This is a genomic window from Borrelia turicatae 91E135, from assembly GCF_000012085.2.
Lineage (GTDB): Bacteria > Spirochaetota > Spirochaetia > Borreliales > Borreliaceae > Borrelia > Borrelia turicatae.
This window is the reverse complement of record NC_008710.1, coordinates 691,909-749,579: the sequence shown is the minus strand read 5'-3', so window position 1 is coordinate 749,579 and position 57,671 is coordinate 691,909. Positions and strand designations below refer to the sequence as shown.

Genomic DNA, 57,671 nt, shown 5'->3' with positions numbered 1-57,671 from the left:
ACAGTCTGCCCCGGTTAACCACTTCGGTACCGCCCCTAAAAGCCGACTGTCGGACTCGAACCGACGACCTGCGGTTTACAAGACCGCTGCTCTAGCCAGCTGAGCTAAGTCGGCATAATAAAGCTAATGGTTAGTTTATAAAAATAAAATATATTAGTCAAGAGTAAGATTAAAACAAACAAATTATATTTCAAGAAAAAGAAAAATTTTTACAAAAAAAGCACAAAAACAAATAATAAAACTAAAAACCAAAATGATATAATGTTTAATCCTCTTTCTTCTAAACAAATAAAAAATTAATCTCATAGCTTCAAGTCCAAAAGAAATAGTACTTAATACAATCGCAAATTCAAGTGAAAATTTTTGAAAAGAATACTTAAAAACATTATAAGCACCTGCTAAAAACATAAACAAACTAAGTACAGAATTAAAAAATAAAATTATTACTAAAACTCTAATCAAAATTGAAAATAACCTTAAATCGTTTGAATTAGAGTTTTTCATAACAACCTATAAATTTTCAAGTATAAAAAGAGATTGTTTAATTATAAACAACACATTAGCAATAACATAACCTAAACTAATCTTCGTATTATCTTCCGTAGACAATTTATGAGAAATATTAAGAGTACTTTGTATAAAAGCATTATTATTGTCTAAAAGAGCAATGTACTTCTCCTTAAGATCAATAAAACAACCCATAAACTCAAAAACCAAACCTTTAACGGTCTCAACCTCACTCAAACACCATTCCAAAATTTTCTCCTTATAAGAATCATCACTATCATAATTTTTGTTATATCGTTCATACTCCTCATTTTTATAATTAAGCTCAAAATACAAATCATAAACTTTTTTTCTCAGCACACTTATATTTCTCTCAAGCTTAATATACAAACTTCTTAAGTCGGTATTATTGACAAGTACCACATTATTTACGGTTCTTAATATTTCTATTATCTTTATGTCATAAATATATTTAAAGAATTCATTGAGAAAGTAAAGTTTTTTAAAATTTGAATATTCAAGCTCCATTCCCTTAAAAATCATGCTATCTAAATTAATAATAACACTATAATTTTCAATTAACTTTTTAAGATCTCTATTCACAAGTATTGCTAAAGACTTAGCATAGTTTTTAACAAGCTGCTCAGTAACATTTAAAAATAAAATATTTTCATAAAAACCTTTTACATCAAAACAAGGAACATAATTTTTAGGCTTTAAAACGGGATTTTCATAATAAATTTTAAAAACATCTAAATAAGGCAAAGTTTTTGACAAGCTAATGATTTCTGTCATAATACACAAAATGTCTTTAAACATAGAATCAATTCCTAAAAGACTCTCTTCACTTAAAATATTATTCTCATTTGACTTTATTATTAAAAAATAATTTTTAACAATAATTTTCAGAACCTCTTCATTTATTTCAATATCTTTTAATGTATGCAAAATCTCAAAGAAACATTTAAAATACTTACTCACACTCTCAAAACTGGTACTAACTGTCCTATCAAGATCGGAAACATCAAAATTACCCATATCGTCTAAAGGCTCAACATTAAAAAAAGAAAAAAAAGATCTATAAGGAAAAAATGCAATACCATTTAGAACATAAAAAAATTCAAACATATCCTCTACAACTGAATAAATTTGTAAAGGAATTGAAGCAATATAATTACCAATTCTTATTTTAATAATCTCTTCTAATTCATCTTGTGTTTTATCTTTTTTTAAGAATTGTTCATACTCCTCAGGTTCCAAAAAATCTTCTATCTCACACTGAGAATTAGGAATTTTACTGTGAATAACTTCAAACATTGCTTGTTCAACAATATTCCCTTTTTCTAACATCTTAAAATACCCTTTAAGCTTAACTAAATGGCAATAAAGTTCAAAAAACATTTCTACAAACCCTATACGTAGATATCCTTTTTTAAAATCTATGACAGGATTTTTATACATATTATTAACATGATCTTCTAATCTTTTTAGAAGATGCATTTTATAAATATCCTCTTTAGTCTTATCTTTTTGAAAAAACTTTAAGATATATACCCATATTCTTACCCAAAATGACTCTTCCATGAATTTTTTGGACAAAAAATCATCAATTTGCATGGCAAAATTTGAATATAAGTAATTAGAATTATTTTCAGACAATACTGAAGAATTTAGGCTTAGATTCTTTTTAATCTCTCTTATCAATTTAGCCCTTGAATCCTTTGAAAGCTTATCAATAGAATCATATATACTAACATTACTCTTGTTCATAAAACCCCATTTATAAATGTTTAAATATACATCAAACAAATATTATTTTATGATATTTTAAGAATAAACTAAAATTATATTTTAACCTTAGAAAAAATAATATTTCAACTATAATATATTTCTATATGAATCTAGGCATCAATACTAAAGACATAATAAAAATTAGTAAAATCTTTAATAAGCATAATTATGAATTCTTCCTAGTAGGAGGTGCTTTAAGGGATTTACTTCTTAAAAAGATACCTTATGATTTTGACTTCACAACAAATGCAACTCCAGAAGAAATAATGCAACTATTTCCAAACAACGTGAAAACAGGAATAAAGCATGGTACAATAAGCATAATTTTTAATAAAAAAATTTTTGAAGTCACAACTTATAGAATAGACATAGACTATGAAAACAAAAGAGCCCCTAAAAACATAAAATTTACAAAAAACTTAAATGAAGATCTTCAAAGAAGAGATTTTACAATAAACTCAATCGCAATGAATATACTTAACTATGAAATAATAGATTGCTATAAGGGAAAACAAGACCTTAACAAAAAAATAATAAGATGTATAGGGGACCCAAACAAAAGATTTGAAGAAGATGCTCTTAGAATACTCAGAGCTGCAAGATTTGCATCCACACTTGATTTCACAATCGATAAAAATACATTAATTTCCATGAAATATAAAAAAACAAACATCCTATTTCTATCAAAAGAAAGAATAAACAATGAATTTATTAAACTTCTAGAAGGAAAAAACCCAATAAAAGGAATCAATTATCTACAAAAAATAAATTTCTTCAAGTACTTTTTCAACATAGAAATAAACAAAAAATTAAAAAATAAAATTACTCTTTTAAACAAAAACAAATTTTATCTAAAAGCAATGGTTATTTTTACAATAAAAAAAGATATATCATGTTTAATAGAAAATTTAAAATCACTTCGATTTTCAAATAAAGACATTAAATTAATACTATTATATAAAACCGTTATTAATGAAATCAACACGCTAAGAATTAAAAAATTACATGATATAAGAATCTTGTTAAGCAAAGCTACCAGAGAAAACTATAAGGAAATACTCGACATATATAAAGCTCTTAAAGGAAAAGATCATAAACTTAAATTTATAATAAATAAAATAAGAAGAAAAAAACTACTTAAAGATCCCTTATCCTTAAAAGAACTAAAAATAAATGGCAACGATATCAAAAACCTTAAATTAACAGAAAACAAAAATATTGGAAAAATCCTTGACTACCTATTAAGAGAAGTACTAACTAATCCCAAATTAAACAAAAAAGAGATTCTAATCAAAAAAATTAAAGATCAATATTTGCAATATTCTTAAGTGCCATCTCAGCTGCTATCATCTCAGCTTCTTTTTTAGACTTTCCCTTACCATTAGATATAAATTTATCATTAACATAAAGTTCAACACAAAAAACCTTATTATGATCAGGGCCTAACTCTTTAGCCAACTTATAAGTGGGAGAAATTTTATATTTTTTTTGAACATATTCTTGCAAAAGACTTTTATAGTCTTTAAAATCACCACGATTAAACATCAACCTTATATGAACTTCAAAAAGCTCTATGACAAAATCCAAAGTCTTTAAAAAACCACCATCAAGATAAAGTGCACCAACAAAAGCCTCAATAGCATCTGCAAGAATACCTTTCTTATTACGTCCATCATTATTCTCTTCCCCCCTACCAAGCAAAATATAGTTGCCAAGGTTAAGTTCTCGAGCAATACTAGAGAGAGATTCTTCACTAACAATATAAGATCTGGCCTTACTAAGTTCACCTTCACTCTTTTCAGGATAAAATCTATATAAATAATCTGTAATAATAAGATTAAGAACAGAATCTCCTAAAAACTCTAATCTTTCATTATTAGCATATTTTTGGTCAAATTCATTTGCATATGATGAATGACTTAAAGACATATTTAGCAAATCAATATCATTAAAATCAATATGCAAACCCAGTAAGAACTCATTTAACTTTTTTCTCCGATCTGTATCCAACTTCATTACAACAGCAGAACCCATGATATCTAATCCTTTTTTTTCTCAATAAAGGCAACAACATCACCTATGGTCTCAAATTCACTAGCCTCATTTTCTGGAATCTTATCATCAAATGCTTCCTCAAGTAAATATAAAAGTTCATAAATATCAAGACTGTCTGCACCGAGATCCTCAACAAACCTAGATTCCATAGTAATTTCATCTTCTTTTTTATCAAGCTGCTCGGATATAATAGACCTAACCTTTTTAAAAATCTCACTTTGATCCATAAACAAACATTCCTCGTTCAAACTACAATCCTAATTCTAAATATTGACTATTTCTATAATAACCACACTTCACACATACTCTGTGCCTTACTGCAAGGTTACCACAATTTGAACACTCTTGAAATTGTGGTATTTTTTTCCTCATATTTATACTGCGCCTCGTCCTACTTCTAGACTTTGAAGGCTTAAATTTTGGAACAGCCATCTCTTTGTCTCCTTAAACATAAACAAACATATCTTAATAATATATATATTATTAAGATAATTTGTCAATAAATTTAGATTTCAACTTTTTTTGCACTAAATCCGGGATAAAACTTGAGAGATCAAAATTCTTATTCTTTATCAATTCTTTAACAAGATCTGACCTTACAAACAGATATTTATCACTACTTGGTAAAAATACTATGTCTATTGAAGGACTAAGCTTGTTATTAACAACATATCTTTCAAATTCAAATTCAAAATCATGAAAAGCCCTAACACCCCTAACAATAAAACCAATATTATTTTTTAAAGCATAATCCAAAATAATTCCATCATACCTATCTACAAAAATTCTTGACCATCCTAAAGATGCAATAACCTCAAAAGTAAGTTCATATCTTTCAATATCACTAAGCAAATAACTCTTAGCACTATTATTAGCAACAAGAACAATAACCTTATCAAAAATTAATGATGCTCTTTTCACTAAATCAATATGTCCCCAAGTAATAGGATCAAATGACCCAGGAAATAATGCTACTCTCATAATTAATAAAATTTAAATCCTTTATTCATATCTTGAAAAATTTTTTTTCGCCAACTAGGACAACTCTCTAAATTTTCAAAATCAACTTCCCTGACTATCTTAAAAGCCAAACTGTTTCCTCTAACAGACTTATCAATAACAAAAAATTTACCAACACCCCCATACAATAAACTTTCATTCTTAAAAAGCTCATTCTCAGACTTCAACTTATCAATAGCACAATCAAAATGTATAGGTTTATCTTCACCATTCAACTTCATAGACATACAAGAAATAATATCTCTGATAGGTTTTTCACAAATAGGACATACTTCTTTAAACCTTATACGCAATCTGCGGTCTTTACTAAAACCTTTTTGTTTATTACCCTTATAATTCTTTTGGTCATTAGAGTTAGTACCCACAGATTTATTATCATTAGTATTCAAAGCCACAACATTTTGTTTTTTAAGATCAGATTTTACTTTTCTCATTTTCCAATAAGGAACTTTGTTTACCTTTCTAAAATCATTGCCACAAGCTTTATTTTGATCAGACTTCAAGACTATCTCCCTCAACTATACAAGACAAATAAGTAATCTCTTAAAATTAAACACAATATCAAAAAACATTACAAATGACCTCAAATCACTAAATGTGATATATTCTAATACTGTACTTACCATACTTGTCATTTTCGACATTAATTGAATATCCCAAAATTTTAAATGGATAAACATTTCAATATTTTATCTCTATAAAATAAAAATTATTAAGCTTTTCAAGCAAATATTTTAAAGCAAAAACCTTGCCACGATTTCCAATTTGTCTAGTATTCATAATTTATTACTCTTCAATTTATAAACAACAGATAAAATATGTGCAACTACTTTAAAATATTTAGAATCAATAAAATCACCCTCATTAACCAAAAATAAGCTCTCAGATAAATATTTATCCTCCACAATAGGAATACCCTCTCGCTTAGCAAGCTCTTTTATACGTAAGACCTTCTCTCCCCTAGCCTTAGCTAAAATAAAAGGCGCTGGAAATTTAGTATCATATTTAATCAATAAAGCTAATTTTTCTCCATGCATATCTTATCTCATATCTTATAATCAATACTCTTAGCTACTATTACTTCACAATCAAAATCTTCAAATTCTTGAATTGAATCTAATATTTTTATATCAGTTATATTATAACGAAAAAGAGATCTTCTCAGCTCCCTAACAATATTATTTAAATCAAAATTTGCATATATTCTTAATTTAGAATTAGCTCCAAAAAGATGAATCTCACAAATAATTTTTTCTTGTTCATTAAAAAAATAAACGAAACTCCACTTATAAACCATTTCCAAATCTTTATAAGAAAATAAAAATAACAAACCACTTCCTTCCATAAATTTAAAGGGAATTGAAATAATAAAATTATTATCGTTTTCAATAAAAATTGGCAGTTTATTATCCTGTTCTCTTATTTCTAACTTACTACCAAAATAATTATAAATTTGCATAAAATCCTGTTCTGTTATAATTTGATCATACAAAGTTAAAAGAAACTTTAAAACAAACTCATCTTTTATATTAGCAAAAATATTCCTAAACAATTTCTTAGTGTTTTGATCTAAAGAATTACCTCTTCGTTTAAATACAACCTTATCATCAGTTTCAAATAAATCTAAATCTCTAAACATAGATGCATAATTAACATGAATCAAAAAATTACCTGAAGTATTAACTATCTTAGCAAAATACTTAAAACCAACTTTTAATGGCAAATTACTCTTTACTTCAAAATAATTGCCTAAAAAAGATACAAGCCACTTATTAACACCAAGGGACTTAATAACTTCCAATCTCCCATTTAAAGGAAACTTTTTGTTTAAAGTAATTTTAGATACTTGAGTATTATTTAAGCTTCTTAATATCAAGACGCTCTTTCACCTTCATAGCGGCTTTACCAATTCTATCTCTCATATAGTAAAGTTTTGCCCGCCTTACCTTCCCTCGCTTTAACACTTGAACCTTTTCTATAATAGGTGAATGCATAGGAAAAATTTTCTCAACTCCAATACCTGAAGAAATTTTTCTAACTAAAAAAGTTTGTCCAATGCCTTTATTTTGAATAGATATAACAAGACCCTCAAAATTTTGAATTCTCTCATTAGTGCCTTCAATTATTTTATAACTAACACGTATAGTATCTCCTACCCTAAAATCAAAACTTTCTGTTCTCTTTCCTTTAGCTTCAATTTTTCTTATTAAATCCATCATTTTCTCCTCTCATTTCCAAATATTTAAGGTACAAATCATATCTATTTTTCTTTGTTTTTTCAATAGACTTCATAAATCGCCATTTTCTTATTTCCTCGTGATGACCTGAAAGAAGCACATTAGGAACTTCTAATCCCTTAAATTCATAAGGTCTAGTATAGTGAGGATACTCAAGCAAGCCACACTCACAACTGAAAGATTCCTCAAGCAAGGAATTCGGATTTATTACACCCTCTAACAATCTATATACACTATCTATTATGACAAGAGCAGCAACTTCACCTGAAGATAACACATAATCTCCAACTGAAATTTCAAAATCAACATACAAATCAATTATACGCTGATCAAGCCCTTCATATCTTCCACAAATTATAACAAGTTCATCCTTCTTTGACAAGTCATAAGCCAATTTTTGATTATATTTCAACCCAGATGGACTCACAAATATTGTGGTTTTTGATCTCGCATTTACATAATCAAGAGCAGCAGAGATAGGCTGGGCTTTTAAAACCATACCCGCACCCCCACCATAAGGAATATCATCGCATCTTTTATGTTTATCATCAGAAAAATTACGAATAGATATGACTTCACAACTGATGATGCCTTTACTTATAACTTTTTTCATTATTGAATTTTCAAAAAATGGAGTAATGATTGAAGGAAATAAAGAGAGAATAGTAATTTTCATTTTAAGAGATCTAATACCTTAAGCTCAATAGTTTTCAATTCTCGATCAATATCTCCAAGATAAATATTTAAAAAGGGAACAAAAAATAATTTACTTCCAACTTTAACTTCAAGAAGAATTGACGCAACACACTCAAAAAAAGATACAACAACTCCCAATTCTTTTCCATTATTAACAAGCTTATAACCAATAAGCTCGCCAAAGTAATACTCACCCTCTTCCAATTTAGATGCAAATTCATCATTTACCCATAACTCGAAACCGATTAAATCCTTGATAAGCTCAGGAGTATTAAATTCTTCAAATTTCAATAACAACGAATGATTCATTAAAGATACGTCTTCAACTTTTACTTCAATTGAAGAGCAACATTTCTTTTTTAAAACTAATTTATTACCCTTTAAATCAAAAAAATCATCAAAACCATTGGATATGCTCTTAACTTTAGCATATCCATTAATTCCATAAGATGACAATATTATGCCTTTTACAAACATAAATTAGTCCAAAATTTCTAGTTGAACTCTCCTATTTGTTTTTGCAGCACAAGCACTAAGAAGTGTCCTAATAGCCCTTGCAATGCGTCCTCTCCTTCCAATTATTTTTCCAACATCATTTGCAGAAACTCTTAATTCTAAAATAGTTGATTTCTCACCTTCAACCACATTTAACTTAACCTCATCTCTCTTATCTACAAGAGATTTGACTACAAATTCTATAAGCTCAATTTCATTACCGTACTCTTTCATTAAGTCCTCCTAACTCTCAACTTTAAAATTATTTTTATTCAAAATTTTTTTAACAGTATCACTTGGAATAGCTCCTTTGCCTATCCAATCTCTAAACTTATTCTCATTAATTTTGACTTGATTTTGCTTTTCAACAGGATGATAATACCCAAGCTCTTCAATGGCTCGTCCATCTCTAGGCGAAGCAGAATCCATGACTACAATTCGATAATAAGGCCTCTTTTTTGCCCCCATCCTCTTTAATCTTATCCTAACACTCAATTTATCATTCCTCCTTTATCTCCAAAAAGAGATGCTATCTTATTTTGAAAACTCTTATTTTTCATTTTTTTCATCATCAAAACAGTCTGACTAAATTTTTTCATAAACTTGTTTACCTCAAAAACCGTTGTTCCACTTCCCAAAGCTATTCTTTTCTTTCTTGAAGGACTATTTAAAATGACAGGATTTAATCTCTCTTTTTTAGTCATAGACAGAATAATTGCCTCTTCTCTTTTAAGTTCTCTTTCATCAACACCACGATTTAACATTTCTAATGAAACACCCGGAAGCATCCCCATCAAACTAGAAATTCCACCCATATTACGCATATATTTAAACTGATTTAAATAATCCTCAAAATTAAAGTTGGCTTTCTTAAATTTTTCCTCAAGTCTTAAGGCCTCTTCTTTATCTATAACACTCTGAGCCTTTTCAACAAGACTAACAACATCTCCCATACCAAGAATTCGTGAAGCAACTCTATCTGGATAAAAAACATCAAGGTCCTCAGGTTTTTCTCCAACTCCAACAAATTTAATAGGTGCTCCACAAATAGTCTTAAGTGATAATATGGCACCACCTCTAGCATCAGAATCAAATTTTGTAAAAATTACACCCGTAATACCAACACTATCATTAAATTCCTTAGCAATATTTACAGCACTCTGACCCGTCATTGCATCTGCAACTAATATTGTCTCCGTAGGGGCCACAATCTTCTTTATCTCTATTATCTCTCTTAATAATAAATCTTCAACTTCAAGACGCCCTCTAGTATCTATTATTACAGTATCAAAAAGCTCTGTTTTAGCATATTCAATGGATTTTTTTACAACTTTAATAGGATCACTCTCACCCTCAAGAGAAAACACAGAAACACCAACTTGCATACCCAAAATCTTTAACTGATTAACCGCTGCCGCTCTAAAAGTATCTGCAGCTACAAGAAGAACTTTCCGATTCTCTGATTTAAGTCGCATAGCAAGTTTTGCACATGTTGTAGTTTTCCCAGAACCCTGAAGGCCAAGCATAAGAATGCATGATAATTTGTTAACGGGACTTAAAACAAGCTCAGAATGCTTATCGCCCAGAAAATTTATAAGTTTATCATTAACAATCTTAATAAACTGAGACTTAGGATCAATATTTCTTAAAACTTTAATCCCCTTTGCCTCTTCGACTACAGAATTTATAAAACGTCTTACAACTCTTAAATTAACATCGGCTTCAATTAAGGCATTCTTAATAGTGTCAATGGCTGCTTCAATATTTTTCTCATTTATCACAGATTTTCCAGAGATATACTTTACAAAATCTCTAAAACCCGTACCTAAATTTTCAAACACTAAAAATCACCTTCATTTGTAAAAAATCCTACAAAATATACAATACAAAAAAAGGAAATATTAATCAATATCTCCCCCGGTCAAATAGAATTTATTGAATATAACACTAGAAGCAGGTCCAACAACAGATACTTCAGTATCTAGAGAACTAAGCTTTAATATTATGCTCTCTTTATTCAACCTTTTTATTTCTTTTTTTAACAAATCAAAAAAACTCTTAAGTTTAAAACTTTGCCCATAAAGCACTAAATAATTAAAATCAAGAACCCTTTGAATATTAATAATAACTATTGCCAAGTATTTTACCGTATCTTCCATTATTCTATGTATAAACTCATATTTATCATGAAGAGCAAAAATGTCATATATCGTAACTTTTTTAAGCCTACTCTCATACTTGTCATAAAGCTCAGGAATCTCTCCATTCATAAACTCTTTTGAAATCAAACGCTGAAGTGCAAAATTAGATATCAACATATTAACACACCCCTTATTTCCACATGTAGGACAATTTTTCTCTCCTCCATAATCAATTACCATATGACTAACCATACCAGATTTATTATTAAATCCAGCATAAACATTACCACCAGACCAAATAGAAAGCTCAGCGGTATCTGTATAATCGAAAAACATGATGTTATCTACATTCTTACCCATAAACTCAGCAAGAGAAAGATTTTTAACATAACTCTCAAGATACACTGTAAGTGAAAAATACTCTTCTAATATAGCCTTAACAGGAACATCTTTCTCAATCCATGCACCATGACTATCATTAACAATTCCAGATTCCTTATCCTTAATTATACCAGTAATACTAAATCCCAACCCAATAAATTTATCCCTTGAAAAATTATGTTTCCAGATAATCTCAATCATATGATCTTTAATTTTTTCCAAGATCTCATAAGCGCTAACTGGTGGTTCAAAAGAATAAGTCTCACTTATTAAAACCTCACATTTAAGGTTTGCAATTCCTATTTGAAAATAATTACTTGAAATAATTACTCCCATCGAATATGCAAAATCTTTATTGATATCAAGAAGTATTTCTTTTCGTCCATGCTTTTTAATGCCTGATTCCTTTGAACCAACTTCAACTAAAATATTCTCCTTGATCATATGATTAGTAAGAATCGTCACAGCCGCATTTGTCAATGATAATTTACGTGCCAAATCTGTCCTTGAGTATTGCATATTCTTTAAACTAAGGAGTATCTTTTTTCTATTACCACCTCTAATTGAAACCATGTTCTCACCCTGCATAACACAACCTCCTTTATTTTTAAAATAAAAAAATATTAATAATAAGACATAATATCAAAAAATCACCCTAATATTCTAGTAGCACTTACAAGACAAAAAAATCTTTTTTAATAACAAAAAATATCTTATATTTATTAATAATTGAAATAATCCAACAAAATATTAAAATACAAATTTTAAAGCTCATAACCAAAAGACATAACTGCTAAAACTTTAAAAGAATAGAGAAAATAATATATCAAACAAACATGTACCTTATAATTTAAAGACATAAACTTATACATAAATTGATTTATAAATATTAAAAAAAATGATTACTCACATTTTTTCTTTAAAGTATGAAAACTCCATGGTAAAAACCCCTCTACCTTTAGTAGCACTTCTTAAAATAGACGTATACCCAAAAAGTTTTTCAAAAGCCGCTTCGGCTTTGATTATCTCATAGTTCTCAATATTACTAATAGAATGAATCATTCCACCAATAAAATTCAATGTAGAAATAACCTCTCCAGTATACTCAATAGGAGTTCTAATTTCTAACATCATTACTGGCTCAAGCTTAATAGGATTTGCCCTTTTAAAAAATTCATTAAAAGCAAGACCCGCTATTGATTCAATGACAGATTCATTAACCTTGGACTTATCATAATCCAATGAAGTAATCTTAATTCCCGCATCAATAATCGGATATCCAATAATGCCACTTGAAAAGGAAGAAGTTATACCCCTTAATATCGCAGCCTTAAACAAAGGCTCAACATCGCACTCAAATTCTATTTTATTTCCTTCACCTCTCACCAAAGGACTAACAATCATCCCAATTTTTAAATTCAGTTCCTTACCTGCAAACATATTAACAAACTCAAATACATCATTAACTGTCGAACTTAAACTCTCCCTATAGCTTACTTGGGGTTTACCTGTATAAACATTAAGCTTAAAATCATCTCTAATTCTCATAATAATAATCTCAAGATGCAATTCACCCATTCCAGACACCAATAATTGTCCCGTTTCTTTACTTTCTTTATAACTAAAAGTAGGGTCTTCTTTAGCAATAACTTCAAGAACTTCTTTAAGCCTAACATCATCGGATGCTTTCTCTGGCTCAATAGATATTAAGACAACTGGCTCTGGAAATACTAAAGGCTCAAGCACAACCTCATTATTTTCCTCAACAAGAGTATCTCCCGTTATAGAATATTTAAGTCCAATAACTGCCCCAATATCTCCTGCTTTGACTTCATCAATTTGCTCATTTTTATTTGAAAAAACCCGAAAAATCCTTGTAAATTTTTCACGTTTATTTTTAGCAATATTAACAATCCTTTTAGACGAATTCAGTACTCCTGAATATACCCTAATAAAATAAAGATGCGCTGCAATTGTACTAAAATATTGAACCTTAAACACAAGTGCAGATAACTTTTTTTCATTTTTAGGATCAATGGATACACTCCTATCCGTTTTTAAAGAATAAGCACTGATTTTTTTTTCAAAAGGACTTGGGAGATAATCCACAACTGCATCTATTAAAGGCTCTATACCAATATTTTTAAGACTAGTTCCCATCAAAACAGGAATAATAAAACCACTAATAGTACATCTTCTAATCTCTTCAATTATGATAGAATCATCAATAACAGAATTTTCAAGAAAAAGTTTAGTAATTTTATCACTAAAATTACTAATAGAATCTATTAAATTTTCCCTAAAAATTTTAACATTTTCAATAAATTCTTCACGAACTACACTCTCAAGCACAATAGGTTTGCCATCCCTAAGTTCAAAATGCAATTCTTTATTGCGAATAATATCTATGACTCCTTCAAAGTTATTCTCACTCCCAATTGGAATTTGTAAAACTATCGGAACTATACCAAATTTATTTTTTATGTCTTCAACTACTTTAAAAAAATTCGCTCCTACACGATCCATCTTGTTAACGTAAGCAAGTCTTGGAATACTATACTTTGATGCCTGTTTCCAAACCGTTTCGGTTTGTGCCTGAATTCCATCGACAGCACTAAAAACAACAATCCCTCCATCAAGAACACGAAGAGATCTTTCAACCTCAGCTGTAAAATCCACATGCCCAGGAGTATCAATAATATTGATCTGATGATTCTTCCAATAGCAAGTAATAGCAGCAGAGCTAATTGTAATACCCCTATCTTGTTCTTGTGACATCCAATCAGTAATAGTATTGCCAGAATCAACATCTCCTATCTTATGAGTTCTACCAGTATAATATATAATTCTTTCTGTAGTAGTAGTTTTGCCAGCATCAATATGTGCCATAATCCCAATATTTCTAATTTCCATAACGCCCTCAAACACCATAAAAGCTATAGATCCTGCTATAGCTTTCTTCAATTAAATCACAATTATATTTAATTAAGACATATAAAATAAATATTAAAAAGTATTTTTATATCATATCACAAGATCAATGTTTTTCACTACAACACCCTTTCTTATGACATGGACACTCACAATCACTTAACAAAGATCTGTACATCCATAAATATTTTTCAAAAGAAACAATAATATCATCTAAAATATTAGCCGTCCCATAATCAGATGTGCCATCAACAAAACACCTTGTCTTAGACATATTTTTAAGAATGTCATTAAGATTACAAACAATACTGCTAATTGAAGGTTCAAGACTTGAAGTAATATCTAAACTAATTTCATTAATAAATGATTTTTTAATGAATTCAGAACATCTAAACTCAGAATCATATCCAAGCGCTCTAGCTCGCTCAGCTAGAATATCGATAACCTCTGCAACATAATCATAAAGTTTTTCGGTTTTTTTATGAATTACAAAAAAATTAACATCTTTTATGTTCCAATGAATACCTCTCAAATTAGCATAAAAAACATGAAGTCCTGCTAACAATTCTTGAAGTTTTAAATTTATTTTATCTAAATCATCCGTCTTCAAATAATTTAAATGATTTGCCATATCATTCTCCTACTTAAAATAAGTCAATATATGTTACAATAACATTATTTTAGTATAAGTAGGCTTATTATGCAAAAGAAATTTATTTCTATTATTTTAATTTTTACAAGTCAATTTATACTCTTAGGTATAAATGAAGACTTAGAATTTCTTTATTCATCAATTCACCAATTAAGAAATGATCTACACTTAGAAAAGCTAGAAATAGATAAAACTCTTGAGATAGTGGCAAAAGAATATGCAATAAATCTTAATGAAAATAAAGTATTAACTCATACACTCTTTGGCACAACTCCCATGCAAAGAGTCAAAAAATATGATAAATACTTTTGTAGGATAAGAGAAATTTTAGCAGCAGGGATGGATGTCCAAGATGTAACTGGCGCCTGGCTTAAAAGCAAAAAACACAAAGAAGCTCTTTTAAATAAAGACACAAGTAAAATGGGAGGATATGTACTACGAACAAAAGATAAAAAAAACATATTTGTAGTTCTTTTCGGAGAAAAATTCTGAACAAATTGACATAAAGCAAATTTATTTTATATAATGTTTTTCAGTATCAAAAGGGTTCATAGCTCAGATGGTCAGAGCGCCTGCCTTACAAGCAGGATGTCGGGGGTTCGAATCCCTCTGAACCCAAAATTATTTTATTCAAGAGGACTTAAAGCATACTGTTTGCTATAAAGTTACTAAAAAAACACTACATAAGATATAATTTATTAGCTTCTCAAAACATTTTTTGTGTATGTCTTTAATATATTTAACACTTAAATATTTTAAGTGGAAAAATCAAGTTGATATTATTTTTATCTAAATCTTTACTTAATTTCTCCAAGCACAAGCTAGCATCATTTTCATCCTGGAAAAGCAAAATAAAAGCCCCACCCCTACCAGCACCACTCAATTTGCCAGAAAGAGCCTCAAATTGTCTACCTTTTTCTATTACATAATCAAGCGTACATGAAGATAAACCCAAAGAATTTAAATAATTATTCGCAACATTCATATTATTCGCCAATAAAAGAATATCGCGTTTATTAAAAGCAATATAAGAATTCTTAACAATACAACCAAGTTTTTCAATAATTTCAAATTGACTATTATCAAGAGAAATTCTGTAATTCAAATCTGATACGATTTTATTTGTTGTACATTCCCTTCTGACTGCTCCAATCAAAAAATAAAAATTACAAAATGCTATTCTTCGATAACTGAAAGACCCATTTTTTCTCTCTAAATAAAAAGTTCCATCTAACTCAACAAGCAAAACATCCATCCCAGAAGATCTTCCATGAAAAATATTTTCAATTTCCCTTGCCAACAAAATTTTATCGTAAGTACGATATTCATCATGACTTACAATATATTCAGCAAAACATAAACTAAGACTTGCAGAGGAACCAAATCCCAATCCAACTGGAATCTGGGAAAATATTAAAAATTCAACGGGTCGAACTTTATTAAACCTCTTATTAATAAAATGTATTACTTCATCTATTTTTAAAGAAGGAACTCCCAAATATTTCCAAGAATCAGAAAATATATAAACCAAGTACATATAAAGGGGTATCGTAGTACCAATCACTGGAAAACCATATACAGCACTATGTTCTCCTAAAAATAGTATTTTAGAAGGCTTTTTTATTACAAACATTTACTGAAATTTAACACCATCTAAATCTAGATCTATTGGTTCAATATTAAATTGTTCAAAAACTTCAAAATTTGGCTCATAGACTAAAAAAGTTTCATTTCCAGCACCCAAAGCCTTAATTAAAGTACATTCATTTTCAAGATAAGCAAGATTTAAAGGCAAATTAGCAGAAATGCCTATCTTCTCCCCAATGTCTAATCCTATATTTTTTGCCAATTTCAAACTAGACAATAAACAATCAGACGAATTGCTAATATTAAGAATAATTTTTTTCATCACAATATTAACATCTTTTATAAAACTCATTAAAGAATCCTTATATTCATAATATCTAATAATCGAGCTAGTAGTCTTAACTGGACTAGGACCTCGCATTAAATAAAAATTATTAAAACATATATTCTCTAAACGATCATACGTAGGAAGATCCCCGCCCTTAAACTTAACAACTCCACCAAAAAGACTAGTAGCAATATCATATCCACTACCCATACCTCCTTGAGCATACCTATAAGCTTCTAGACAATACATAAAAATTTTATCTTTAACAAAATAATTATCATTATTCAAAATCAAAAAAATTCCACATACAATCCCAACAGCAACAACAGCACTCGAACCAAATCCTTTTTTTACACCACTATTTAAAAAAAAATTACTTGTATCAATATAAACATCAAAGGAAAAATCTTCTAAATTAACAAAATATTTCTGTTTTAAATACCTAAACATCCTAAAAACAAAATCATCATTATTTTCTATTAAAGTAAAATCATCAATTTTGGTTTTTTTAGCAAAAAAACGCCAAGTATCACTTCGTTTAAAAGAAAAATAAGCCCTTTCTTTTATTGCAACTGCAAGTCCAAAACCATCTTCTTCCAAAATAAAATATTCACCCATTAAAAGTAAATTACCAGGCACTGAAAAACTAATTATATCCATTCTAAACCACTTCCAATTTTTGAAACAACAAAATTAACATCTCTAAAATTGCTAGTAAGTCTAGTCAAAATTAATTCCAAATCTTTTTTTAAACACAACACCTTAACCTGCGGCCCAGCATCCATCGTTTCAAAAACAGGAACACCTTTACTTCTAAGATCGGCAATATACTTGATTAACTCTATAGTATTACTTTTAAAATAAATAATGGAAGATGATAACATTAAAGAAAACATACACTGATAACTCTTTACAATTTTAAGACCAAATCCATTAAAATCTCCTTTTAAAAAAAAATATAAAGCTTCTTTAAAGATATTCCGACTTGACTCAATCCAAGCATCCCAATAAAATTTATCTTGCTTGCAAATCTCCATGGCAACCCTTGAAGAAATCTCTTTTTTTCTGCCATCAACTATAGCAAATATTATGCACAAATCACTAAAACAATTAAAACTATCCAGCTGAAATGAACTCTTTGCACCTTCCTTTAACAAGGTAAATCCACCATAAATAGCTCTTGATGCTGATGCTGAACCTATTCTTGCAAGCTGTGAAGCTTTTTGATGTGAATATTGATTAAAATATCTTAAAATACAAGCAGCAATAGATGCAAAACCAGAGCTTGAACTTGCAAGTCCTGCTGATGTTGGAAAATTATTTTCACTAATTACCCTAAACCCAACATTTGGCTTATTTAAGATTTTTCTTGCATGGTTAAAAAAATTTATTTCTCTATCGCTCAATACAACAACCCTTGAATTTAAAATTATTTCATCCTTACATGACAATTCAAGTTCACTGATTGAATAAAATTTATCAACACTTACAGCAATGCTTGAAGTAGCTGGAATATTTAAAAATTTATCTCTCTTCCCCCAATACTTAATTAATGCCAGACTAGGATTTACCTTACATCTAATCTTCACACTACGCTCTCAAATCTCCTAAAATTTTAAGAGCAAAATCAAGGGAATAAATTCCACTCTCACTCATTTTAAATAATATTTTTCCTCTCTCATCACTAGAAATATTATAATCTCTTTCAAGAAGATATAAAATTTTATTAACATGCAGCTTCATATGTCCTCTCTGAATTCCATCAAAAGCAAGTGCTCTTAAAGCCGCAAAATTACTTGCCAGGCCAACACAAGAGAGAACACCCATAAACTCTTTTTTGCAATCAATCCCCATAATCTTAAAGCTCAATATAGCCGCTTCATGAGAACCAGCCGAACCACCTTTAATACCAACCTGTAAAGGCAATTCAATCTCTCCAATCAAATTTTCATCAGAAATATAAAATTTACTAAGAGGTAAATATATACCACTTCTTGAAGCAAATTTATGTATGCATGCCTCAAGAGCCCTTGTATCATTAAGTGTAGCAACACATAAACCTGTTATGCCATTCATAATACCTTTGTTATTAGTAACAGCACGGTCCTCTTCAAAAAATCCTATCTTAGAAATAAGTGAAATATTTTGAGCCAAAACCAAAGATTCTTCACTATCTTTAAGCAAATCATTAACATTCAATTTAAAATTAGCTTTTATAGCAAAATCATTCGAATCATTACTTAAAATTTTTAAAACACACTCATACCCAAACTCTAAAGTAATATGATGAGCCACTCTCTCAGCTACTGAATTTAGCAAATTTGAACCCATAGCATCACAAACATCTACATAGATATTTAATTTTTGAATACCAATTTCCTTAATAAACTTAGTTGAAAGTTTTCTAAATCCGCCACCTCTACGCTCCATATTATGCAAAAGAGGCTTAGACCAAAGATCAATCTTTTTAAAAAGACCAAGACACATATCACTTAAGTCTTTATCTGTCTTTATATAAACTTGAGCAATGCCTAACACCTCACCCACAGAATAACTTAAATTAGCATGCTCAAGAATCTTAGATGAAAAATTTAATGCGGCAATAACTGAAGGTTCTTCCGTAGCAATAGGTACAGTATAATACTTGCCATTTACCTTTAAATTCTTCACAATACCAATGGGTAAGGATAAATAACCAACATAATTCTCTATCATGTGACAAAGAAAATCTTCATCAGCAGAATCATAAAAAAAATCACAAAGATTCAATTTCAAAAGACTCTTTATCTCTCGTTTTTTCTCTAAAATACTTTTACTTCTAAAATTCTCACTAAGTCTCATAAAAATCTTTAAAGCTCTTAACATTAAAAGGCAACGGATGACTTAAAAAATATTTATTTAACCTAAACTGTGCCAAATCCTTACTATTACTTAAAAGCATAGACATCTTTAAAACATATTCATAACCTTTTAAAAGGTTATATAAAGCATTCTCACCTCCCGCATAAAAAGCCCTGAGAATGGCTGCTGCGATGCCTACCAACTTAGCCCCAAGCGCAATACCTTTGGCAATATCCATTCCAGTCTCATATCCTCCCGATGCAAAAACTTTATCTTTAAAAAAATCTTTAATACTAAGTAATGTTAAAACCGACGATATGCCCCAGTTAGCAAAACAAGACGCAATATCCAAATTTTCCTCTTTAATTCCTTCAACCAAAACCCAGTTAGTTCCACCACTACCAGCAAGATCAACATAAGAAACCCCAAGATCTAGCAAGCTGATAACAGAATCGGGAGAAATTCCAAAGCCCGTTTCTTTAACAATAACTGGAATATTTGATACAGAGCAAATCCTCGCAATTGAGTCTTTAATTCCTCTAAAACTTCTCTCGCCTCTTAAATTCATTAATTCTTGACCTGAATTCAAATGTACAATTATGGCATCAACCTCAAGTCTCTTATTCATTTCAATTATTTCAAAAATCCCAAATTCTCTTAACTGAGTAGCACCAATATTTGAAAATAAAGGAATATTATGAGCATACTTCCTTAAGTAAAAATCTTTAATATATTCAGGATATTTAAATATAAGCTTAAAGGATCCCAGACTCATTGGAATTCTTAAATCATTTGCAATCTTAACAAGAGACTTATTCAGCTTATTACCCTCTTTGACGCCTCCTGTCATTGATGAGATAAAAATGGGCATGGCAATATCATAGCCAAATATACTCTCTCTCGTATCTATCTCACAAAAATCAAGCTCACTAAGTGCATCATGCTTTAAATTAACAAAATTTAAAAGATTATCACTTTTACTAACATCCTCTTTATCTAAACAAATTTCAATTTGTCGTTTTTTATTATTTAATATATTAGGCTCGATACCCATAAACCCGGTATCCATCCTCTCTAATTTCTTTTAAATAAAACCCTTGGGATTCACCTGGAACAATCCTATTTTCAAAAAAATCCCTATACTCATCAAAATTTGCATCATGTCGTACTGAAAGCATTTTATCAATATCCCAGGTCTTAACAACACAATGAGCATTCTCTTCAACTGTAAGCTCATAAATAACCATAATATTACCAGACCCATAAGAACAAAAAAGTATCTTCTCACCACTAATATCCTTTTTTGCAAATACTCGCTTCAAATAAGACATTAAAGATAAAAATATTGATCCTGTATATAAATTTCCCACTTCCTTAGAAGCTTCAACAGAATCATAAAAGTCTATTGATTCTAAATAAGCATTTCGCTCAGATTCATCTTCACTATAATATTTTTTTAAAACATAATGCATTGAGTCTATAGGCATTTGTGCAAAAGGTACATGTAAAATAAACCTATATTTAGAAAATAAATCCTTAATACTCATATTTTTTTTATATGCAAAATTTGCTAAAGCCTCTTCATTTGCCTTATTATAGCAGTCAATAGAATAACGCCCTTTTACCTTAGCCTCAAGACTTCCAAATGGTCTAAAAAAATCATCAACATCATCAGTATAAACCCCAAACTCAGACAAATTAATAGATACAACTTTTGGATTTTGCTCAATAAGAACTGCTGTTGCTCCAGCCCCTTGAGTAATCTCTGCTGTAGTAAGATTACTATAATGTGCGATATCACTAGAAAATACTATTCCATATTCAAATTTCTCTGAATGACTTAAAATACTTGCAGCACTGTGCAAAGAAAGTGCAGAACCTGCACATGCATGTTGGACCTGAAAAGTTAAGAAATTATTTGATAAATTAATACCAGCTAACTTCAAAGCTCCATAGACATAAGATGAAATTGACTTTGAATAATCTACACCCGTCTCAGTTCCACCTAAAAATACTCTCATTTTATCTAACTCAAGATTATTATTATCAAAAATTAGCTTAACAGCAGAGCTAGCCATTGTAACACTGTCTTCATTAGGACTTGTAAATCTAAATGCTTTCTGAAGGGTTGCATCAATTGCTCTATTAAATTTCTTAAAAAATTTTTCATCAGAATTATATAAAGAATTGTCTAAAAGAACATGTAAGTTTAAACAATTTAAAGGCAAAAAAACTCTAATATCACTAATACCTACTTTCATCAATTTCCCCCGATTAAAAAAATAATTACCAAGTAATATACTATAGATCATAAAAACATCAAAGTTCAATATGCTATGATGAAAGGAGAAGCAAATTATGCAAATAGCAGTACTTCTATCTGGTGGAGTAGACAGCTCTGTGGCTCTTTATATAATGATACAAAAAGGATATAAAAATATAAAGTGTTATTATCTAAAAATTTGGCTTGAAGACGAACTTTCCTACATAGGAGAGTGCCCTTGGAAAGAAGATATTAATTATGTAGAGGCTGTGTGTAAAAAATTTAATGTACCATATGAAATCATCAGCTTACAAGATGAGTATTACAAGAGAGTAGTAACTTATGCTATCGAAGAATTAAAAATTGGTAATACCCCAAGTCCAGATATATTTTGTAATCAAAGAATAAAATTTGGGGCATTCTTTGACAAGATAAACGAACATTATGATTTAATTGTCACAGGACACTACGCCAAAATAGAAAACAAAAATGATCACTACATACTTAAACAAGCCAAAGATAAAATAAAAGATCAAAGCTATTTTCTGTCTCATCTCTCTAGAAAACAAATATCAAAACTGCATTTTCCATTAGGAGACCTATTAAAAACTGAAATAAGACAAATAGCACAAAAAATAGATTTGCCCAATAAAAACAGAAAAGACAGTCAGGGAATCTGTTTTCTTGGCAAAATCAAATATGATGAATTTATAAAATATCATTTAGGGGAACTTAAAGGTAATATCATCGAACAAGAAACAGGCAAAATACTTGGAACACATAATGGATATTGGTTTTTTACAATTGGACAAAGAAAAGGTATCAAACTCAGTCATGGCCCATGGTTTGTCACAGAAAAGGATATTCAAAATAACATCATTTATATCTCAAACAGTATAAATTACCTGAAACAAGGGAAGCAACAATTTTTAGTTCACAAAACAAACTGGATAAACAAGCCATTAAACAATGGGGACTTAAGTGCCAAAATAAGACATGGAGAAAAAAAAATAAAATGCAAAATAGAAATGTTAAAAAATGATATTATAAAAGTTGATCTAGAGGAAAAAGATTACGGAATTTCACCGGGACAATTTTGCATATTTTATCAAGAAGATGAATGCTTAGGCGGAGCTAAAATCCTTAAAACACTAACATAATATTATATATTTTTAAAATCATTACTTATAGGGATATTTAAATTATCCCTATAAATTACTTATCAATCTTAAAGTAATCTACTGATTCCTTTAAATGTTTAACACTATCTAACATTCTCTCAGACATTGCTGAAAGTTCCTCACTACTTGATGCTGTTGTTTGAACCAATTGACTAACTTGTTCTATTGCATTCTTAAATTGTCCAATTTGATTACTTTGGTTATAACTTTCACGAGTAATATTCTTAACAAGTCCAGCCGTTTTTTCCATTCCAGGAACAATCTGCTCAAAATTATTACCTGCTTTACTTGCCACAGTCAAACTTTTATGTGCAATATCAATAATTTCTCTAGCAGACTCCTTGCTTTGATCAGCAAGCTTTCTAACCTCAGCAGCAACAACTTCGAATCCCTTACCCTTATCCCCTACTCTAGCAGCTTCAATAGAAGCATTTAGAGCAAGTAAATTAGTTTGCCTTGTTATCTCATCAATAACACCTATTTTATCTGTAATAACCTCCATCGCCTCAATGGCTTTAGTAACAGATTCATGTCCCTCCTTGGTTTTCTCATTAGTGTTAACAGCAATACTCTCAGTAGTAGAAGCATTATCGGTATTCTCAGTAACACCTTGGGATATTTGCTCAATGTTTGCTGTCATTTCTTCTAATGTAGACGCTTGTTCAACTGCTCCAGAACTTAAATTTTGACTCGCATTTGCTATCTGAATTGCATTCTCATAAAGATAATCAAGGTTTTCAATAACCCCTCTGGCAACAGATGAAAAATTAGACCTTAAAAGCTCCAAATCTTCATATAACCCATGAAGTTCTAACGTTTTCCATTCTAAAGAATAACTTGAAACAGTAAAATCCCCAGATGCAAGTCTTCCAGAATAACTTAAAATTCCATTTAAAACAGCACTGAGTTTACCTACAAGATAAATAGTAACTAATCCAAGAATAACTAAAGTCACTACAAAACTTATTCCCAAAATAAAAGTGGTAAGTCTAGTCATATAATAAAAATCATTAGTATTAACTCTTAGATATACTATAAACGAAAAATTAGACAAATGGCATTTTACTTTCTGAGCAAACCCAACAAATTCTTGCCCATGAAGGTCAACATAACGCCTCAAGCTAATTTCTTGATTTTTTTGAATTAAATCCTCAGAAGTACTCTTAACTACACTACTATAGTAAGGATTAACATTAACTAAGTTATCACCAGGCAACCAAGTATGGTGAATAAGAAATGACCCCGTTTGGTCAAATACCATAGTACGACCGCTGCCCAATGCTCCAAAACTAATACCTTTAAATGAATTATAAAGATAATCGATAGCATAAAAGATCATAAAATAACCAAAAACATCACTGGTATTATGATCTCTTAAAGGAATACCTATTAATAAATAAGGAATTTGTCCTGATTTATTCCTAATCTTAGAAACATCCCTCATCAAAACTTCTTCAACAGACCCAGAATCTGCCAAAAGCACAGAAGAATTATAAATAGAACTAGTGCCCCTTAACTTAAGAAAGTATTCTTTATCTGCAACAGAAATGCCATAATCACTATTATCTTTGACAGCAGTAGTAAATATTATTTCACCTTTTTTATTGGTTATCATCAGGTTATTACCTCTGCCCGTTTTAACCAAGATCTCAATTTGATCTAAAATAGCTTCTATTCTCTTAGGCTTACTTCTAGCAATGGATTCAAATACAGATGAAGAATCTAAATACATTGAGTTAATTTTCACTCTCTCTTCCATTGAAGAAAGATAAAGGGTTAAAGAATTTTTGACATTTCCAATAAGATTTTGCATAAGATCTAACTGCTGAGCTACTAAACTAGAATTAATCGACATCCCAAATACGAAAAACAATATAGAAATAAAGATTGCTATAAGAATACTAACAATAAGTAATATCCTAACTTTCAGCTTCAGTTTCATACGCTAATCACCTCTTACAAAAATAAATTCTAAAAATCTGAAAAGTCCTCATCAAAATCCAAATCTTTATCGACAACATCAATGGCTTTCTTAGGATCTACCCTCTTATTAATAGACTCATAACTTACCTTTGAATCACCATGTATATCATCTTGACTATCTCCTAAAGATGAATTACTCTCCATATTCAAAGAAGTAAGATCTCCAGTCATCAAAACATCATCACCCGAATTAAGTTTATCAAAAGCATCAACCTCAAAATCTTTAACTTTGAAAAAAGATATTACTTGTTTGAGCTCTTTAGCCTTTTCAAGCATCCTATCAGCCATACTTGAAAGCTCTTCACTGCTCGATGCTGAAGCTTGAACTACTTCTCCAACCTGATCAAGAGCTTCTTTAAACTGTATAATTTGATCATTTTGCTTATAGCTTCCCTCAAAAATCTTCTTCACAAGATTGGTAGTCTTTTCTATTTCAGGTAACATATCCTTAAATATCAACCCAGCTTCCGTTGCCAATCTAGAATTCTCTTCAACTAATTCACCAATTTCAAGTGCAGATTCCTTGCTAAGATCAGCAAGTTTTCTAATTTCACTTGCTACAACAGCAAACCCCTTGCCTTCATCCCCAGCTCTTGCAGCCTCAATAGCCGCATTTAAAGCAAGCAAATTGGTTTTTCTAGCTATCTCTTCAATAACACTGACTTTCTCAACAATAGACTGCATAGCCACAACAGATTCTTCAACAGCCTTACCCCCTATTTGAGCATTCTCATTAGTAATTAAGGCAATTCGTTCTGTTTCTCGGGAATGATTCACACTCATCTCAACTCCAGATGATATCTGTTCAATGTTAGCTGACATTTCTTCAAGTGTTGAAGCTTGCTGTAATGCACTAGAACTTAAATTCTGACTTGAATTAACAACTTCAACACTTGCCTTATTAACATAACTAATGTTCTTAAGAACACTTGCAATAGCATCTGCAATAGCATCTCTCATTTTAACAATTTGTAAGCCCAATGAACCAAGCTCATCATCATACTTATCATTAATAACATAATCTTTATCTAAATTTCCTTGAACTATTTCCTTTACCAAATTTCTAACCAAATTCAACCTAAAGCTAATAACTGTCTCTAACCTCACTGAAAGAATAACAACCAATATAATAATGCCTAAAATAGCACATACAATAAATTTAAAAGCCAAACTGTAAATGACCCCATAAATATCTTCATAAGGAATTCTGGCAACAAGAATTCCACTATTATCTCCAAGTTCACTACTAATAGGCAATATGGCATAATAATTATACAACTTCATCTCAGGAAAATACGCTCTCTCAATCTGATAAACTGGTATCTGGCCTGGTACAAGAGGTTGCATAGGGGGTTTGGACAATGCATTCTTTAAAATACTAACAAATTTATCACTAACTTTAGAGCTCTCATTATATTCTATTAAAGGATTAACAAGATTATTGTATGGATCTAAATAGAATAAATTTCCTCTATTATAAAAACCAAATCTAGATCTATCTAACTTATCTCTTATCACATCATCAAGTAAATAACCTACCAAATAGCCAAGAAACACTTTATCTTCTGCTGAATATACAGGAACAACTATGGCAGAAGCTTTTTTATCTTTATAGTGAGATCTAATAGCAACTTCTCCCGTTATCCCTTCAGTAAGACCAGGATACCAACCAACAAAATTTAATTCACTTTTTTTATATTCTTTTACAGAGTTTTTAAAATACTCAGTATTTGACTCAGACTGACCAAAATCTATATTATTGGCATGTCTCGTAGAAACAATTATTTTACCTTCAAAATCAAGAAATGCAAATTCTTCATAAAAAGTATCAAGCTTTAAATTGAACAATATCTCATATACCCGATTTCGATATTTTCTATTCCCTTTTACAGCATCAAGAACTATTTTAGAATTCTCTCTAAGTCTGTCTAATTCAACCTCTGAAAAAATATGCCCACCATTTTTAATAAACGAATATTCACTCATAGTCTCAAGAGCTAAATTAGAACTTGCACCATCAATTATGATATAAAATGTATCTAACAAAGCCTGCACAGCAAAAGCGGCTCGTCTTATTTGAGCTCTTGTAAGTTGTTTATAATAACGTTCTAAATAACTACTCAAAACAAACTTAAAAATTAAAGAAAAAAACAATATGGTTATCAACAAACATAAAAATAAAAAACCAATAAACCTGTGCTTAATTTTTAACATAAAACTACCTCGTAAATTAATCACTCACTTAATTAATTTAACAAACATAAGAATTAAGTAGATACCTCTCATAACTTTATATCAAAAAATATAATTCTCAAATAAACCCTAAATAATTCCACCTGTATATTAAAAGAAATAAACATAAAAATCAATCTTTTTTATAAGGTAAACCTAAAGCTTTAGGGACATAATTCCTTTTTGAAAAAAACATAAGACTCAAAATCACTACAACATAAGGTAAAATGATTAATATTTTAAGAGGAATTATTAAAGACAAAAAAGAAACTTGGGACATCATAACAACTAAAGTTCTTATAAAAGAAAACAAAAAGCTACCCATCAAAATTCCAAAAGGTTGCCAATTCCCAAAAATCACCATAACAATGGCAATAAAACCTTGGCCACCAATAATTCCTTGCATATAACTTGAAGCAATCACAGTAGAGAGAACTGCTCCAGCAATCCCCGCAAATAAGCCACTTAGAAGGACACAAAAAAACCTAATCATAAATACATTAACTCCAAGAGATTCTAAAACTTCTGGTTCCTCACCACTAGCCTTAATCCTAAGTCCAATTTTAGTATATTTAAACATAACATGAAAAAGTACAACACATATTATTGCAATATAGAGTGAATATCTCTTACCAAAAATCTGAAATACAAGAGACCTTTTATCCAAAACTCCGTCAAAAAGTATGGGCAACTTAATATCTATTGGAGGAGTTGAAGCAGAACCAAAAATAAAAGTTCCAAACAACATCGCGACAGATGGTCCTAAAAAATTAATAGCCATCCCAGTTATTATCTGATCTGATTTAAGAAAAACAGTAAAAATAGCATGAAGAATTGAAAGAACAAGCCCTGAAAGCCCCCCCGCAAAAATTGCAAATAACGGACTACCATAACAATATGCAACTGTAGCACCAACAAATGCCCCAAGAGCCATTGTGCCCTCAAGACCAATATTGATTATTCCACATCTCTCACTTATAAGTCCTCCAAGACCAGCCAAAATTAAGGTCTGAGAATTTATGAGCGTTTCACTAATTAGAAATATTAGTGCGTTTGACACTTTTTATACCTCTCAAAAACATCTTATTTAAAAAATGGCTAGCAGAAATCATAATCACCACTATCCCTATCATCAAAGACACAATTGAAGATGACAAACCCATTAAACTTTGCACTCTGCTACTACCATAAAATAAAATTGAGAATAAAGTACTTGAAAATATTATTCCTATTGGGGAATTATTTCCTATCAAAGCAACAGCTATACCATTAAGACCTGTTCCTTCCATATAAGTAAGCTTAAATATTGCCTTATTAACACCCATAACCTGTATAGCACCCGCAAGTCCCGCAAACGCACCTGCAAGAAACATAGTAAACATCAAAATTTTTTTAATATCAATTCCCACACGATAAGAAGCGACAATATTACGTCCAACAGAGCTTATTTTAAACCCAAGCATCGTCTTATTCAATAAAAACCACATTAAAATAGCAATAATTATCCCAATAATTATCCCAAAATTAAGAGGGGCCTTTAATAAATCATTAATAAATGGATGTTTTGCTCTATAAGCAAGTCCCTCAGATGAAAGTTTCCAAGAACCAAAAAAATCAATAAAAGCGCTTTCTCGAATAGGCTTAGATAAATCACTATTATCCTTTTTAATAGCGGGCAAATCTATGATTATATTATTTAAATGAAATAAAATCCAATTAAACATTATCCCTGAAATTACTTCATTTATGTTAAATTTAATCTTTAAATATCCAATTAAAACACCTAAAATTCCTGACGCTAAAGATGCAAAAAGGAAAATGCAAATTACATGCAATACAGGAGGGAAATCCAAAAAAATTCCAGCTATTAAAGCTGAAATTGAACCAAGCATAAATTGACTCTCAACACCAATATTAAAAAGTCCCACTCTTAAAGCGATGCCAATCGAAAGACCTGTAAAAATCAATGGCGTGGCATAGCTTACAATATACGCAAAATGTTTAGGAGAAGAAAATATAACCTCTATCATTATATAGTACATTCTCAAAGGAGAATACCCAAGAATTAATACTATTAACCCAAGAATTAAAATCCCCAAAAAAAATGCAAAAAAATTAATAAATATCGATGAATTTAAAAATACTGCAATTGCCTCTTTATATTTATAGTTATCAACCTTCATTCAAACTATACCCATCATCATTTTTCCAATAACACCAACATCAAAATTATGCTCTAAAACACCAACGATTCCACCATTGTACATTACAGCTATTCTATCACAAACACTCATAAGCTCATCAAGCTCAAGAGATACAAGAAGAACTGTCATACCTTCATCCCTTTGCGCTAAAAATTTTTTATAAATATTTTCAATAGCACCCACATCAAGTCCCCTTGTGGGTTGAACTGCCAAGAGAACCTCAGGTTTCAAATTAATTTCACGTGCAACAACGACCTTTTGTTGATTACCTCCAGATAAATTTTTAACTTTGCTCAAAATATCTCTCGGTGTAATATCAAATGAAGCTGCAAGTTGTTCACTTATTTTCTTAAGAAGAATTAAATTAAAATTAACAAACTGTTTTTTAACAGTATTTAAAAACTTAACCTTTAATTTATCATTACCTATACCACTACTCTTCATTTTTAAATAATTAACATCATCAAAACTTTTAATTCCAATATTTTGCAAAATGTTAAAGTCTAAAATAAGACCATGCTTTTGTCTATCAGATGGAATATGGCCTATTTTCCTATCTATTATTTGTTTAACACTAAGACCCTTGATTGATTCAAATTTGCCATCAACTTTCTTAATTATATCTCCGCTAAAGATATCTCTAACTCCAAGAATTGCTTCGACTAATTCTTCTTGACCGCTGCCTTCAACTCCAGCTATCCCAAAAATTTCACCTTCTCTAAGATTCAAACTAATATTCTTAACTTTAAAAACACCCCGTTCATCTTTAACACTTAAATCTCTAATCTCAAGAATGTTTGTGTGATCAACAATCTGCCTCTTGGAGATATCAAGAGAGGTTTCTTTGCCTATCATTAATTTAGTAAGCATTCCCTCATCGGTTTTAGTAATATCAAAAGTCCCAATTACTTTCCCAAGACGCATAATTGTACACCTTTGTGCCACAGCCTTTATTTCTTTTATTTTATGTGTAATAAGTATTACAGTATGCCCCTCTACAGCCAATATTTTTAAAACATTCATAAATTCATCAATCTCATTAGGTGTAAGTACTGCTGTAGGTTCATCAAAAATAATAATATCTGCATTTCTATAGAGAACTTTGAGTATTTCTACTTTTTGTCCCATCCCAACACTTAAATTCTCAATCGGCTTATCAGTATCTATTTTCAAACCATATCTTTCCGAAAGTTTAAGTATCCTCCTCTTTGCATGATCATAATTAATAAATCCAAATTTTGAATCTTCATATCCTAAAATAATATTTTGTACAGCCGTAAATTTTGGAATTAACATAAAATGTTGAAAAACCATCCCAATACCACTTCGAATAGATTCGCTTGAATCTTTAAGTTTTAGTTCATGTCCTCTTAAAAAAATCTGCCCGCTATCGGGCTTGTGAATTCCATAAATAGTTTTCATTAAAGTGGTTTTGCCAGCACCATTTTCACCAAGAATTGCATGTATTTCTCCCTTTTTAAATCTTATACAAATATTATCATTAGCAATAAAATCACCATATCGCTTAGTAACTTTATCTAAAATTAATATGTCTTGCATTAAAGATAACCTGAAATTCAATAAAGATAAATAACATTTTATTTATACCCTAACCAAATAGGTTAAAACTAAAAACAAATATTTTCAAGAGATTTTCAGAAAAAAATCAAAAACAATGTAAAATATCAAAAATCATGCAATAAATTTAATAAAAGGCAAAAAATAATGATAAAATGAAGGCACATTATGATAATGACAAAAGGATTAAAATATGAGAATTAAAGCCTGCATTTTCGACATGGATGGAACTTTAATAAACAGCATCATGGATATTGCATTTTCAATGAACTTGGCACTAAAAAAATTAGGATATACAGAAATTAAAATAGATGAATTTAACACTCTTGTTGGCAGAGGATATTCTAAATTAGTAGAGAACACCTTAGAGCATCTTAACGTAAACTTAAATGATAAACACCTCAAAGATAATCTTTATCAAGAATTTGTAAAAGCATACAATCAAAATCTTTCTTCCCTAACAAAAGCATATGATGGTATACCAGAACTTTTAAGAAAACTAAATTCACTTAACATTCCTGTTGGAATCTTAAGCAATAAAAACCATGAAGAACTATTAATAATATCAAAAGATATATTCAAAGACATAAACTTCTTTGAAGTGAGGGGCTACTCACCAAGATTTGAGGCAAAACCAGATCCTTCAAATGCACTTGACATGATAATAGAATTAAATCTCATGCCAAAGGAAATAGCATACATCGGAGACAGCGATGTTGATATGATTACTGCTCAGAATGCAGGATTTTTACCTATAGGGGTTTCATGGGGATTTAGAACAATAAAAGAATTAAAAGAAAGCGGAGCAAAATACATTTTAAGTAGTCCATCTGAACTTTTAGACATAATCAAATGAATTCAAAAGTATATTTCCCACACCTGTATCATTATTTATTTAATCATGAAAGCATAAAGGGATTATCAGTTTTTGAAAAAGAAATTGAAATAATCAAATACTTAGAAGAAAATAAAAAAACTATTTCAACATTTATAGACGAAAACTTTAAATCTGATACTGATTTACTTATTCAATACGTTAAAGAAAAAACCGACATAATAATTACTCCTCTTGTTTTATCAAACATCGAATCTATCGATCTAAACATTGTAAAAGACCTCTTTAACAAAGAGCTTAATAAAAACAATCTAGAATTAATATTTGGTTCTATTAAAGCAAATCCTTACTTAAGAAAAGAATTCTTATACGATTTTAATGCCATAAGTAGCGGACATATAACATTTTATATAAACAAACTCTTTGAAGACAAAAATTCTTACACAACACACCTAATCAAAAAAGAAAATGATATGCTTGATTCTTCAAAAATTGTAAAAAATTACATAAAAATTCTACTCTTATTAAGAGTCTTAATAATTAAGTTTTATTTAGAAAAAGAAATAAAATTAATGCCAAGAAATATTGAAAATACAGCAAAATTAGTTAGCAGAGAAATCGAATTTTTAGATGACAATACAGTTAGTCTGATAACTCAAAGTCTATTTAAGTATGAAAATCTAAGTAACATATCGCCAATTGCAACATTAATATCCATTTTTTCAAACAGAACTAGAATACCAAACATTAAAAACAATAGAATAAAGGGATTTATAGGTTATGACGAGAGCTGGTTTTCAATAAAACAATTAAGCTCAAAGGAGCATGATCCAAGAATTATTAAAGAACTTCTAGAAATAGCTAGGAAAAATAAATGGTAAAGATACTTTCAAATTTTTTTAAGGCCACTTTAATCGCATCAATAATTGCATTCCTAATAGAAGAATTATCAATAATACTTTTCTTGCCATACAAGATCCGATTTGCTCTAATATTCATCGGATTTTTATTCGATGCAATATTGATCTTGATTTTTTTATACAAAATTTCAAAAGCTTATTTTTCACAAAAACTACAAATATATATAAGAAATAATTTATTTTTTGATCTAATTCATTGCTTAATTCCTTTAATATTTTATAGCTCTCATCAAATCCAAAATATAATTAATCCTCACGAAACAATTCTAAGTCCAATCGTACTTTCACTTTTCAAACTAAGATTCTTAAGACTCCTTAGATTTAACGACTTAATGATTGAAATTTATTATAATCCAAAAGAAAAAAATCTAATCTTAGTTGCATTTGCAAGAACATTTTCAATAAGTTTACTAATTCCATTCATATTTTTTATAATATTTTCAAGTTCAGGTTTTGCAAATACAATTCCAGAAAAGCAAGAATTTAATATCATAAAAAACATCTCAATAACAACTGAAAAAAACTATATCAAAGAAAAATATCCCTTTATACTAATAATTAAAGATACAGATAAAACGATATATTCTAAATCTGACGATATATTTTTCTACTACAGTCCTAGTGAATACAAAATTATCGAAATGGAACAAACAAAATTCTATATAGATAAGTATCTGCAAAGAAAAAATGATTCTGTAATTGGAATATTTTTATTTACACTTTTTATATCATTTGCGCTGTTTTTAACAAATTTTTATAAATTTTTTAAAGCAAGTTTTCTAAATCCAATTATACTAATGCAAAAAGTATTACAAAATCCAATTGAGTATAGAAAAATTCAAATTCCATTCCATTTCAGTGAAGAAAAAGTATATGAAATGGCAAAAACATTTAATAATGTTTTACTAAAAGACAAACTAAACGCAAAAAGAAGAAGCAAACTTCCTTTAGAAATTGAAAAAGTGAAAAGAATAATCAACAGTAATAAGGAACATGTATGATAAAAAAAATATTTCTGTTATTAATTATTAACACATCAATCCACTCAAGATTAATAACAACTTCAATTGAAAAACGATCATCAGAAGCAACAAAAAAATACTCTGCTTTTAATTTAATAATAGAAGAAGAATATTATACCAAACATCCAAAAGGCACACATGAAATGCAAATATATGAATTAACAGAAAATTTTATAAAGAGCATTTTCAGAGATAAAATTAACTATACTGCAATAACTCCAACTTATAAAGAAGCCAACAAATATTTACTACAAAGTGAAATTATTGACAAAGATTTCTCAAAATATAAAATATTTAAAATTAAAGCCATAGATTCAATTTTTAAAAGCTCAGCACTAATATATACCAAAAAGGGCTTTTATAAGCTAGAGCTACATATAGGCAACAATAATAAAAATAAATTAGAAATTTTCAATCTTAATATGTCATATTTCACAAAACACTTAAATGAAATAAGTAATGCAATGATTTTTTACAAAAAATACTAAGCTACTAAACACATACTATTTCATTTAACAAACACAGACATCACTCTTTGAAGCACCTTGGCTCTATCAAGAGGCTTCACAATAAATGTCTTTGCACCTTTAATCAAACAATCTTTCACCAACTGTTCTTTTCCTAAAGCAGAAATCATTATTACTTTAGCATTTTTATCAAATTCCATAATATTAGAAAGACAAGTTATCCCATCCATCTTGGGCATAGTAATATCAAGAGTAACAACATCAATATTAGGATAATGGTTTTTATATTTAATCACAGCTTCTTCACCATCAGCAGCAGTATCAATAATATTGAATCCTTCAGAAGTAAAAATTTGTGTAAGTTGCTTTACAGTAAAAACTGAATCATCCACAATCAAAACATTAAAAGGAACTCCGGTGTCATAATTGATCCCCTTTGGTTTATTTGAAGAATCCACAGCAATTGTAGTTTTCTGGATCATATTAAACCCTCTTCTTTCATAATAAGTATTTTCAACTTCATAATCATATCAAACCCTCTCTCTTATTGCAATATTAACTTCGATAATTTTACCATCTGGTAAAGTAAAGGGAACTATTAATGCCTCAGAACCCTTATTACTTATTTTCATATTTTCTCCATAAATAAAAGCTGGTGGGGTTATATCAAATACAAAACCCTTAGCATGCAAAGTAGTAACAAAATTGCCAGCAATAATATTACCAACTTCCGTAAGAGTTGCTGCTACCATCTCTTTAGTCTCTTCATCATCAAAATCAACATACTCCTCAAAATTCAACTTTGAAGCAACAAAAAGCGCGGTATCAATATCCATATCAATAATAATACTACCTTCAACAGAACCTGCAAGTCCCACAATTACAGACACACCTCTTATTTTTTGATTTATCGACTTCAGTCCAGGACTGCCCATCTGAATATCTTCAACAAGCAACATATCCCTTAAAACTGAAGAAGCAGCATCTAAAAATGGCTCTATATAATCTATTCTCATTAATTTCTCCTTTAAATCCTTTTATACAAATTAAAATATTTCACAGATCTATCTTTCACAAAAAGATCATTGTTCTTAAGTTCTTCATTATCTCCTAAAATTAAAAGAGCACCGCTCACAGATTTTTCTGCAATCGCATCCAGAATTAAATTCTGCCCATCATCATTCAAGAAACATAAAATATCCCTTAAAAAAATAATTCCCAAATTTTCTGGAAATTCTGATAAAATAGCATCTGAATATTCAAATAAAATATTATTCATAATTTCCGGCTTGAATTTATAAACTCCCGGACTCTGCTCAAAGGAATTTTTTCTATAAATCTCGCTTAAATTAATATCAGACCCTGAGAAAATCAAATTAGAAGTGCCAATTACTTTAACTAAATTATTATCAATAGCTGTTACCTTAAAAGGATCTTTATAAGACTCATATAAAACATTCACAAAAGATATTGTCTCCTTTCCATCACCACATCCAACCTCAAAAACATTTAAAACAGTACCAACACCACTCATTTCATTAATATATGGCTTAACAATTTCATCCTGAAATTCTTTCAAATATCTGTCATCCCATAAGCGTCCTGATGATTTTGAATAAAATTCACCTAAAAAATTATCATAAGATAAATCATTAATATTTGCAATATCTAATTGCATACCGATTTCCTTTAAAAATTCATCATTTACTAAAGACGCATTGAAAGAATATTTAAAAAGATTTTCTTTAATAACCTTTAAATCATCTAAATCACTCTTAGACGATGTCGCAAGATCACCAACAGATGATTCTGACAATTCTAAAAAATTATTGCTATAAGACAATGAGTTATTCTCATTTCCAGAAGCATCTATCTCATCATAATTTCTGCTATCTTCCAATAAAATTTCTTCTTCCCTATCATAATCAAAAATTCTATCAACATCAAGAAGAATATATAACTTTTCACCATACTCAACTACTCCCTTTATGTAACGTATAAGTGCTTCTTGGGACAAAACAGGATGAGGATCTTGAATTAAAGAAGAATCAATTGAAAAAACATTATTAACCTTATCAACAATAACTCCTATTAATAAATCACCATTCCTAAGAACCATAATATCTTCAAGATTTCTCTTAAGGACTTCTAAATTAAACATTATTCTCAAATCAATAATAGAGATTATTTCTCCTCTTAAATTATCAAGACCAACTACATATTTTTTAGCATTTGGGACATATGTAAAATTACTAGATTTCCTAATCTCCTTAACTTGCATAATATCTACAAGATAATTATCATTTCCAATATTAAAAGAAACTACTTTAAAATCTAAATTGACAGGAGTAGGTCCTTTAACCTGATTACTCACATTATGATCCCCTAAACATATCTCTTTTATTTCCATCATAAGACTATCCTTTCATATCTTTCAGGTCAAAAAGCCTAAATACATCAATAATTAAGACAACCTTACCATTACCAAGTGTAGTAGCTCCAACTATGCCGGGACTTGAAGCATACTTATCTTTAATAGGTTTTACAACAAAATCTTCTTCTCCAAGAATAGAATCCACAACTATCCCAGCCTTTTTATCATTAACGCTAATGACTATTAAAAACTTCTCATACAGGTTTTGATCGTTATTTATATTAAAAAGCTCATCAAGTCTAAGCACAGATATAACTTCTTCCCTTAAATTATACACTTCATGATCATTTTCAAGAAGCTTAATATTTTCTTCGCTAATTCTATGTGTTTCAAGAACACTATTTAAAGGAATAACATAAATCTCACTGCCTGACTTTACAAGAAGACCTTGCACAATCACTAATGTTAAAGGAAGCTTTATTTTAAAAGTAGTACCAACATTAACTTTTGAATCTATAACAATAGTTCCATTTAATTTCTTAATATTATTTTTAACAACATCAAGTCCTACGCCTCTGCCAGAAACATCTGTAATCTGACTAGCTGTTGAAAATCCTGGTTCAAAAATTAAGTTCAAAATCTCACTCTCAGATAAAACCATATCTTCTTTTATTAAACCTTTCTCAATTGATTTTTGCCTAATAATATCTGGATCTATACCTCTTCCATCATCCTCAATCTCAATTGATATCACATTACCTTCATTCTTGGCACGCAAAATTATATGACCAGCTTTATCTTTACCCTTGCTAAGTCTCTCATCAGCAGTTTCAAGACCATGATCCATAGAATTTCTAACACAATGCATTAAAGGATCTACAAGATCATCTATAACAGATTTATCAACTTCCGTATCTTCCCCTTCAGTACTAAGCTCTACAATCTTGCCTAGCTTCTTTGAAAGGTCTCTTACCACTCTTGCAAATCTTGAAAAAATACTAGAAACTGGTAGCATTCTTGTCTTTAAAACACTCTCATGCAAATCAGTAATTATCCTAGAGAGTCTACCAGAGGCAAATCTAGAATCTTGAAGAATTTTAAATAGTAAATCTCTTAAACCTACCATATCCTGTAAAGTTCTATCAAGCTTATGCTCCACCAAATTTGCTATTTGGTTTTCAAGAGAGCTTTCCAATTCCAAACCCATATCCTTAAAAATTATCTTTAAATCTACCAAAAAACTATTGCGAAAACTTTCTTGATAATCATAAAAATAATTAAAACTATAAAGGAAAGAGGTCATATCAGAATTTATTTGATTATAAGTTGACTTACTTATAACGGCTTCACTCACAAGGTTTAATATGGAATCTATTCTTTTACTATCAATTCTAATCAAATTGACATTTACAGTTGTCTTCTTAGATTCCTTAGAAGAGGCATAACTACCAACTTCGGTATTTAAATTTACATCCTTAATATTTTTTAAATCAACTTCGTTAATATCAAAACTAACAACAACATCTGACAAATCTACCTTTTTAGAAATACTATCCACTGAGGTATCTGATATTAAATAATATACAATAAAATCAAAAAATTTATCAGCTAATAAATCTTCGGGAATAGATTTATAAACTTCTCCTAAACTTTTTAACGCCTGCAACATCTGAAGTCCAGAAATCGTTGACATAGGATTATCTTTATTGAAATTTAACTTTACCTCAAATAACTTAGCATCACCAACACGCTCTCTTAAACTTATAAGCTCATCATTAGAAAGCCGCACTTTTCCTTCAGACAGAGTATCATAAACAACAGTATTTCTTTCAATTGCCTCTGTTTTTGCCAACTCACTATCAATATCAAATTCATCAATTGCATAACTCAAAGCAACACCAGACAATTTGATCTTTTCCTCAATAGTATTCTTATTTAAAGATATTAAATAATAATCTACTCTTCTTAAAAACTTATCTGCAATAAGCTGTTCATAATTAGGCACCGTATACAGAATTGGTCCTAAATCTTTTAAAGCTTGAAACATCTGTATACCAGCAATTGTAGCCATAGGATTATCTTTATTAAAATAAATACTCACTTTTAAAACTTTTTGCCCAAGTCCAACAACTTCGCACATATCACTAAGCTCACGGGAAGAAAGCAAAAATTCATCATCATTTATATTCTCTAAAGATATCTCGGAAACTGTCTGATGCTCGTCTCCTAAAAACCTTCTTAATTTATTTTTAAGCTCGCTTACATCTTGTAAATAAACATCTCCATTCAGACGTGCATCAAGCATGCCTTTTATTACATCAAGTGCATTTAAAAGTAAATCAACAAGGTCATTACATATCTTTAATTTGTTATCTCTAATAGCATCAAATACATCCTCAACAACATGAGTAAAACCTGAAAGTTCCATCATATCAACAGAAGCTGAACCGCCCTTAAGAGTATGCGCCGCCCTAAATATCTCATCAATAGTTTCTGCATTATTAGGGTCATCCTCTAATGACATAATATTCTCTTCAAGAGTATCTACAAGATTCTGAGCCTCCTCAAAAAAAATCTCTAAAAGCTCTTTGTTTTCTGAATCTAGCATTAGCTTATTTTTCCTACTTTATCTTAATAGAGGCTAAATCTTAAAGATTCAGCCCTATTAACAAATTAAATTTATTGTTCTTTAGTACGTGCTCCAGATTCATCATTACTACCCTTTTCTAAGAAATCTTGAAAAGACTCATCTGGCATTGACACATCTTCTTTAATCTTTAAAACTTTCTTAAGAGCTTCCTGTGCTTTTAATTTTCGAAGTGATTCTGCCCCACGTGTCTCATAAATCTTAAATACAGATTCATTATCAATATCAGAATCCAAAGAAACACTTAACTTATCATAAATAACCCTTACATCTTTAACATAAAAAATCAAATTCTGATCTTTTGAGCTATGAGACTTTGAAACTCTAAATGCCTTAAATCTCATCTTACTTGAAGGAAGAGGATAGTTAGGAATATTATCTTTACCTGTTATAGCACTTATGCCTGGAAGATAATTAGGATTTGACCACACCAAATCTGCCCAACCTTTAAATCTTAAGGTACCTAAAGGATAAACATATTCCATCCCACTCATATCTTCAAATAAAACTTCAAGATCGACCTCATGACCCAAACTGTAAACAGTAACCTTAACTTCTTTCATAGTTTTAACATTGTCAATTAAACCTTTACCTAAAAATTGATTACCGTCTTCTCCAGCATAAAAAGGAATCTTAAATGGAGGTAAAATCATTGCAGAAGATTGAGAATGACTTGGAAATAATACTCTCACACCTAAGATTGTATCGCCTGCATATCTTTTAGATTCACCCTTAACAACAGCTGGAGCAACAACAGAATTTTTTACATAAGCCTGCATCCTAGATGAAGGGGTTAAAAGAACAGTCCAATTACTTATTCCAAGATCTAAGACCATATCTTCTGCCTTCACAATATTTGAAGCCCCAGAATACACAAGTTCAACATAATCTGTAAGATCAAGCTTAGTTGGGCTTGAATCTCTTGCAAGTTCTGCAAAATCAAGAACTAATTCACCAGGCTCATTTTTCACAGAATTATCACCTGATGATGCGCCAGGTACTTCTTGTCCAAAAAGAGAGCTTAAGAAAATAAGAAAAAATAAAATAAAAACAATATTTTTTACTTTAGACATAAAAATCAACTCCTTCTATAAAATAATTTATAGCTTTTTATTTTTAATTTTTACTTACAGTATACCCGAGATTGCCTAAAAATGCCTTAAACATTTAGAACATACCCTTCAATAAAAATAACAATTTTTCTAACATTTCCAGGATAGTTAAAATCAATTGTTTCTTTTAAAGATTTAACAAACAAATTTACTCTCAGTTTATCAGAGTCATTATAACCACCATTTTCAAAAGAATTATAAAACTCTTTTGAAAGATTTATAAAATATACATCATTACTTATAAAAGAATACAAAAATTTTACGTTCCTTGTGCCAAATTGCAAAGAAAACCCCTTACTATTACCCAATAGAAAATCTTTAACTAAAAAATCCAAATTCTCTTTAAGAGTTTTTTTCTCCTTTAAATATCTTAAATCAGCAATCAATTCATTTTCACAATAAAAATAGAAAACTTTCCTAAAGAAGATATTCTCATAATTTAAAAAAATCATACATAAAGAAAATATAAAACTTAACAATAAAAGCGCAATTAGTATCTCAAATGAATATTTTGCTCCATTACGACTAAAAAAACTACAATAAATAGAATTATTTTTCATAAAATTCAATAAACCTAATTAAAGATTTAAGTACTAATATATTTATCTTACTCATATAATTGTAATCCAAAATTAACATAGCATCAGCAATGTTAGATAAAAACCCAATTTCAATTAACACAGCAGGCATACTACTATTTTTAATCACAAACCACTGCTCTTCTCTAATTGATCGAATTTTGGTCTCACATAAAACATCAATAAAAGTCTCATATAAAATTTCAGCTAATTTTTTTGACTCATATTTATACTTAATATCTAGTATATCATTAAGCTCCCTCAAGTATCTATTACCTCTAATATCATATCCTTTAAAATTTCTCACAACTTCTCTTTTGGAATCTTGGGGAAGATACCAAAATTCAATTCCCCTAGCTTCAGGATTTGGCGCATTATTCACATGTATTGATAAAAATATAACATTATGTGGAAAATCTGGTTTAATTGCATTCGCAAGCTCAGACCTATCTTGCAATGGCACAAAAACATCATCTACACGTGTTAATAAAATGTTCCTGTCTAAAAAATAATTACTCAAGACTTTATATAAATGCATAGAATAAGTTAGAGCAAAATCTTTCTCTAAAAAAGTAATATCATGTTCATTGATTTTATGAGTTACAACAGCTCCTCTATCATGTCCGCCATGACCAGGATCAATTACTATCGACATTATTCGTGGCTTACTGTAACTTTGCAAAGCTCTAAAATGATTTTCAATCTGCATCAAAGCCCTCTTGGTTATCAAAATCTCTCCGTCCTTTAGAAGGATAGGATCTACATAAATATAATAACCAACAGATGAGAGACCATATTCAAAACCTACTTTAAGCTTAAGATGTCCCTTCTCATGTTCAATTGTAAGAATATCATTTGCAATATTAAAGTTAAACTTAAAAAACTTACTATCAAGTGAATCCAGAATATTAACGTAATCAACTTCCTGAGCCTCTAAAAAAAAATAAACAAAGATTAAATTAATCAATAATATTATTTTCCCAAAGTTCAATTGCACTCTTTAAGTCACCTTTAAACCTTAAGCTATTTTTAGTAATTTCATGTTTGATTTCTTTAAATTCTCTGCCAAATTTAAAAGGGTTAATGCCATATCTTAAGCATAGTTTCAAAAATCTAAAGAACGAAAATTTTATTCCATTTCCAATAAAAATAGGAACATAATTTTTAAGCAAAAAGATCAAAAAACTTCTATTTTTTGTCAAATCTTCTGGAACATTTAAAGCGGTATATTGTATGCGAAGTTTCCTATAGATATGGACACTTTCCCCAAAATAAATAGCCCTAAGCCCAAAATCTAATCTTTGAAAATATTCATTTTTAATTCTTCTATCAAACCCCCCTAGTTGAACAAATCTCTCTTTAGAGTAAAGACCACAATAATCCATAGTAATTAAACTTTTCTCATAATCCCTCTCAGAATTTATCAAAATTACCTTCAATTTCTGCTGTTCATCAATAGTGGGAATAAAAACTGATGGAACAACTTCCTCTTCTTTGTCAAAAAACTCTCCACCAACAAGAAGCACATTCTTTTTAACTATTTCATCAAATATATTAGGAATCCAAAAAGGATTTAACAAATACATATCACTTTGCAACACAAAAACAAAACTACAAATGGATTCTTTCATAGCTAAGTTGACCTTCTCGCCAGAATTCAAATCATCAGAAAGTAAAATAAACTTCAATTTATCATAACTCTCTGAAATAAATTGAAGAGAATTTCTATTACTTTGCTTTTCAATAGAAATAATTTCTCTGATAAAATCAAAATTAGAGAGAGATCCAAATAAATCTTCTCTAAAAATTTTTGTACCCCTATTTAAAATTACAAAAGAGATTCCAAAAGTTGACTTTTGTACATAATTATTTTTAGACTGAATAACTGTATAAGAATAGTCATTACTCTTAAAATACATAAACTTACTTCAAAAATCCTTATAATTAAACTATAATAACTATATGATAAGCACTAAAATGTTAAAAATAAGTATTTTAAACATCGATCAATTAAAATATAGCATAGTTATTGCCGTTTTAATACTCATAACATTGATAAGTTGCAAAGATAAAAATGTAACCTACGACAAAAGAATAAAAAAAATACTTGATAATAACAAAATTGAATACAGAATAGACAAAGAAAATGATTTTATTGTATCAAAAATCATCAATGATACAAAAACAGAAATAATAGTCCGATCAAAAATAAATTCATATCAAAATTCAAAAACAAGAGAAATATTTGGAATTGTAGAAATATTCGATGTCAATTCAAACAAAATTCAAGAAATATCAGAATCTCTAATGAGTGATAGCTACAATAACCGAGTTTTAGGATCATGGGAAATCATTCATGACCCTGAAAGGGGCAATAATTCTTTAGTATATATTGTCAAAGCTGAAGAAAATGCAAAAGAAACCTTTCTACTTGATGCTCTTGAAGAAGTCGCAGCAACAATATCCATCTTTAAAAAGGTAATAAAGGGTAATGACATAGAAGTCAATACTAAAAATACATCTAATGAAATTGATAATGATACCTTACACAATGAAGAAAAAATGAAAGACCATGCAGAAGAAGAGCTTCAAAAAATAAAAGCCGAGTAACTATTCTACATTTAAAGAATTAACATCAAAATTAAATTTTACTCTGTCACCTACCTTAATTTTAAATTTAGAAAAAGAACCTTCCGGAACCTCAAGAGCATACTTGACCTTATACCTAGAATTTACAACCCTTTGTGAAAAAGGAACTAAACTGTAAATTTCCTTAATAACACCTACAGAATTAATATAAGCAATCTCAAGTGGTACAGGGGTATCTTTCATCCAAAAAGATAAATTCTTCTCTTCTTTAAAAATAAAAAGCATACCATTATTTTCATTTATGCTCTCAGTTCCCATATACCCTTTAGCTCTAGTAACTTCATCAAGCGCAAGCTTAACAAAAAACTTAGTATCATTAATAATAATTTCTTTATCATATACATGATTGGCACACGATATATAAAAAATTAATGCAAAAAGAGCTCTCAGAATCAACGCTCCTTATTAACATAAGACTTTAATGTCATCCTTAAAATATTACTATTCAAAGCAATAATAGAATCACCAACATCCCAAATATAACTGAAAGGAGTTACAACAATAGCATCGCCAAATTTTTCCCTGATACTAAGAACAATAGAGTATTGAGAAATCAACTTTTTATCAAAAACAAAAGTATATGAATAAAGCCTATCGTTATCAAAACTAAAGTAAGCATACCTTATAGGAGTTTTACCTTTAAATTTTAAAATTTGTGTTTTAGCATAAGGAAATTCAACTTCTTCAATATCAGAATACAAAATAGAAGTTTGACGAACATTATCCTCAACAAATTTAACATTCTCTCCAATTTTAAAAGATAAAAAAACAGAAAACAAGTAAAAAACTGTAATTCCCATATGACTTCATCCTTAGAAAAAAAGAATGTAAACAAAAAGCAAAACTATTAAAAAACTCGCAAATAAATAAAGCATAACACTAACATTAAATCCAAAACAGAATCTCGACTTTAAAAAATCATTACTAGTTCTGGACTCCTTCAATCTTGATCGCCGTCTCATTCTAAAAATACGCTCTTGAGACTGTCCTTCTAAAGGACTATAACTACATTTTGGACAACCATTCTCAAATGCAGAAACAATACCTACATATCTACAATTTGGACATTCAAGATCGCCTAGTTTAGAGTGACAATTTAAACACACAGACTTATTAAGTTCAACCTTTCCCCCACAATGTTCACAAAAAACCTCAAAATTGACTTTTTTCAAACTATAATCCTTTAAACACAATGCTTAAAAATTGTATATATTAATTATCATATAAAATATATTAATATATTTAAATAGGAAGACTAAAATGAAATCAGGATTTGTATCAATAATAGGTAGACCTTCAACAGGGAAATCTACACTTTTAAATTCAATATGTGAACACCAAATATCAATTATTTCATCCATACCACAAACAACTAGAAACAAAATAAAAGGAATATTTACAGATAAAAGAGGTCAAATTATTTTCATAGACACACCGGGATTTCATCTAAGTAAAAAGCAATTTAATATAGCACTGATGCATAACGTACATTCTGCAATTAAAGAAACAGAATTAATTCTTTATGTAATTGACATTCAAGATAAACCTGGCATTGAAGAGAATGAAATATTAACAATTATCAGTAAATCCAAAATTAATTTCTTAGTAGTCATCAACAAAATTGATATTCAAAAAACAAAAGAAAGAGAAATAATGATATTTTTAGAAGAAAAAGGAATTAAAAAGGACAATATTATAAAAATCTCTGCTGAACAAAAAATCAATATTGAAGAAATTAAAGATAAGATTTATGAAAATCTCCAAGAAGGACCTCTTTATTATCCAGAAGAATATTATACAGATCAAGAAATGAACTTAAGAACTAGTGAAATAATTAGAGGCGTAACGATTAAAAAACTAAAAGAAGAACTACCATATTCTTTATATATAGAGATCGAAATCTTAGAAGATAGAAAAAACAAACTTTTTATTAAAGCAAATATTATTGTAGCCGTAGAGAGTCAAAAAGGCATAATAGTCGGCAAAGGAGGCAAAGGAATAAAAACAATTGGAGAAGAAGCAAGAAAGATAATATCAGAAATATTTGAAAAGAAATGCGATTTATTCTTACAAGTAAAATTAAGAAAAAATTGGAACAAAAACCCTAAACTAATTAAAAATTTAATCAATTAACACAATAACATCTTAAAACATCTCTTTAAAATCTTGAAACAAAAAACATAGAATGCTAAAATCAAGTCTTAAATAGGGGTAATATTTATGAAAACAGCACACTGGGCAGATTTCTATGCAAAAAAAATCATAGAAGAAAAAGGTGAAAAGGAACAATATACAGTTGCATCAGGCATTACTCCATCAGGCACTGTGCATATTGGAAACTTTAGAGAAGTAATCTCCGTTGACCTTGTAGCAAGAGCATTAAAAGATGCAAACAAAAATGTAAGATTTATATACTCATGGGATAACTATGATGTATTTAGAAAAGTACCTAAGAACATGCCTGATCAAGAATTACTGACAACTCATTTAAGACAAGCAATCACAAGGGTTCCTGACACCAAAACTAATCAATCAAGCTATGCAAGAGCAAACGAAGTGGAATTCGAAAAATATCTACCTATTGTAGGTATTAAGCCAGAATTTATAAACCAAAGTCTAAAATATATGTCAAGTGATTACTCAAATCAAATTAAGTTTGCACTAGATCATAAAGATGAAATAGCAAAAGTCCTTAATAAATATAGAACAACAAAACTCGCTGACAACTGGTACCCTATTAGTATTTTTTGCACTAAATGCGACAGAGATACTACAACAGTAAAAAATTATAATCATTGCTATTCAATTGAATACCATTGCGAATGCGGTAATAAAGAATCACTCGATTTAAGAAAAACATGGGCTGCAAAACTTCCATGGAGAATAGACTGGCCAATGCGATGGAAATACGAAAACGTTGATTTTGAACCTGCAGGAAAAGATCATCATAGTAGTGGGGGAAGTTTTGACACCTCAATAGAAATTGTAAAAATTTTTGGAGGAACTCCGCCCATAACATTTCAGTATGATTTTATATCAATCAAAGGACGTGGTGGGAAAATATCTTCATCATCTGGAGAGGTCGTGTCATTAAAAGATGTCCTTGAAATATATACTCCTGAAGTCACAAGATTCTTATTTGCATCAACAAAACCCAACACAGAATTTTCAATATCATTCGATCTTGATGTAATAAAAATTTATGAAGATTACGATAAATTTGAAAGAGTATATTATGGAATTGACGATATTAAAGAAAGTAAAAAAGAAGCTTTTAAAAGAATTTACGAACTATCTCAACCAAAAGCACCAGATAAAGAAATTCCATATCAAATTGGTTTTAGACACTTAAGCGTAATTTGTCAAATTTTTGAAGGGAACAAAGATAAAATTTTTAAACTTTTACATGATGTAAAAGAAAACCAAAAAGAAAAACTTATAAACAAAATTGATTGTTGCATTAACTGGATCAAAAAATTTGCACCTGAAGAATTTAAATTTTCACTAAGAACCACATTCGACAACACTGAATCCTTGGATAGCAACAAACAAGGAGTAACACAATTACTAAATTTTTTAAAAAAAGATTTCAACAATATCACTGAAAAAGAAATTCAAGATGAAATTTATAATATCGCAAGAAGCAATAACATTGACCCCCCATTATTCTTTAAACAAATTTACAATATATTAATTAATAAAGACAAAGGACCGAAATTAGCAGGATTTATTAAAGCAATTGGTATTCAAAAATTTGAAGAAATTGTAAAACACTATATTTAGCTTTAATAATAAATGACTTATAAATAAAATAAAAAGAGATTATTAATTTAAACAATCTCTTTTTATCAATGGTATTTTATAACTTCTTTATTTTTTCTTTCCTTGATTAGCAACAGATTCCATAGCCGCTTTAATCTTATCCTCGTCACCCAAGTAATAATGTTTAATAGGTCTTAAATCCCTATCAAGTTCATACACTAAAGGAATACCAGTAGGAATATTAAGCTTTAAAATATCATCATCACTCATATTATCAAGATATTTAACAAGAGCTCTTAAAGAATTTCCATGAGCAGCAATAATAACCTTTTTTCCCTCAATAATAGCTCTAGCAATTTTATCTGTCCAATACGGTATAACTCTTGCAACAGTATCCTTTAAACATTCCGTTGAAGGAAGTTCACTTTTAGGGATCCCTCTATATCTCAAGTCATGAATTGGATGACGTTTATCAGACTCTTCTAAAGGCATAGGAGGTATATCATAACTACGTCTCCACATTAAAACCTTATCCTCGCCATATTTTTCAGCTGTTTCAGCCTTATTTAACCCTTGCAAAGCTCCATAATGTCTTTCATTGAGTCGCCAAGATTTCTCTACATCAATATAAGATTGACCCAACTCACGCAAAATAATATTTAAAGTATCATTAGCTCTTACCAATACCGAACTAAAAGCAATATCAAAAGAATAGCCTTCTTGTTTAAGAACTCTACCGCCCTCTAAAGCTTCAGAAATACCCTTCTCAGAAAGCTTAACATCAGTCCAGCCTGTAAAAAGATTTTCTTTATTCCATTCACTCTCACCATGACGCACTAAAACTAATTTATACATAAAATCTCCTAAGAAATGTTTTTATTACTTTAATAACACTTTATCAATTATAAATTAACACAAAATCTAACTAATGTTAATACTCAAAAATTCTCTCACAACCATAAATACAATACGTTATTAAAAGATTTTACTAAAAATCTAATACTATTGATTATATTATTCTTAATGATATAATTTACCCTACAAGTCTATAAGTAAATCTATATGATTAAGGATAATACATAATGGAAGAACAAAAAAAGTTAGTTTCACAATACGCAATTGATCATTATGTAAAAAGCAACATGCACCTTGGAATTGGAACAGGAACAACGGTTTTTTATGCAATTAAATATTTAAGCAAAAAAATAAAATCTGGGGACTTAAAAAACCTAAAACTTTACCCAACAAGTAGTGATACAAAATACTTACTTGCAAGAGAAAATATTACATATGAATCCAAATTTACAAAACTCAGCAAAAATATAGACATAACAATCGACGGAGCCGATGAAATTTTATTAGAAACAAAAGCCCTAATAAAGGGTGGTGGAGCAGCTCATCTAATGGAAAAAATAGTGGCATATAATTCTCATCAATTATTGATTATTGCAGATGAAACAAAAATTGTACAAACTTTAGGAACAAGAGCATCTGTACCAATTGAAATTGTTCCAGATGCTCTTGCATTTATTACAGCAAACTTAGCAAACATGAACTTTAACCCTGTTTTAAGGACTTGTAAGTCTAAATCAGGACCAATAATAACTGATAATAATAACTACATCTTAGATGTAAAAATGAATGTCGAAAACCCTAAAGGGGCTGAAAAATACTTTAAATTACTCCCAGGAATACTTGAAATTGGTATTTTTAACCATCAAAACACTAAGATCATATACTATCAAAATGGACAGATTAAAGAAACTTAAAATTCACTTTAAAAGAATTGCTAACTAAATATTCTCTAATCAACCGAAGATAAAAATCCAATTTAAATCTTTCATGTCCATCCAAATAAAGAATATCATTGCTAAAAACAACTCCTTTACTTAATCTCAAAAGATAATTAATAAAATTACAAAAATCTTCCTGATTATATATAAATCTACGCTTTAAAACAGAAACTTCAAGACCCTTCTTAGTCCCAAGATTTGTAATAAAATGACAAATAAAAAAATCTAAATCACTTAAAATCTCAAAAGCTGCTGTAGATTTCCCAACACCTAAAAAATTATCATCCATCTTAATCACAGCCTTAAGACCATCACCTTTGGAAATAACAAGCAAACTAACAGAATTTACCCCAAGACCCAAATATGGTTTAAGCTCCCAATATCGCAAATTATGTTTACTCTCATGCCCCTTTAAGGCAAAATTTGAAATCTCATAATTCATATAGCCATTGGATTCCAAAAAATCAAAAGCATAAAACCAAAAATCTTCAGCCTTAGCCTCATTATAATTGGAAGAAACATCTTTAAAAAAATCAATAATACAATTTTCCCCATCAACTAGAATTTCTGAAAGACAAATATGTTCAGGAGCACATGCAACTAACTTTACTAAATCATTCCTAAGATGCATTTTTTCTTGATAAGGAATATTAACATTTAAGTCAATATTCAAATCAAAATCAAATTTACGAATACCATTTACTGCGTTATTTATTTCAGCTACAGATATCTCATAAACACCCATCACTTTTAACAATTTTGAAGAAAAACTCTTTATATCAATACTAATCCTACTAACAGAAAAATCATTTAAAATTGCTAAAAGCGAAAGTGTAATCTCTAAAGGATGTAATTCAAAGGTAAATTCATCCAATGTAAGAAAATCAAAATTTTGAGATAGAGAAGTTAAAAAAGATTCTAAATCAGAATCATTACCAAGCCCTGAAGTTTCGTATTTAATATAAAGAGTCTTAATTTGTGGAGACCCCAAAACCTTTAAATAATAAGACAATTCTTGCAATATTTTATCAAAAAAAACATAACTAAAACACTTGGTGAGATCAATATAAATACTTAAATCCGTTAAACGCAAAAAATTCACTACTTTATAAACAGCCTTTAAAAAATTTAAGTTTAATTATAATATATATAATGATAGCATCAATTATAATGAATTTAAATAACTTCAATATAACACGAAAAATAAAAACAAGAGGTTTGAATGTCTAAAGACTATTACAACATACTTGGAATACACAAAAACGCTACAACAGAAGAAATCAAAAAAGCCTATAAAAAATTAGCTATAAAATATCATCCTGACAAAAATAAAGGAAACAAATTTGCCGAAGAAAAATTTAAAGAAATAAATGAGGCTTATGAAATTCTCTCATCTCCTCAAAAAAAAGCCAATTATGATAATTTTGGAAGTGCAAATTTTAATAATAATTTCAACACAGAGGGATTTAGTAAAGGATTTAAGAATACTGACTTTCATAATTTTGAAAGCTTCGATTTATTCTCTGATATTTTTGGAGGAGCTACAAGAGGCACACTTAAAGATACAGAGATAACTATTAAAATTTCACTATATGACGCTTATATGGGGGGTAAAAAATCAATATTAATAAACAACGAAAAAATTGACATTAATATTCCAAAGGGAACAATTGAGACTACTAAATTAAAGTTTAACGGAAAGGGAAACATAAATCCAATTTCTGGGAAAAGAAGTAACCTAATTATCAAATTTGAAATATCAAGTTATAAAAATTTTACTTTAAAAGAACGAAATTTAGAAACAAAAATTAATGTATATCCATGGGAAATAGCTTTGGGTAGTGAAAAAGTCTTTGAAACAATTGAAGGTAAAAAAATAAAGATAAAAATTCCAAAAGATACAAAAAATGAAGAAATACTAAGTTTAAAAGGTCTTGGCATGCCTGCACTTGGCAATACCAATAAAGGGGATCTCAGAGTTAAACTAATAGTAGATGTTCCTAAAATCATTAACGATGAAGTAAAAAAAATATATGAACGACTAAAAGAAATATATAATTAGAAATTTTAAACAAATAAATGCTCAAAATTTTTCAAGCTTTTCTCCCAGTCAAGCTTAAAATCATTAAACCTGTTTATTTTAAGTTCATATTCCTTAATTCCATCTTCAATATTATTAAAATTTTTATTAACATCTACTGAAAATTGAATAATATCACCTTGACGAGGAGAAAGACTAAAGAAAGTAAACTTCCAACCTCCGGAATTTATAATAGATATTATCCTTTTCTGAAAAACACAATCTGATATTAAAACAAGTTTCTGAAACTCTTTTCTACGCAAATAAATAAACTCATTCCACTCATTAAAAATAGCACCTGGCAATTCATCTAAACCAATCTCAATAATATTACTTATAGACAAAAGAATATTAAGGGTCTCTAATAAATTCAAATAATAACTCTCAAAACACTGAATAGTAATATCTAATAAAGAAATTTTAACAAGCAACTTAGATATATCAAGACTATGATCTTTCATAATTTTTGATATTCTTTCTTTTGCATATTCTATAACAAATTTTTTATGTGTATCTTTAATATACTCACTTACCTTAACCTGCTCCACCTTTTCACAATACTCATCAATTTCCTTATTAATTAAATCCAAACTACTATTATTAGCCTCATTAGAAAAGAAATCAATCGTATTTGCCAATCTTTCCAAAAACTCTTCTTTAATAAAAAAAGTGGCAATTTTTATGCAAGAATATGGGGTTTTATTTTTTCTATCAAATTCCTCAATCTTTTTCTTAAGATCTACCCTAAAATTCAAATATCTAAGTTTATCTAAAAATTTATTAAAAGTATCTTCATTACTTAAAAGTACATCATATTCCAAATTTAAAAATTCTGATGACGGATAATATTTTTTTATCAAATTTTTAATAATGACCAAAGCATCACAAAATATTTTCTTATTAATATTTAAACTATCATTTAACTTTGAAGAAGTACTAGCAACTCTAGCAATATCTTTATGAACTTTATCTAAAAAGATAATCTTACTTTTAAGCAAATTGGCATCATTAATAAGACTTGACTGTTCCTTATAAGAATAATAATTTATTAAACTATATCTAAAAATACTAAAATTTAAATGTTTTTGAAAATCAAAAAACCTATAAAACCCTAATGAACCAAAATCAAGAAACTTCATATCATAATATTATAACAAAACATCTATTTAATTTTTTTATAACAACTTAAAAGAATAGGAGAAGCTATAAAAATTGAAGAATAAGTACCAACAACAACACCTACCATAAATATTAGAGAAAAATCTTTAATAGCTCCCTCAGTAAACACATAAATAGAAAGCACAGCAACGAATGTCGTCATAGATGTCAAAATAGTTCTTGATAAAGTTTGCTTAATACTTACATTTAAAATATTTAAAAATAAAGTATCTGTCATATTCCTAGAATTTTCCCTAATTCTATCAAAAATAATTATCGTGTCATTTAAAGAATACCCAATAATTGTCAATATAGAAACGATTATTGAACTATTTATTTCTATCCTAAATATCCCTAAAAAAGCAACTACAAAAAGTATATCATGTATCGTTGCAAATATTGATGCAACAGCATAACTCAACCTAAATCTCAACGCCACATAAAATAAAATAAGTGTAAATGTTAAACAAACCAATAACATTGATTTTGTCCTTAAAATAGATGAAAAATTCGAATCAATAAAATAAGAATCAAGAATTTCAACATTGGCACCAAACTCAGTATTCAATTTATCAATTAATGTACTGTGAATCTCTTTTTTTAAAGCATAATCAGTAATGTCTGACTTCACTATAATAGAGAACTGACTCTTAGACTCATCACTTGAAATAATTTTATTAACATCAAATGTTTTATAAACTGAAGAGAGTATTCTTTGTATATCATAATCTTTAATACCTGATTTATCTATTACAAAATTAATGTTAACTCCTGAAGAAAAGTCTATTCCCCAATTATAACCACCATGATACATAAAAGTATAAATAAAACCTGATAAAATCATACAAAAACTAACTATAATAACTTTATTTCCATATTTTAAAAAATTAAACACCTTTTGCATAATTTGAACTCCAAGAGATACTTAAACATTTGCTTTTACTAAAAGACATAATAAATTCCAAAATAAACCTTGAAAAGATTAAACTACTAAAAAGTGATGCTACAATCCCTATAGACAAAGTCCAAGCAAAACCTTGAATAGTCCCGGTTCCAAGAAGAGTTAAAAAAAGCACAGCAATAAATGTTGTAATATTTGAATCCATTATTGCCCAAAAAGCTTTTTTAAATCCATCATCAAATGCTCTCTCAAATTTTCGACCATTTCTAATCTCTTCCTTAATCCGCTCATAAATAATTATGTTAATATCAACAGCCATACCCATCGTTAACACAAGACCTGCAATACTTGTAAGAGTCAAAGTAAAGTTAAATGCTGACAAAATTGCCAATATTAAAAATAAATTATAAATAACCAATGAAAAACCCGCTACAAAACCACTTATCTTGTAATATGCCAACATAAATAAGAAAACCAAAACAAGCGCAAGAAGAGATGCTTTTATTCCAAGTTTAACTGTTTTTTCTCCAATAGTAGGTCCAATAACTCTTAAATCATCTATCTTTATTTCAACTGGAAAAGCTGCTGTTTTAAAAACAAGTGCAAGCTCACTAGCTTCGCGCTTATCAAAAGAATCCCCCTGAATTGAAACATTTCCACCAGCAATAGCATGACTAATATTAGCTACTGATTTAATTTTTCCTTCCATAACTACAGCTAAAGCCTTACCAATATTTTTTTTGGTAATTTCAAAAAATTTTTCACTTCCCTCATTATCTAGATTAAATGTAACCACATCTCTACCTGTCTTGTGATCGTTTAACACCCCAGCATCACTAATATGGGAACCATCAAACGAACTCTCAACACTAGAATCAACAACATAATAACGAACTGTAGATTCATCATCAATACCATAAGAATCCTTAACATACCAAGGAAAAATTTTCTTATTCTCTCCAAGTCCCATGCTATTTTTAATATCAGAAATTGAGTAAAGAGGTCCAGCTTCTAGTATTTTAGTATTAAGAACAGAAGTAGCCTCATTATCAACCACATAAAAGAGCAAATTTCCTCTACCACTTAAAAGAGAATCAACACGCTTCTCATCCCTTTCTCCTGGAACATCTAAGAAAATCTTATTTCCACTTGCTTCCCTCGTAATCTTAGGCTCTGTAAGCCCAAAGGTATCTACTCTATCTTTAAGTATTTGCATTGTACGGTCAAAAGCTTCTTCCTTTTCTTGAAAACTCAAAGTTCTTCCCAATTTTTGTTCAAGACCTGAATAATCAAGAGAAATAGTAACACTCATTCCTCCAGACAAATCAAGTCCAAGTTGTATTATTCTGTTTTTATTCCTCTTTATCTCTTCATAATACCTATAAATTTCAAGACTAAGTTCTTCAATATCAGCATCTGTTAAAAACCCATCTCTTAAGACTTTGACATTATCAAAAGATTTGGGAAACTCCTTTCCATAAATCTTATAGTTATTTTGAGCAATTGGAATTAAATACTTCAAATCATCTGGAATTTGAGCATTAGGATTCTTTTGATACAACTTTTTAAGTTCAATAAGTGAACTCAATGCCTTATTTTTAGAATAATCCCTTAAAGCCTCTTTTGAATATAAACTAATTTTTTTATCCTCATCGTTAGTAAAAAAATACCATTTTAGAGTAGGAAATATTAAAAGATAAGCAAATGATGTCACACATAGTATTAATATAAATTTAGAGACTTTATTCATAAATAACACCCTTATTACATTAATTTAACTTAAATATCATGCTAAATGAACATTCAAATTAATATTATATATTAAATCGCTTCTAACGCCTTAATTTTTATCTTTAATTTCGTCAAGAATAACTCTTTCAACTGAATTTTTTATAAACCTTACCTCTGAAGTTGGACTAAGTTCAAGTATAACTTCAGAATCATTAACCTTTTTAACAATCCCAAAAATTCCACCTATAGTTAAGACCTTATCACCCTTTTTAAGGTTTTTGATCATATCCTTTTTTTTCTTCTCTTCTTTACGCTGAGGCGATATTACTAAAAACCAAAATATAGCAATTACGGGAATAAAAACCAATAAACTCCTAAAAAAACTACTGCTATGGCTAAAATCTTGCAATAAAAACATAAAATTTCCTAACATTTAAACATAAGTAACTTTTATACTAGCAATATTACCTGGATAAACTACTCCAAAGAGGAGCTCAAGCTCCTCTCTTTTACTATAACTAGATTTGCTAATCTTATTATACCTGTCAATTAAGTACTCAATAAGAGTATCATCATTTTTATAAAGAGCCTTGCTAAAAGCACTTCTATAAAATCCAAGTTCGCAAAGCTCCTCTACACTCTTATCTTTATGCTGACTTAAAAGCTCTTTATCTACTATTGCCTTAGAACCATCATAACCTATACAAAAGACAAACTCATTTTCACTCAAATCTAGCTCCTTACTGCAATAAACATCCTAATCAAGGAGAAATTTGTGTAAAACTAACTTACATCATTCCCATTCCAGGATCCATAGGATATCCACCACCAGCATTACTCTTTTCCTCTTTAACTTCAGTAATAGCACACTCTGTTGTCAAGAGCAATCCTGCAATTGAAGCCGCATTTTGAAGAGCACTTCTTGTAACCTTAGCAGGATCAATTATACCACTCTCAATCATATTTACCCATTTAAAACTCGCTGCATCAAAACCAAGTCCTTTTTTGTCAGTTTTAATCTGATGAATATAAATAGAACTCTCAAATCCAGCATTAGCAATTATTTGTCTCATTGGTTCTTCAAGACTTCTCTTCACAATCTCAAAACCTTGCTTCTCCTCATAGCTAAGTTTACTTGTATCAACTGTATCAAGATACATAGCAACTTCAATAAGAGTTGACCCACCACCAGGAACAACACCTTCTTCAACAGCAGCACGAGTTGCAGATAAAGCATCCTCAACCCTATGTTTTTTCTCTTTAAGTTCCAGCTCAGTAACAGCACCAACATTAATAACAGCAACTCCACCAACAAGTTTTGCAAGACGTTCTTGAAGTTTTTCTTTATCATATTCAGAACTTGTCTCTTCAATTTGTTTTTTAATAAGCTCTGCACGCTCTTTGATTTGCTCTTTATTTCCAGTATTAATAATTGTAGTATTATCTTTATCAACTTTTACTGATTTAGCCTGACCAAGCTGCTCAAGTTCAACATTCTCAAGAGTAAGTCCCAATTCTTCACTAACAAACACTCCTCCAGTAAGTATTGCAATGTCTTCAAGCATTGCCTTACGTCTGTCACCAAACCCAGGAGCTTTAATTGCACAAACCTTCAAAGCTCCACGAACACTATTTAGAACAAGTGCAGCAAGAGCATCTCCCTCAATATCTTCAGCAATAATTAACAAAGGCTTATTTGTATTTAAAACTTTTTCTAGCACTGGCAAAAGTTCTTTAATCGTACTAATCTTCTTCTCACATATTAAGATATAGGCATCATCAAAGCTTACACTCATATTTTCTTTATTTGTAGAAAAATAAGGAGATAAATATCCTCTATCAAATTGCATGCCCTCAACATAAGAGATTGTAGTATCAAAAGTCTTTGACTCCTCAACAGTAATAACTCCATCTTTTCCAACTCTGTCCATAGCTTCAGCAATTTTTTCACCTATGGAAGTATCATTGTTTGCAGAAATAGATGCTACCTGCGCAATTTCTTCCTTAGTAGTGATTTTTTTAGCTGATTTACGAATTTTTTCAGAAGCTAAAGTCACAGCATGCTCTATCCCTTTTTTTATTCCAATTGGATTAATCCCAGAAGAAACATTCTTAAGACCCTCTCTTGCAATTGCATAAGCAAGTACAGTAGCAGTAGTAGTTCCATCCCCAGCTAGATCATTTGTTTTAATTGCAACTTCTTTTAAAAGTTGTGCTCCCATATTTTCAAGCGCATTATCAAGCTCAATTTCACGAGCAACACTCACTCCATCTTTTGTAACAGTAGGAGAACCAAATTTTTTATCAATTAAAACATTTCTCCCCTTAGGACCAAGGGTTACTTTCACAGCATTTGATAATTTTTCAATACCGCTTAGTAGACTTTTTCTAGCATCTTCATTAAAATATATGTCCTTAGCCATAAATTTGACTCCTTTTAAGCATAAAATTTAAAGTTAAATTAAATATCACATTATAAAGTTAGTATGAACTTCATACATATCACTATAAAAATATAAAATTTTTTTACTCATTAATC

At 29.4% G+C, this 57,671-nt stretch carries 60 protein-coding genes and 3 tRNA genes (1 of these 63 running past the window's edge); 13 read left to right on the top strand and 50 right to left on the bottom strand.

Annotated features, from left to right (window positions below; translation table 11 throughout):
- The 4 genes from BT0_RS03595 to BT0_RS03580 form a co-directional block, all read right to left on the bottom strand.
- A tRNA-Tyr gene (locus BT0_RS03595) sits at positions 1-36 on the bottom strand (it extends 46 nt beyond the left edge of the window).
- Positions 37-40: 4 nt separating this feature from the next.
- Positions 41-114: transfer RNA gene (locus tag BT0_RS03590), tRNA-Thr, on the bottom strand.
- 69 nt (positions 115-183) lie between these two features.
- Positions 184-504, bottom strand: a complete 321-nt coding sequence (locus BT0_RS03585) for a hypothetical protein (RefSeq protein ID WP_011772643.1) — start codon at positions 502-504, stop codon at positions 184-186.
- Positions 505-510: 6 nt separating this feature from the next.
- Positions 511-2,277 carry a hypothetical protein gene (locus BT0_RS03580; protein WP_041178523.1) on the bottom strand — a complete coding sequence of 589 codons (1,767 nt, stop codon included), beginning with the start codon at positions 2,275-2,277 and terminating at the stop codon, positions 511-513.
- 125 nt (positions 2,278-2,402) lie between these two features.
- Here BT0_RS03580 and BT0_RS03575 point away from each other — a divergent pair, with 125 nt between their 5' ends.
- Positions 2,403-3,626, top strand: coding sequence for a CCA tRNA nucleotidyltransferase (locus BT0_RS03575; protein ID WP_011772641.1), 1,224 nt, complete (start codon positions 2,403-2,405; stop codon positions 3,624-3,626).
- On the opposite strand, the gene rnc is transcribed toward BT0_RS03575, so the two are convergent.
- From rnc to BT0_RS03495, 16 genes are all read right to left on the bottom strand, one after another.
- Positions 3,598-4,332 carry a ribonuclease III gene (rnc, locus tag BT0_RS03570; RefSeq protein WP_011772640.1) on the bottom strand — a complete coding sequence of 245 codons (735 nt, stop codon included), beginning with the start codon at positions 4,330-4,332 and terminating at the stop codon, positions 3,598-3,600. The genes BT0_RS03575 and rnc overlap by 29 nt on opposite strands.
- 5 nt (positions 4,333-4,337) lie before the next feature.
- Positions 4,338-4,580 (bottom strand): acyl carrier protein, encoded by a 243-nt coding sequence (gene acpP / locus BT0_RS03565; protein ID WP_025443510.1) that lies wholly within the window; start codon positions 4,578-4,580, stop codon positions 4,338-4,340.
- 22 nt (positions 4,581-4,602) lie between these two features.
- On the bottom strand, positions 4,603-4,785 hold the full coding sequence (rpmF, locus tag BT0_RS03560; protein ID WP_011772638.1) for a 50S ribosomal protein L32: 183 nt from the start codon (positions 4,783-4,785) through the stop codon (positions 4,603-4,605).
- A gap of 51 nt (positions 4,786-4,836) precedes the next feature.
- On the bottom strand, positions 4,837-5,334 hold the full coding sequence (coaD, locus tag BT0_RS03555) for a pantetheine-phosphate adenylyltransferase (protein WP_011772637.1): 498 nt from the start codon (positions 5,332-5,334) through the stop codon (positions 4,837-4,839).
- 2 nt (positions 5,335-5,336) lie between these two features.
- On the bottom strand, positions 5,337-5,876 hold the full coding sequence (locus tag BT0_RS03550; protein ID WP_041178522.1) for a hypothetical protein: 540 nt from the start codon (positions 5,874-5,876) through the stop codon (positions 5,337-5,339).
- A gap of 273 nt (positions 5,877-6,149) precedes the next feature.
- Positions 6,150-6,410, bottom strand: coding sequence for an EscU/YscU/HrcU family type III secretion system export apparatus switch protein (locus tag BT0_RS03545; protein ID WP_011772635.1), 261 nt, complete (start codon positions 6,408-6,410; stop codon positions 6,150-6,152).
- 8 nt (positions 6,411-6,418) lie between these two features.
- Complete coding sequence (locus BT0_RS03540) at positions 6,419-7,249, bottom strand: hypothetical protein (protein ID WP_011772634.1); 831 nt, start codon at positions 7,247-7,249, stop codon at positions 6,419-6,421.
- On the bottom strand, positions 7,227-7,589 hold the full coding sequence (rplS, locus tag BT0_RS03535) for a 50S ribosomal protein L19 (RefSeq protein ID WP_041178521.1): 363 nt from the start codon (positions 7,587-7,589) through the stop codon (positions 7,227-7,229). Before rplS ends, BT0_RS03540 begins: the two co-directional genes overlap by 23 nt.
- A complete protein-coding gene (trmD, locus tag BT0_RS03530) occupies positions 7,567-8,286 on the bottom strand; it encodes a tRNA (guanosine(37)-N1)-methyltransferase TrmD (protein WP_011772632.1) in 720 nt (239 codons plus the stop codon). Before trmD ends, rplS begins: the two co-directional genes overlap by 23 nt.
- Positions 8,283-8,783: a ribosome maturation factor RimM gene (gene rimM, locus BT0_RS03525; protein ID WP_011772631.1), complete on the bottom strand. Its 501-nt coding sequence runs from the start codon at positions 8,781-8,783 to the stop codon at positions 8,283-8,285. The genes trmD and rimM overlap by 4 nt, the downstream gene beginning before the upstream one ends.
- Before the next feature lie 3 nt (positions 8,784-8,786).
- On the bottom strand, positions 8,787-9,035 hold the full coding sequence (locus tag BT0_RS03520; protein ID WP_011772630.1) for a KH domain-containing protein: 249 nt from the start codon (positions 9,033-9,035) through the stop codon (positions 8,787-8,789).
- A 9-nt stretch (positions 9,036-9,044) separates the two neighbouring features.
- Positions 9,045-9,296 carry a 30S ribosomal protein S16 gene (gene rpsP / locus BT0_RS03515; protein WP_011772629.1) on the bottom strand — a complete coding sequence of 84 codons (252 nt, stop codon included), beginning with the start codon at positions 9,294-9,296 and terminating at the stop codon, positions 9,045-9,047.
- Positions 9,293-10,642 carry a signal recognition particle protein gene (gene ffh, locus BT0_RS03510; protein WP_011772628.1) on the bottom strand — a complete coding sequence of 450 codons (1,350 nt, stop codon included), beginning with the start codon at positions 10,640-10,642 and terminating at the stop codon, positions 9,293-9,295. Before ffh ends, rpsP begins: the two co-directional genes overlap by 4 nt.
- Before the next feature lie 60 nt (positions 10,643-10,702).
- Positions 10,703-11,911 carry a host adaptation transcriptional regulator BadR gene (locus BT0_RS03505; protein WP_011772627.1) on the bottom strand — a complete coding sequence of 403 codons (1,209 nt, stop codon included), beginning with the start codon at positions 11,909-11,911 and terminating at the stop codon, positions 10,703-10,705.
- A 318-nt stretch (positions 11,912-12,229) separates the two neighbouring features.
- Positions 12,230-14,236 carry an elongation factor G gene (gene fusA / locus BT0_RS03500; protein WP_041178520.1) on the bottom strand — a complete coding sequence of 669 codons (2,007 nt, stop codon included), beginning with the start codon at positions 14,234-14,236 and terminating at the stop codon, positions 12,230-12,232.
- A 124-nt stretch (positions 14,237-14,360) separates the two neighbouring features.
- Positions 14,361-14,885, bottom strand: coding sequence for a Dps family protein (locus BT0_RS03495; protein ID WP_011772625.1), 525 nt, complete (start codon positions 14,883-14,885; stop codon positions 14,361-14,363).
- A 69-nt stretch (positions 14,886-14,954) separates the two neighbouring features.
- Between BT0_RS03495 and BT0_RS03490 the strand changes: the two genes are divergently transcribed.
- Both BT0_RS03490 and BT0_RS03485 read left to right on the top strand, forming a co-directional pair.
- Positions 14,955-15,398, top strand: a complete 444-nt coding sequence (locus BT0_RS03490; protein WP_011772624.1) for a CAP domain-containing protein — start codon at positions 14,955-14,957, stop codon at positions 15,396-15,398.
- Between the two features lie 52 nt (positions 15,399-15,450).
- Positions 15,451-15,524, top strand: a tRNA-Val gene (locus BT0_RS03485).
- A 121-nt stretch (positions 15,525-15,645) separates the two neighbouring features.
- Here BT0_RS03485 and mvk read toward each other — a convergent pair.
- Genes mvk through BT0_RS03455 form a run of 6 tightly spaced genes read right to left on the bottom strand, consistent with a single transcriptional unit; the run spans position 15,646 to position 21,923 of the window.
- Positions 15,646-16,539, bottom strand: coding sequence for a mevalonate kinase (mvk, locus tag BT0_RS03480; protein WP_011772623.1), 894 nt, complete (start codon positions 16,537-16,539; stop codon positions 15,646-15,648).
- Positions 16,540-17,481: a phosphomevalonate kinase gene (locus BT0_RS03475; protein ID WP_011772622.1), complete on the bottom strand. Its 942-nt coding sequence runs from the start codon at positions 17,479-17,481 to the stop codon at positions 16,540-16,542.
- Entirely contained in the window at positions 17,472-18,410 is a 939-nt protein-coding gene (mvaD, locus tag BT0_RS03470; RefSeq protein WP_011772621.1) for a diphosphomevalonate decarboxylase, read from the bottom strand. The genes BT0_RS03475 and mvaD overlap by 10 nt, the downstream gene beginning before the upstream one ends.
- A 1-nt stretch (position 18,411) precedes the next feature.
- On the bottom strand, positions 18,412-19,662 hold the full coding sequence (locus tag BT0_RS03465) for a hydroxymethylglutaryl-CoA reductase, degradative (RefSeq protein ID WP_041178519.1): 1,251 nt from the start codon (positions 19,660-19,662) through the stop codon (positions 18,412-18,414).
- A complete protein-coding gene (fni, locus tag BT0_RS03460) occupies positions 19,652-20,716 on the bottom strand; it encodes a type 2 isopentenyl-diphosphate Delta-isomerase (protein WP_041178518.1) in 1,065 nt (354 codons plus the stop codon). The genes BT0_RS03465 and fni overlap by 11 nt, the downstream gene beginning before the upstream one ends.
- On the bottom strand, positions 20,700-21,923 hold the full coding sequence (locus BT0_RS03455; protein ID WP_041178517.1) for a hydroxymethylglutaryl-CoA synthase: 1,224 nt from the start codon (positions 21,921-21,923) through the stop codon (positions 20,700-20,702). Before BT0_RS03455 ends, fni begins: the two co-directional genes overlap by 17 nt.
- Before the next feature lie 97 nt (positions 21,924-22,020).
- Here BT0_RS03455 and mnmA point away from each other — a divergent pair, with 97 nt between their 5' ends.
- Complete coding sequence (mnmA, locus tag BT0_RS03450; RefSeq protein ID WP_011772617.1) at positions 22,021-23,085, top strand: tRNA 2-thiouridine(34) synthase MnmA; 1,065 nt, start codon at positions 22,021-22,023, stop codon at positions 23,083-23,085.
- Between the two features lie 55 nt (positions 23,086-23,140).
- Here the strand turns inward: mnmA and BT0_RS03445 are convergent, their stop codons facing one another.
- The 5 genes from BT0_RS03445 to BT0_RS03425 form a co-directional block, all read right to left on the bottom strand.
- On the bottom strand, positions 23,141-25,042 hold the full coding sequence (locus tag BT0_RS03445; protein ID WP_181005559.1) for a methyl-accepting chemotaxis protein: 1,902 nt from the start codon (positions 25,040-25,042) through the stop codon (positions 23,141-23,143).
- Between the two features lie 35 nt (positions 25,043-25,077).
- A complete protein-coding gene (locus tag BT0_RS03440) occupies positions 25,078-27,303 on the bottom strand; it encodes a methyl-accepting chemotaxis protein (protein WP_041178516.1) in 2,226 nt (741 codons plus the stop codon).
- Between the two features lie 151 nt (positions 27,304-27,454).
- On the bottom strand, positions 27,455-28,381 hold the full coding sequence (locus tag BT0_RS03435; RefSeq protein WP_011772614.1) for an ABC transporter permease: 927 nt from the start codon (positions 28,379-28,381) through the stop codon (positions 27,455-27,457).
- Positions 28,353-29,504 carry an ABC transporter permease gene (locus BT0_RS03430; protein ID WP_011772613.1) on the bottom strand — a complete coding sequence of 384 codons (1,152 nt, stop codon included), beginning with the start codon at positions 29,502-29,504 and terminating at the stop codon, positions 28,353-28,355. Before BT0_RS03430 ends, BT0_RS03435 begins: the two co-directional genes overlap by 29 nt.
- Positions 29,505-31,085: an ABC transporter ATP-binding protein gene (locus BT0_RS03425; RefSeq protein WP_041178515.1), complete on the bottom strand. Its 1,581-nt coding sequence runs from the start codon at positions 31,083-31,085 to the stop codon at positions 29,505-29,507. It abuts the gene before it with no gap.
- Between the two features lie 211 nt (positions 31,086-31,296).
- On the opposite strand from BT0_RS03425, the gene BT0_RS03420 reads away from it, so the two are divergent.
- Genes BT0_RS03420 through BT0_RS03405 form a run of 4 tightly spaced genes read left to right on the top strand, consistent with a single transcriptional unit; the run spans position 31,297 to position 34,368 of the window.
- Positions 31,297-31,959, top strand: a complete 663-nt coding sequence (locus BT0_RS03420) for an HAD family hydrolase (RefSeq protein ID WP_011772611.1) — start codon at positions 31,297-31,299, stop codon at positions 31,957-31,959.
- Entirely contained in the window at positions 31,956-32,819 is an 864-nt protein-coding gene (locus BT0_RS03415; protein ID WP_011772610.1) for a hypothetical protein, read from the top strand. The genes BT0_RS03420 and BT0_RS03415 overlap by 4 nt, the downstream gene beginning before the upstream one ends.
- Positions 32,813-33,859, top strand: a complete 1,047-nt coding sequence (locus tag BT0_RS03410) for a hypothetical protein (protein ID WP_011772609.1) — start codon at positions 32,813-32,815, stop codon at positions 33,857-33,859. Before BT0_RS03415 ends, BT0_RS03410 begins: the two co-directional genes overlap by 7 nt.
- On the top strand, positions 33,856-34,368 hold the full coding sequence (locus tag BT0_RS03405; protein WP_011772608.1) for a hypothetical protein: 513 nt from the start codon (positions 33,856-33,858) through the stop codon (positions 34,366-34,368). The genes BT0_RS03410 and BT0_RS03405 overlap by 4 nt, the downstream gene beginning before the upstream one ends.
- A 20-nt stretch (positions 34,369-34,388) precedes the next feature.
- Here BT0_RS03405 and BT0_RS03400 read toward each other — a convergent pair whose 3' ends face one another.
- The 8 genes from BT0_RS03400 to BT0_RS03365 all read right to left on the bottom strand — a co-directional run bounded on the left by BT0_RS03400 (position 34,389) and on the right by BT0_RS03365 (position 42,977).
- Positions 34,389-34,829 (bottom strand): response regulator, encoded by a 441-nt coding sequence (locus BT0_RS03400; protein ID WP_011772607.1) that lies wholly within the window; start codon positions 34,827-34,829, stop codon positions 34,389-34,391.
- A gap of 48 nt (positions 34,830-34,877) precedes the next feature.
- Positions 34,878-35,363 carry a chemotaxis protein CheX gene (locus BT0_RS03395; RefSeq protein WP_011772606.1) on the bottom strand — a complete coding sequence of 162 codons (486 nt, stop codon included), beginning with the start codon at positions 35,361-35,363 and terminating at the stop codon, positions 34,878-34,880.
- A gap of 11 nt (positions 35,364-35,374) precedes the next feature.
- Positions 35,375-36,757: a CheR family methyltransferase gene (locus tag BT0_RS03390; protein WP_041178514.1), complete on the bottom strand. Its 1,383-nt coding sequence runs from the start codon at positions 36,755-36,757 to the stop codon at positions 35,375-35,377.
- 7 nt (positions 36,758-36,764) lie between these two features.
- Positions 36,765-39,329 carry a chemotaxis protein CheA gene (locus BT0_RS03385; RefSeq protein ID WP_011772604.1) on the bottom strand — a complete coding sequence of 855 codons (2,565 nt, stop codon included), beginning with the start codon at positions 39,327-39,329 and terminating at the stop codon, positions 36,765-36,767.
- 71 nt (positions 39,330-39,400) lie between these two features.
- Positions 39,401-40,441: a flagellar filament outer layer protein FlaA gene (locus BT0_RS03380; RefSeq protein ID WP_041178513.1), complete on the bottom strand. Its 1,041-nt coding sequence runs from the start codon at positions 40,439-40,441 to the stop codon at positions 39,401-39,403.
- Positions 40,442-40,527: 86 nt separating this feature from the next.
- Positions 40,528-41,040: a hypothetical protein gene (locus BT0_RS03375; RefSeq protein ID WP_041178583.1), complete on the bottom strand. Its 513-nt coding sequence runs from the start codon at positions 41,038-41,040 to the stop codon at positions 40,528-40,530.
- The gene (locus BT0_RS03370; protein ID WP_181005558.1) at positions 41,030-42,025 is read right to left on the bottom strand and encodes an N-acetylmuramoyl-L-alanine amidase family protein; all 996 of its coding nucleotides are present in this window, start codon (positions 42,023-42,025) and stop codon (positions 41,030-41,032) included. Before BT0_RS03370 ends, BT0_RS03375 begins: the two co-directional genes overlap by 11 nt.
- Positions 42,018-42,977 carry a hypothetical protein gene (locus BT0_RS03365; RefSeq protein WP_011772600.1) on the bottom strand — a complete coding sequence of 320 codons (960 nt, stop codon included), beginning with the start codon at positions 42,975-42,977 and terminating at the stop codon, positions 42,018-42,020. Before BT0_RS03365 ends, BT0_RS03370 begins: the two co-directional genes overlap by 8 nt.
- A gap of 58 nt (positions 42,978-43,035) precedes the next feature.
- On the opposite strand from BT0_RS03365, the gene BT0_RS03360 reads away from it, so the two are divergent.
- The gene (locus tag BT0_RS03360; RefSeq protein ID WP_181005555.1) at positions 43,036-43,668 is read left to right on the top strand and encodes a hypothetical protein; all 633 of its coding nucleotides are present in this window, start codon (positions 43,036-43,038) and stop codon (positions 43,666-43,668) included.
- On the opposite strand, the gene BT0_RS03355 is transcribed toward BT0_RS03360, so the two are convergent.
- From BT0_RS03355 to BT0_RS03345, 3 genes are read right to left on the bottom strand one after another with little or no spacing between them, the layout of a single operon-like run.
- The gene (locus tag BT0_RS03355) at positions 43,669-44,103 is read right to left on the bottom strand and encodes a DUF192 domain-containing protein (protein WP_011772598.1); all 435 of its coding nucleotides are present in this window, start codon (positions 44,101-44,103) and stop codon (positions 43,669-43,671) included.
- On the bottom strand, positions 44,100-44,507 hold the full coding sequence (locus BT0_RS03350; protein ID WP_011772597.1) for a hypothetical protein: 408 nt from the start codon (positions 44,505-44,507) through the stop codon (positions 44,100-44,102). Before BT0_RS03350 ends, BT0_RS03355 begins: the two co-directional genes overlap by 4 nt.
- A gap of 12 nt (positions 44,508-44,519) precedes the next feature.
- A complete protein-coding gene (locus BT0_RS03345; protein ID WP_041178512.1) occupies positions 44,520-44,879 on the bottom strand; it encodes a hypothetical protein in 360 nt (119 codons plus the stop codon).
- An 88-nt stretch (positions 44,880-44,967) separates the two neighbouring features.
- Between BT0_RS03345 and era the strand changes: the two genes are divergently transcribed.
- The gene (era, locus tag BT0_RS03340; protein WP_011772595.1) at positions 44,968-45,840 is read left to right on the top strand and encodes a GTPase Era; all 873 of its coding nucleotides are present in this window, start codon (positions 44,968-44,970) and stop codon (positions 45,838-45,840) included.
- Positions 45,841-45,927: 87 nt separating this feature from the next.
- On the top strand, positions 45,928-47,490 hold the full coding sequence (gene lysS / locus BT0_RS03335) for a lysine--tRNA ligase (RefSeq protein ID WP_011772594.1): 1,563 nt from the start codon (positions 45,928-45,930) through the stop codon (positions 47,488-47,490).
- A gap of 87 nt (positions 47,491-47,577) precedes the next feature.
- Here the strand turns inward: lysS and gpmA are convergent, their stop codons facing one another.
- A complete protein-coding gene (gene gpmA / locus BT0_RS03330) occupies positions 47,578-48,324 on the bottom strand; it encodes a 2,3-diphosphoglycerate-dependent phosphoglycerate mutase (protein WP_011772593.1) in 747 nt (248 codons plus the stop codon).
- Between the two features lie 227 nt (positions 48,325-48,551).
- Here gpmA and rpiA point away from each other — a divergent pair, with 227 nt between their 5' ends.
- Positions 48,552-49,238, top strand: a complete 687-nt coding sequence (gene rpiA, locus BT0_RS03325) for a ribose 5-phosphate isomerase A (RefSeq protein WP_011772592.1) — start codon at positions 48,552-48,554, stop codon at positions 49,236-49,238.
- Here the strand turns inward: rpiA and psgB are convergent.
- Positions 49,225-50,364 (bottom strand): HemN-related non-iron pseudo-SAM protein PsgB, encoded by a 1,140-nt coding sequence (psgB, locus tag BT0_RS03320; protein ID WP_011772591.1) that lies wholly within the window; start codon positions 50,362-50,364, stop codon positions 49,225-49,227. The two genes, rpiA and psgB, sit on opposite strands and share 14 nt — an antisense overlap.
- Positions 50,365-50,484: 120 nt before the next feature.
- On the opposite strand from psgB, the gene BT0_RS03315 reads away from it, so the two are divergent.
- The gene (locus BT0_RS03315) at positions 50,485-51,324 is read left to right on the top strand and encodes a DnaJ C-terminal domain-containing protein (protein ID WP_011772590.1); all 840 of its coding nucleotides are present in this window, start codon (positions 50,485-50,487) and stop codon (positions 51,322-51,324) included.
- Positions 51,325-51,329: 5 nt separating this feature from the next.
- Here the strand turns inward: BT0_RS03315 and BT0_RS03310 are convergent, their stop codons facing one another.
- The 6 genes from BT0_RS03310 to groL form a co-directional block, all read right to left on the bottom strand.
- Positions 51,330-52,481: a hypothetical protein gene (locus tag BT0_RS03310; RefSeq protein ID WP_011772589.1), complete on the bottom strand. Its 1,152-nt coding sequence runs from the start codon at positions 52,479-52,481 to the stop codon at positions 51,330-51,332.
- A gap of 23 nt (positions 52,482-52,504) precedes the next feature.
- Positions 52,505-53,404 (bottom strand): protein translocase subunit SecF, encoded by a 900-nt coding sequence (secF, locus tag BT0_RS03305; protein WP_011772588.1) that lies wholly within the window; start codon positions 53,402-53,404, stop codon positions 52,505-52,507.
- The gene (gene secD / locus BT0_RS03300) at positions 53,388-55,151 is read right to left on the bottom strand and encodes a protein translocase subunit SecD (RefSeq protein ID WP_041178511.1); all 1,764 of its coding nucleotides are present in this window, start codon (positions 55,149-55,151) and stop codon (positions 53,388-53,390) included. The genes secF and secD overlap by 17 nt, the downstream gene beginning before the upstream one ends.
- Positions 55,152-55,241: 90 nt before the next feature.
- Positions 55,242-55,550: a preprotein translocase subunit YajC gene (yajC, locus tag BT0_RS03295; RefSeq protein ID WP_041178582.1), complete on the bottom strand. Its 309-nt coding sequence runs from the start codon at positions 55,548-55,550 to the stop codon at positions 55,242-55,244.
- Between the two features lie 15 nt (positions 55,551-55,565).
- Positions 55,566-55,862, bottom strand: coding sequence for a hypothetical protein (locus BT0_RS03290; RefSeq protein ID WP_011772585.1), 297 nt, complete (start codon positions 55,860-55,862; stop codon positions 55,566-55,568).
- 58 nt (positions 55,863-55,920) lie between these two features.
- Positions 55,921-57,555 (bottom strand): chaperonin GroEL, encoded by a 1,635-nt coding sequence (gene groL / locus BT0_RS03285; RefSeq protein ID WP_011772584.1) that lies wholly within the window; start codon positions 57,553-57,555, stop codon positions 55,921-55,923.
- Positions 57,556-57,671 lie beyond the last annotated feature (116 nt).

What these genes read in the sequence shown, in the direction of transcription:
- BT0_RS03585 (WP_011772643.1), bottom strand. Translation starts at nt 504, where the DNA reads ATGAAAAACTCTAATTCAAACGATTTAAGGTTATTTTCAATTTTGATT.
- BT0_RS03580 (WP_041178523.1), bottom strand. Translation starts at nt 2,277, where the DNA reads ATGAACAAGAGTAATGTTAGTATATATGATTCTATTGATAAGCTTTCA.
- BT0_RS03575 (WP_011772641.1), top strand. Translation starts at nt 2,403, where the DNA reads ATGAATCTAGGCATCAATACTAAAGACATAATAAAAATTAGTAAAATC.
- rnc (WP_011772640.1), bottom strand. Translation starts at nt 4,332, where the DNA reads ATGGGTTCTGCTGTTGTAATGAAGTTGGATACAGATCGGAGAAAAAAG.
- acpP (WP_025443510.1), bottom strand. Translation starts at nt 4,580, where the DNA reads ATGGATCAAAGTGAGATTTTTAAAAAGGTTAGGTCTATTATATCCGAG.
- rpmF (WP_011772638.1), bottom strand. Translation starts at nt 4,785, where the DNA reads ATGGCTGTTCCAAAATTTAAGCCTTCAAAGTCTAGAAGTAGGACGAGG.
- coaD (WP_011772637.1), bottom strand. Translation starts at nt 5,334, where the DNA reads ATGAGAGTAGCATTATTTCCTGGGTCATTTGATCCTATTACTTGGGGA.
- BT0_RS03545 (WP_011772635.1), bottom strand. Translation starts at nt 6,410, where the DNA reads ATGCATGGAGAAAAATTAGCTTTATTGATTAAATATGATACTAAATTT.
- rplS (WP_041178521.1), bottom strand. Translation starts at nt 7,589, where the DNA reads ATGGATTTAATAAGAAAAATTGAAGCTAAAGGAAAGAGAACAGAAAGT.
- trmD (WP_011772632.1), bottom strand. Translation starts at nt 8,286, where the DNA reads ATGAAAATTACTATTCTCTCTTTATTTCCTTCAATCATTACTCCATTT.
- rimM (WP_011772631.1), bottom strand. Translation starts at nt 8,783, where the DNA reads ATGTTTGTAAAAGGCATAATATTGTCATCTTATGGAATTAATGGATAT.
- BT0_RS03520 (WP_011772630.1), bottom strand. Translation starts at nt 9,035, where the DNA reads ATGAAAGAGTACGGTAATGAAATTGAGCTTATAGAATTTGTAGTCAAA.
- BT0_RS03505 (WP_011772627.1), bottom strand. Translation starts at nt 11,911, where the DNA reads ATGCAGGGTGAGAACATGGTTTCAATTAGAGGTGGTAATAGAAAAAAG.
- fusA (WP_041178520.1), bottom strand. Translation starts at nt 14,236, where the DNA reads ATGGAAATTAGAAATATTGGGATTATGGCACATATTGATGCTGGCAAA.
- BT0_RS03495 (WP_011772625.1), bottom strand. Translation starts at nt 14,885, where the DNA reads ATGGCAAATCATTTAAATTATTTGAAGACGGATGATTTAGATAAAATA.
- BT0_RS03490 (WP_011772624.1), top strand. Translation starts at nt 14,955, where the DNA reads ATGCAAAAGAAATTTATTTCTATTATTTTAATTTTTACAAGTCAATTT.
- mvk (WP_011772623.1), bottom strand. Translation starts at nt 16,539, where the DNA reads ATGTTTGTAATAAAAAAGCCTTCTAAAATACTATTTTTAGGAGAACAT.
- BT0_RS03475 (WP_011772622.1), bottom strand. Translation starts at nt 17,481, where the DNA reads ATGGATATAATTAGTTTTTCAGTGCCTGGTAATTTACTTTTAATGGGT.
- BT0_RS03465 (WP_041178519.1), bottom strand. Translation starts at nt 19,662, where the DNA reads ATGAGACTTAGTGAGAATTTTAGAAGTAAAAGTATTTTAGAGAAAAAA.
- fni (WP_041178518.1), bottom strand. Translation starts at nt 20,716, where the DNA reads ATGGGTATCGAGCCTAATATATTAAATAATAAAAAACGACAAATTGAA.
- BT0_RS03455 (WP_041178517.1), bottom strand. Translation starts at nt 21,923, where the DNA reads ATGAAAGTAGGTATTAGTGATATTAGAGTTTTTTTGCCTTTAAATTGT.
- mnmA (WP_011772617.1), top strand. Translation starts at nt 22,021, where the DNA reads ATGCAAATAGCAGTACTTCTATCTGGTGGAGTAGACAGCTCTGTGGCT.
- BT0_RS03440 (WP_041178516.1), bottom strand. Translation starts at nt 27,303, where the DNA reads ATGTTAAAAATTAAGCACAGGTTTATTGGTTTTTTATTTTTATGTTTG.
- BT0_RS03430 (WP_011772613.1), bottom strand. Translation starts at nt 29,504, where the DNA reads ATGAAGGTTGATAACTATAAATATAAAGAGGCAATTGCAGTATTTTTA.
- BT0_RS03425 (WP_041178515.1), bottom strand. Translation starts at nt 31,085, where the DNA reads ATGCAAGACATATTAATTTTAGATAAAGTTACTAAGCGATATGGTGAT.
- BT0_RS03420 (WP_011772611.1), top strand. Translation starts at nt 31,297, where the DNA reads ATGAGAATTAAAGCCTGCATTTTCGACATGGATGGAACTTTAATAAAC.
- BT0_RS03415 (WP_011772610.1), top strand. Translation starts at nt 31,956, where the DNA reads ATGAATTCAAAAGTATATTTCCCACACCTGTATCATTATTTATTTAAT.
- BT0_RS03410 (WP_011772609.1), top strand. Translation starts at nt 32,813, where the DNA reads ATGGTAAAGATACTTTCAAATTTTTTTAAGGCCACTTTAATCGCATCA.
- BT0_RS03405 (WP_011772608.1), top strand. Translation starts at nt 33,856, where the DNA reads ATGATAAAAAAAATATTTCTGTTATTAATTATTAACACATCAATCCAC.
- BT0_RS03400 (WP_011772607.1), bottom strand. Translation starts at nt 34,829, where the DNA reads ATGATCCAGAAAACTACAATTGCTGTGGATTCTTCAAATAAACCAAAG.
- BT0_RS03395 (WP_011772606.1), bottom strand. Translation starts at nt 35,363, where the DNA reads ATGAGAATAGATTATATAGAGCCATTTTTAGATGCTGCTTCTTCAGTT.
- BT0_RS03390 (WP_041178514.1), bottom strand. Translation starts at nt 36,757, where the DNA reads ATGGAAATAAAAGAGATATGTTTAGGGGATCATAATGTGAGTAATCAG.
- BT0_RS03385 (WP_011772604.1), bottom strand. Translation starts at nt 39,329, where the DNA reads ATGCTAGATTCAGAAAACAAAGAGCTTTTAGAGATTTTTTTTGAGGAG.
- BT0_RS03380 (WP_041178513.1), bottom strand. Translation starts at nt 40,441, where the DNA reads ATGTCTAAAGTAAAAAATATTGTTTTTATTTTATTTTTTCTTATTTTC.
- BT0_RS03375 (WP_041178583.1), bottom strand. Translation starts at nt 41,040, where the DNA reads ATGAAAAATAATTCTATTTATTGTAGTTTTTTTAGTCGTAATGGAGCA.
- BT0_RS03365 (WP_011772600.1), bottom strand. Translation starts at nt 42,977, where the DNA reads ATGTATTTTAAGAGTAATGACTATTCTTATACAGTTATTCAGTCTAAA.
- BT0_RS03360 (WP_181005555.1), top strand. Translation starts at nt 43,036, where the DNA reads ATGTTAAAAATAAGTATTTTAAACATCGATCAATTAAAATATAGCATA.
- BT0_RS03350 (WP_011772597.1), bottom strand. Translation starts at nt 44,507, where the DNA reads ATGGGAATTACAGTTTTTTACTTGTTTTCTGTTTTTTTATCTTTTAAA.
- era (WP_011772595.1), top strand. Translation starts at nt 44,968, where the DNA reads ATGAAATCAGGATTTGTATCAATAATAGGTAGACCTTCAACAGGGAAA.
- lysS (WP_011772594.1), top strand. Translation starts at nt 45,928, where the DNA reads ATGAAAACAGCACACTGGGCAGATTTCTATGCAAAAAAAATCATAGAA.
- gpmA (WP_011772593.1), bottom strand. Translation starts at nt 48,324, where the DNA reads ATGTATAAATTAGTTTTAGTGCGTCATGGTGAGAGTGAATGGAATAAA.
- rpiA (WP_011772592.1), top strand. Translation starts at nt 48,552, where the DNA reads ATGGAAGAACAAAAAAAGTTAGTTTCACAATACGCAATTGATCATTAT.
- BT0_RS03315 (WP_011772590.1), top strand. Translation starts at nt 50,485, where the DNA reads ATGTCTAAAGACTATTACAACATACTTGGAATACACAAAAACGCTACA.
- BT0_RS03310 (WP_011772589.1), bottom strand. Translation starts at nt 52,481, where the DNA reads ATGAAGTTTCTTGATTTTGGTTCATTAGGGTTTTATAGGTTTTTTGAT.
- secF (WP_011772588.1), bottom strand. Translation starts at nt 53,404, where the DNA reads ATGCAAAAGGTGTTTAATTTTTTAAAATATGGAAATAAAGTTATTATA.
- secD (WP_041178511.1), bottom strand. Translation starts at nt 55,151, where the DNA reads ATGAATAAAGTCTCTAAATTTATATTAATACTATGTGTGACATCATTT.
- yajC (WP_041178582.1), bottom strand. Translation starts at nt 55,550, where the DNA reads ATGTTTTTATTGCAAGATTTTAGCCATAGCAGTAGTTTTTTTAGGAGT.
- groL (WP_011772584.1), bottom strand. Translation starts at nt 57,555, where the DNA reads ATGGCTAAGGACATATATTTTAATGAAGATGCTAGAAAAAGTCTACTA.